Source organism: Pseudomonas sp. HP_01 (genome assembly GCF_055284355.1).
The window spans coordinates 111,508-169,178 of the sequence record NZ_JBTOPV010000002.1 but is presented as its reverse complement, the minus strand read 5'-3'; the positions used below and the strand labels follow the sequence as shown (position 1 = coordinate 169,178).

The following is a 57,671-nucleotide window of genomic DNA, read 5'->3' as shown; positions in this document are numbered from 1 at the left end:
CTTCTCCACCCGCGACGCCTACAAGCGCGACATGCCCGGGCGACTGGTCGGTGTGTCTATCGACCGCTTCGGCAAGACCGCCCTGCGTCTGGCCATGCAAACCCGCGAGCAACACATTCGTCGCGAGAAGGCCACGAGCAACATCTGCACCGCGCAGGTGCTGCTCGCCAACATCGCCAGCATGTACGCCGTGTACCACGGCCCGCGCGGCCTGACTCGTATCGCCAACCGCGTGCATCACCTGACCGCGATTTTCGCCGAGGGCCTGAGCCAGCTGGGCTTGAAGGCCGAGCAGTCCTTCTTCTTCGACAGCATCACCCTGAACACCGGCGCCAAAACGGCCGACCTGCACGCCAAGGCCCGAGCCCACGAGATCAACCTGCGTGAAGTAGGTGCCGAGCGCCTGGGCGTTTCGCTGGACGAAACCACCAAGCAAGCCGACGTCGAAGTCCTGTGGTCCCTATTCGCAGCTGAAGGCCAGGCCGTGCCTGACTTCACCGCGCTGGCCGACAGCGTCGAAGCGCGCCTGCCTGCCGAGCTGAAACGCCAGTCGGCGATTCTCAGCCACCCGGTATTCAACCGTTACCACTCCGAAACCGAGCTGATGCGCTACCTGCGTCGCCTCGCGGACAAGGACCTGGCGCTGGACCGCACGATGATCCCGCTGGGCTCGTGCACCATGAAACTCAACGCCGCCAGCGAAATGATCCCGGTGACTTGGGCCGAGTTCGGCAACCTGCACCCGTTCGCCCCGGCCGAGCAAAGCGCCGGATACCAGCAACTGACCGACGAACTGGAAGCGATGCTCTGCGCCGCCACCGGTTATGACGCGATCTCCCTGCAACCGAACGCTGGTTCCCAGGGCGAGTACGCGGGCCTCTTGGCCATTCGTGCTTACCACCAGAGCCGTGGCGATGAGCGTCGCGACATCTGCCTGATTCCATCGTCGGCCCACGGCACCAACCCGGCGACCGCCAACATGGCCGGCATGCGCGTAGTCGTGACCGCTTGCGACGCCCGTGGCAACGTCGACATCGAAGACCTGCGCGCCAAGGCCATCGAGCACCGCGAACACCTCGCTGCCCTGATGATCACCTACCCGTCGACCCACGGCGTGTTCGAGGAAGGCATCCGCGAAATCTGCGGCATCGTTCATGACAACGGCGGCCAGGTGTACATCGACGGCGCCAACATGAACGCCATGGTCGGCCTCTGCGCACCGGGCAAGTTCGGCGGCGACGTGTCTCACCTCAACCTGCACAAAACTTTCTGCATTCCCCACGGCGGCGGCGGCCCGGGCATTGGCCCGATCGGCGTCAAATCGCATCTGGCGGCATTCATGCCGGGCCACGCCCGAATGGAACGCAAGCAAGGCGCGGTCTGCGCAGCACCATTCGGCAGCGCGAGCATCTTGCCGATCACCTGGATGTACATTCGCATGATGGGCGGCGAAGGCCTCAAGCGCGCCTCGCAGCTGGCGATCCTCAATGCCAACTACATCTCCCGTCGCCTGGAAGAGCACTACCCGGTGCTCTACACCGGCAGCAACGGCCTGGTCGCCCACGAATGCATTCTCGACCTGCGCCCACTGAAAGAAACCAGCGGCATCAGCGTCGATGACGTCGCCAAGCGCCTGATCGACTTCGGCTTCCACGCACCGACCATGTCCTTCCCGGTCGCAGGCACGTTGATGATCGAGCCGACCGAAAGCGAATCGAAAGAAGAGCTGGACCGCTTCTGCGACGCGATGATCAAGATCCGCGAAGAAATCCGCGCGGTCGAAAGCGGCGCACTGGACAAGAACGACAACCCGCTGAAAAACGCGCCGCACACCGCCGCTGAACTGGTGGGCGAATGGAGCCATCCGTACAGCCGCGAGCAGGCCGTGTACCCGGTGGCGTCGTTGATCGAAGGCAAATACTGGCCACCGGTCGGTCGTGTCGATAACGTGTTCGGCGACCGCAACCTGGTGTGCGCCTGCCCGTCCATCGAAGACTACGCTTAAAAAAGCCACGAGCCTCTAGCCGCAAGCCACAAGTGAAAGCCGATCGGCTTTTGCTTGCGGCTTGTAGCTTGCTGCTTGCTACTGCTTCACCTCCCGGAACCCCATCATGTCGCTGAGCGTATTTGACCTGTTCAAGATCGGCATTGGTCCCTCCAGTTCTCACACGGTGGGCCCGATGCGAGCGGCGGCACGGTTTGCCGAAGGCTTGCAGCGCGATGGCCTGCTGGAAACCATCATCTGCGTCAAAGTCGAGCTTTACGGCTCACTCGGTGCCACCGGCAAAGGCCATGGCAGCGATAAGGCTGTGTTACTGGGCCTTGAAGGTGAGCATCCCGACACCGTCGACACCGAAACCGTCGCGGCTCGCCTGCAGCAGATCCGCAGCACTGAACGCCTGAACCTGCTCGGCCGGCACAGCATCGAATTCATCGAAAAGCATCACCTGGCGATGATACGCAAACCCTTGGCCTTCCACCCCAACGGCATGATTTTCCGTGCCTTCGATGCCTCCGGCCTACAGGTGCGCAGCCGCGAGTACTACTCCGTCGGCGGGGGTTTCGTGGTCGATGAGCAAGCCGCTGGCGCAGACCGCATCGTGGAAGACCAGACGCAGCTGCTATACCCCTTCAAAACCGCACGGGATCTGATGGCGCACTGCACCGCCAGCGGGCTTTCGATCAGCCAGGTCATGCTCGCCAACGAAGCCGCCTGGCGCCCCGAAGCCGAAACCCGTCAGGGCCTGCTGCACATCTGGCAAGTCATGCAGGACTGCGTCGAAGCGGGTTGCCGCAACGAAGGCATCTTGCCGGGCGGCCTGAAGGTCAAGCGGCGTGCGGCAGCCCTGCATCGTCAACTGTGCAAAAACCCGGAAGCCGCGCTGCGTGATGCCTTGTCGGTGCTCGACTGGGTCAATCTGTACGCGCTGGCGGTCAACGAAGAAAACGCCAACGGCGGCCGTGTGGTCACCGCGCCCACCAACGGCGCGGCCGGCATTATCCCGGCGGTACTGCATTACTACATGCGCTTCATCACCGGGGCCAACGAGGATGGCGTCGTGCGTTTCCTGCTCACGGCAGCCGCCATTGGCATTCTCTACAAAGAGAACGCGTCGATCTCCGGCGCCGAAGTCGGCTGTCAGGGCGAAGTCGGCGTGGCCTGCTCCATGGCCGCCGGCGCGCTGTGCGAAGTACTTGGCGGCAACGTAGAACAAGTGGAAAACGCCGCTGAAATCGGCATGGAACACAACCTCGGCCTGACGTGCGACCCCATCGGCGGGCTTGTTCAAGTGCCATGCATCGAACGCAACGCCATGGGTTCGGTAAAGGCCATCAACGCGGTGCGCATGGCCTTGCGCGGCGACGGCCAGCATTTTGTATCGCTGGATAAAGTGATCCGCACCATGCGCCAGACCGGCGCCGACATGAAAAGCAAATACAAGGAAACAGCCCGTGGCGGGCTGGCCGTGAACATCATCGAGTGCTGACATCAGCCCCCATTCATAGGGTCCCTGCCCCGCGCGGGGAACCCGGAACCGCTTTCAAGGAGTGACCCATGACCACCGAATTGCTGAAGACCCCGCTTAACGCCCTGCACCGTGAACTCGGCGCGAAGATGGTTGAATTCGCCGGCTACGACATGCCTGTTCAGTACCCTGCCGGCGTCATGAAAGAACACCTGCACACCCGCGATCAGGCCGGCTTGTTTGACGTTTCGCACATGGGTCAGATCTTGTTGAGCGGCGCGGACGCAGCCAAAGCGCTGGAAACCCTGGTGCCGGTGGACATCATCGATCTGCCGGTCGGCATGCAGCGCTACGCGATGTTCACCAACGACAACGGCGGCATTCTCGACGACTTGATGGTCGCCAATCTGGGCAACGATCAGCTTATGCTGGTGGTCAACGCGGCCTGCAAGAACGATGACCTGGCGCACCTGCAGCAACACATTGGCAGCGAGTGCGAGATCACGCCGCTGTTCGACGAGCGCGCATTGCTTGCGCTGCAAGGTCCGCAGGCTGTCACAGCACTGGCGCGGCTGGCGCCGGAAGTCGCGAAAATGACTTTCATGCAGTACACCTCGACGAAGATCGACGGCATCGACTGCTACATCAGCCGCTCAGGCTACACCGGTGAAGACGGTTACGAGATTTCAGTGCCGGCGGATCAGGCAGAATCCCTGGCGCGTCGACTGCTCGCTGAGCCTGAAGTGGCGCCGATCGGCCTGGGCGCGCGCGACTCGCTGCGGCTGGAAGCCGGCCTTTGCCTCTATGGCCACGACATGAATACCGAAACCACACCGATCGAAGCCAGCCTGCTGTGGGCGATTTCCAAGGTGCGTCGCGCCGACGGGGCGCGTGCGGGCGGTTTCCCTGGTGCCGAGAAGATCTTTGCCCAGCACCAGAGCGGTGCGGCGCGCAAACGCGTCGGCCTGTTGCCACAAGAACGTACGCCGGTGCGCGAAGGCGCTGAAATCGTTGACTCCGAGGGAACAACCATCGGGAAAGTCTGCAGCGGCGGCTTTGGCCCGACGTTGAGCGCGCCATTGGCAATGGGCTATGTCGACGCCGGTTTTACCGCACTGGATACATCGGTATGGGCGATCGTCCGCGGCAAGAAAGTCCCGATGCACGTGACGAAAACTCCTTTCGTTCCGCCACGTTACTTCCGCGGCTAAGTAACATCGTCAAAAGCAGCGGCACCGCAACAGTGCATTAAACTGTGCGAGTGCCGCAGTCTGGCGCCAGCGTTAAGTGCATACAAAACTGTCAAAATATTGAACTTCGACACCCTTCTAAACATTAAAAACTATCGATCTTGCGAGCGTGGTTAATGTTTTCAAAAAAGCCGAAACCCCCTATGAATACTGGCCCAGACGGGGCTTGTTTTTTCGGCGAGAGTTAGCGTAGAGTTTCTCGACTGTGTTTGCATGGGTCGCTGGGATCGTGACCCGGGCAGTAGCGCCAAAAGCAATGCTACATCCCGCTCTACGTTTCTTCTTCCTGCAACCAGCCCAGTACTCTTTCTCGTGAAAGAGGCTGTCATTAATTTTATGCGCTTGGGAATAAGAAAATGTCTACACGTCAGAGCGGCACCGTTAAGTGGTTTAACGATGAAAAAGGTTTTGGTTTTATCACGCCTGAAAGCGGTCCGGATCTGTTCGTCCACTTCCGCGCTATTCAAGGCAACGGCTTCAAAAGCCTGAAAGAAGGCCAGAAAGTGACATTCGTCGCGGTGCAGGGCCAAAAAGGCATGCAGGCTGACGAAGTACAAGCAGAGGCCTGATTAGCCGACGCAAAAAGCCCCTGATGGCCAACATCAGGGGCTTTTTTATGCCTGCGATTCCGTAAACTGCCCGCTCACGTGTGAACGAGCGCTGCCATGACCTCAGCTAACGATGACGCGCAGGCGTTACGCCCCCAGGGCGACTTTCCCGCTGCGGGATTGGGCCGGCGCATGGCTGCGATCAGCTACGACGCGCTGTTGTGCGTGGCGTTGCTGATGGTCACCACCTTTCTCTACAAGTTGGTCTGGATGGGCTTTGTCGGCGAAACCAGACTGCGCGAGCTCTCCGATTCCGGCGCCCTTGATGCCGACCCGCTGCTGTCCTCGATTCTGCTGATCACGCTGTTCGGCTTCTTTGCCCACTTCTGGACACGCGCGGGCCAAACCCTCGGCATGCAGGTCTGGGGAATACGCGTGCAGAACGCCGATGGAACGGCCATCAGCCTTTGGCAGGCGCTGCTGCGCTTCATCGTCGCCATCGCATCGTGGCTGTGCGTCGGGCTGGGTTTCTTCTGGAGCCTGTTCGACAAACAGAAACGCTGCTGGCATGACCTGTATTCCGACACGCAGCTGGTGCGAGTGCCCAGAACCCACAAGTGAACCCGCCCTAAGAAATCCGCCGTTTACCTGAGAAATACGGTGAGTAGGAGCCGGCTTGCTGGCGAAAGGTGTGGGTCAGCCGACGTCAATGCCTCAGGAACAACGCGTTCGCCAGCAAGCCGGCCTCTAAGAGTTTCGCGTACATCCGGAGTTGATTACCCGCCGCAAATTCAGTGGAGAAACGCACTCGCGTACTCCCCTACCTGTGCAATGCCCACAAAAAAGCCGACCCAGGGGTCGGCTTTTCATACTCAGCAGGTATCAGCCCGCGCGGCGCAGCAACCAGATGCCCGCCAGGGCACACACACCCGCCGGCACCAGCACGGCGAAGAGTGGCGAGAAGCCGAACACAAGGCTCGACGGGCCCAGCAGATCCTGAGCGATGCGGAAGGTGAAGCCCACCAGTACACCCGTGAACACACGCTGCCCCAGCGTCACCGAGCGCAAAGGCCCGAAGATGAAGGAAATCGCCATCAGCACCAGCGCGACGGTGACCAGCGGCTGAAGAATTTTGGTGTAGAACGCCAGCCAGTACCGACCGTTGTTCAACCCTTGATCAGCCAGATAGCGCGCATAACTGTAAAGGCCCGTCATGGAGAGCGACTCAGGCGGCAGGACCACCGTGCTCAGCAACTGCGGGCTCAGCGCGACGTTCCAGCGTTCTTCAGGTGCGGTGACCACTTCGGTGCGACCGTCGTGGAAGACCGTCGTGGTGACGTCCTTCAGCAACCAGTAATCAGTCTTGAAGTTGGCTTGCTTGGCAAAACTCGACGTCAGCATGTGGCGCTGGTCGTCGAAATGGTAACGGGTCACGCCATACAGCAGACCGTTCGGTTGCACCGTGTTGATGTGGATGAATTCCTCACCCTGACGGTGCCACAGACCGTGTTTGGCACTCTGGGCGTCGCCGGTGCCTTGAGCCAGCGAGCGCGCGGCCTGGGCCGAGGCTTCGGTCACGGGCGCCAGGTACTCGCCGATCAACAGCCCGGCCACCATCAATACCAGCATGGGTTTCATGACCGCCCAGACGATACGGCCGATCGACACACCGGCGGCACGCATGATGGTCAGTTCGCTGTTGCTGGCCAATGCGCCGAGACCGATCAGGCAACCGATCAGCGCGGCCATCGGCAGCATGTCATAGAGCCGGCGCGGCGCCGTCATCACGACAAAACTGCCAGCATCCCAAAAGGTGTAGGTGTCGCTGATGTCGGCCATTTCGTCGATGAAGGCGAACAGCGAGGCCAGTCCGAGGATGATCCCCAGTACCGCAAGGATCGCCATGAACACGCTTTTGCCGATGTAGCGATCGAGCTTAACCATGAGCCACCCCCGACACGCTGCGGCGACTCGCAAGCTTCAGGCGCAGGGGCTCCCAGTAGAGCAATGCCAGTCCGATGGACAGGAACAGTGCATGCACCCACCACAGGCCAAGGCCCATCGGGATCTTGCCCTTCTCTAGCGCACCGCGCGCAGCAATCAGGATGGTGAGGTAAGCCATATAAAGAAGAATCGCCGGAAGAAGCTTGAGGAAGCGGCCCTGACGCGGATTGACCCGAGCCAGCGGCACCGCCATCAGCGTCACGATGAACACCAGAATCGGCAGCGAAACCCGCCATTGCAGTTCGGCCCGGTTGCGCAGGCTGTCTTCGCCGGTCAGCAGCTCGCTGGTGGAGATGGCATCGCGGTCAGTAATCTCGTCGCTGATGTCCGGCTTGGGCAGCAAGGCGCCGTAGGTGTCGTATTTGATCGCGCGGTAATCGGCCTGACCGGGGTTACCGTCGTAGCGATAGCCGTTGTCCAGAATCAGGTAGCGCGTGCCATCGGGCTTGATTTCCTGCCGGCCCTTTTCCGCGACCAGCACGGTGATGCCGTGGTCTTTCTTCTCGTCGAGCTTCTTCTCGGAGATGAATACGCCGCCCAGATTGATGCGATCGTCGCTCATGGTCTCGGTGTAGGTCACGCGGCTGCCGTCACGCAGCAGCTGGAAGCGACCCGGCACCAGCGTGTCGAACTCGGTCATCGCGTCCTGCTTGTTGATCAGCAGCTGAAACTGGGTCGCGCCCTGGGGGGCGAGGCTGAAGCTGAGCCAGGCCACCAGCAGTGAAACCAGCGCAGCCGGCGCCAGGGTGATCAGCAGCAGGCGTTGCTGGCTCATGCCGGTGGCGGCCAGTACGGTCATTTCGCTTTCGAGGTACAACCGGCCGTACGCCAGGAGAATCCCGAGGAATAACCCCAGCGGGAGAATCAGTTGCAAGAAGCCCGGCAGACGGAAACCCATGATCAGAAACAGCACACCCGGATCGAGTGCGCCCGATGCAGCCTGGGCCAGGTATTTGATGAAGCGGCCACTCATGATGATTACCAGCAGCACAGCACTGACAGCGCTCAGGGTAACCAGCACTTCTCGGGACAGGTAACGGAAGACAATCAAACCAGACACTCCAGGGTTGTCACGCTAAGGCGGCATGACAATGAAATGGATCAGCCATGATGCGCGCGACGGCGAACCACCAAAAAAATATGCGGCATTATCCTGTGATTGGGTGTGTCTGTCACTGCGCGCGCGGGATACTTCTGCAACCGGCACACACACGCGCCCGGACGGGGTTGTCATCCATTGGCTCGCAGGGTCAAACTGCGGGCCTTGCCGCAGGCATGCCGGTGTAAATACTTCCGCGCCGCTGCCGAGCCGTGTGCTCAAGTGCGATAACTCACAGTTTATTCGGGGACCCCGACATGGAATTGGTTGTTAAAAGCGTCAGTGCAGAAACCTTGAAGACCGCCACGCTGGTGGTCGCCGTCGGTGAAGGCCGCACGCTGAGCGACACCGCGAGCACCCTCGACACCCTGAGCGGCGGCGCCATCAGTGCCGTCCTCAAGCGCGGCGACCTGTCGGGCAAGATCGGCCAGAGCCTGTTGCTGCACAGCCTGCCCAACCTGAAAGCCGAACGCGTATTGCTGGTCGGTTCGGGCAAAGAACCGGAATTGAATGATCGTCAGTTCCGCAAAATCATCAGCGGCGCACTCAGCACCCTGAAAAGCCTGGGTGGCGTTGATGCCGGTTTCGACCTTGACCAACTGAACGTCAAGAATCGCGACGTCTATGGCAAGAACCGTCTGCTGGTCGAAACCCTGGCCGACGGCGAGTACGTCTTCGATCGGTTCAAGAGTCAGAAAGTCGATCCTCGCGCCCTGAAAAAAGTCACCCTGCTGACCGCCAAAGCCAACGTCGCCGACGTTGAACGCGCGGCCAAACATGCACAAGCCATCGCCGCCGGCATGGCCGTGACCCGCGACCTGGGCAACATGCCGCCGAACATCTGCCACCCGACCTATCTGGGCGAGCAGGCCAAGGCGATGGGCAAAGCCAACAAGGGCCTCAAGGTCGAAGTCTTCGATGAGAAAGACATCGAAAAGCTGGGGATGGGTTCGTTCCTGGCAGTTGGTCAAGGCAGCGCTCAGCCGCCACGTCTGATCGTCATGCAGTATTCCAACGGCAAGAAAAGCGAAAAGCCTTTCGTGCTGGTCGGCAAGGGCATCACCTTTGACACCGGCGGCATCAGCCTCAAGCCGGGCCTGGGCATGGACGAAATGAAATTCGACATGTGCGGCGCCGCGAGCGTGTTCGGCACGTTGAACGCCGTGCTCGAACTGCAACTGCCGATCAACCTGGTGTGCATCGTCGCGGCAGCTGAAAACATGCCGAGCGGCAACGCAACGCGCCCGGGCGACATCGTCAAGACCATGAGCGGCCAGACCGTCGAGATCCTCAACACCGACGCCGAAGGCCGTCTGGTGCTGTGCGATGCACTGACCTACGCCGAACGCTTCAAGCCACAAGCCGTGATCGACATCGCCACCCTGACCGGCGCTTGCGTCGTCGCGCTGGGCGGTCACACGTCTGGCCTGTTGGGCAACAGTGACGCGCTGATCAGCCAAGTGCTGGAAGCCGGCAAACGCGCCGACGACCGCGCTTGGCAGCTGCCGTTGTTCGATGAGTACCAGGAGCAACTGGACAGCCCGTTTGCCGACATCGCCAACATCGGCGGCCCGAAGGCCGGCACCATCACTGCCGCCTGCTTCCTCTCGCGCTTCGCCAAAGCCTACGAGTGGGCGCACCTGGACATCGCCGGTACGGCATGGCTGAGCGGCGGCAAGGACAAAGGCGCCACGGGCCGTCCGGTTCCGCTGCTGACCCAATACCTGATCGACCGCGCTGGCGTTTAAGCCGCTGCAAACGCGCCGGCCTCCCCGGTCGGCGCGTTCAGCGTTCTGGAATCACCCATGACCCAAGTCGATTTCTACATTCTGCCGAGTGCCGACCCCGTCGCGCGCCTGGACTTCGCCTGCAAACTCACCGACAAGGCCTGGCGCCTCGGCCATCGGGTGTACCTGCATTGCAGCGATGCCGGGCAACGCGAGGAACTGGACGCCCGACTGTGGCGCTTCCGGGGGGAAGCTTTCGTTCCCCATGGCGCGGCCGAAGACGACCAGGACGCACCCGTGGCGCTGGGTATCGGCAGCGACCCCGGCCAACATCAGGATCTGCTGGTCAATCTCGACTTGCGCATCCCGGAATTCTTCAAACGATTCGCGCGTGTCGCCGAGATCGTTGTCGAGGATCCCGCCATTCGCCTCGCGGCGCGCGAGAGTTTTCGCTTCTACCGCGAACAGGGCTATCCTCTGCAAGATCACCGGCTGCAGCGTCTTTGAGCACACGATGGATAATTCAAAACACCTGAAAGATTCAGCGCACCTGCTGGATGACCTCGAGTCCATTCGCCAGCTGTTGGGCGATGATCCGGCCCAGCCGCCCCTGCTGACGGAGTCCGTGCACAGCGACGAGCAGATCCCGCTGCTGTTTGACGTGGTCACCGGCCAGGCCGTGACGGTCGATGAGCACGAAGCCAACCTCAACGACATTCCTCTGCTCACGCCCGAGCCGGTTGCTGCCGTGACACCTGCCGCACCCGCGGCCAACGCGTCAAGCGTCAAGGCGCCGAACGCTGACGCGCTGCTGCACCTGGACGCGGAACTGCGAGCCGCTGCGCAGTTGATCATGCAAGACGTGATCGACGACTTCGCCCCGCACATCGAGAACGAAATCAAACGCCGTCTGGATGCGCGGATGGAACGGCTGTTGAGTCAATACAACAGCTGAACCTGTCCTCTTTGCCGACCCGGGATCGCGGGCAAGCGCAGTCCTACAGATGCCCGCGACGATTCAGGGCATCGCCGCTCGTAGCACCCGACCTAGCGCTTGTAGCTTGACGCCGCCTTGAAAAGCTATACTCGTCGGCTTTTCCGACTCAAAGCAGATCAGGTTCCCGCCTCGCATGGACAAGACCTACCAGCCGCACGCCATCGAAACTTCCTGGTACCAGACCTGGGAGTCCGAAAACTATTTCGCTCCGCAAGGCGCGGGCGACTCGTACACCATCATGATTCCGCCGCCGAACGTCACCGGCAGCCTGCACATGGGCCACGGTTTCAATAACGCGATCATGGACGCCCTGATCCGCTTCCGCCGCATGCAGGGTCGCAACACCCTGTGGCAGCCGGGCACCGACCACGCCGGTATCGCCACGCAAATGCTGGTGGAGCGTCAACTCGAAGCCCTGGGTCAGAGCCGCCACGACCTGGGTCGCGACAAATTTCTCGAAAAAGTCTGGGAATGGAAGGATCAGTCCGGCGGCAACATCAGCCGTCAGATCCGTCGCCTGGGCTCGTCGGTCGACTGGAGCCGTGAGCGCTTCACGATGGACGACGGCTTGTCCGAAGCGGTTAAGGAAGCCTTCGTGCGTTTGCATGAAGACGGCCTGATCTACCGTGGCAAGCGTCTGGTCAACTGGGACACCAAGCTGCACACCGCCATCTCCGACCTCGAAGTGGAAAACCACGACGAGAAGGGGCATCTGTGGAACCTGCGCTACCCGTTGGCCGATGGTGCGAAGACCGCCGAAGGCCTGGACTATCTGATCGTCGCCACGACCCGTCCGGAAACCATGCTCGGTGACGCGGCCGTGGCCGTGAACCCGAATGATGAGCGCTACCAGGCGCTGATCGGCAAGTTCGTCGAGCTGCCGCTGGTAGGCCGTCGCATCCCGATCATCGCGGACGACTACTGCGACCCTGAATTCGGCACCGGCTGCGTGAAGATCACCCCGGCCCACGACTTCAACGACTATGAAGTCGGCAAGCGCCACAACCTGCCGCTGCTGAACATCTTCGACAAGAACGCTGCCGTGCTGCCTGCTGCACAGGTGTTCAACCTCGACGGCACGCTGAACGATACCGTCGACGGCACCCTCCCTGCCGAATACGCCGGCCTCGACCGCTTCGAAGCGCGCAAGCAGATTGTTGCCGCCTTCGACGCTGCCGGGCTGTTGGTCAGCGTTGACGACCACGCCTTGAAAGTGCCGAAGGGCGACCGCTCCGGCACCATCATCGAGCCGTGGCTGACGGATCAATGGTACGTGTCGACCAAGCCGCTGGCTGAGCCTGCCATTGCCGCTGTTGAAGACGGACGCATCGCCTTCGTGCCCAAGCAATACGAAAACATGTACTTTTCCTGGATGCGCGACATTCAGGATTGGTGCATCAGTCGTCAGCTCTGGTGGGGCCACCGCATTCCGGCCTGGTACGACGAGTCCGGCAAGGTTTACGTCGGCCGCGACGAAGCCGAAGTCCGCGCCAAGCACAACCTTGGCCCTGACGTTGCCCTGCAGCAGGACAACGACGTGCTCGACACCTGGTTCAGTTCAGGTCTGTGGACGTTCTCCACCCTGGGCTGGCCGGAGCAGACCGATTTCCTGAAAACCTTCCACCCGACCGACGTGCTGGTGACCGGTTTCGACATCATTTTCTTCTGGGTTGCCCGGATGATCATGCTCACCATGCACTTGGTGAAAAACGAAGACGGGACCGCGCAGGTGCCGTTCAAGACCGTTTACGTGCACGGTCTGGTGCGTGATGGCCAAGGCCAAAAGATGTCCAAGTCCAAGGGTAACGTCCTTGACCCCCTGGACATCATCGACGGCATCGAGCTTGAAGCCCTGGTGCAGAAGCGCACCTCCGGCATGATGCAGCCCAAGCTGGCCAAGAAGATCGAGAAGCAGACCCGCGACGAGTTCGCCGACGGCATCGCTAGCTACGGCACCGATGCCCTGCGCTTCACCTTCTGCTCGCTGGCCTCCACTGGCCGTGACATCAAGTTCGACATGGGCCGCGTCGAAGGCTATCGCAACTTCTGCAACAAGATCTGGAACGCCGCGCGTTACGTGCTCGACAAAGGCGAAGACTGCGGTCAGAACGGCGAAGCGTTCGAGCTCTCGTTGCCGGATCGCTGGATCATTTCGCAGCTGCAGCGCACTGAAGCCGAAGTGACCCGTCAGCTGGATCAATTCCGTTTCGACCTCGCAGCACAAGCGCTATACGAGTTCATCTGGAACCAGTATTGCGACTGGTACCTGGAGCTGTCCAAGCCGGTTCTGTGGGACGAGAACGCGCCGATCGAGCGTCAGCGTGGCACACGTCGCACGCTGGTTCGTGTGCTGGAAGTCGCGCTGCGTCTGGCGCATCCGTTCATGCCCTTCATCACCGAAGAAATCTGGCAGCGCCTCGCGCCGCTGGCCGGCGTTGAAGGCAAGACCATCATGCTGCAACCGTGGCCGGTGGCGAACGAGGCACGCATCGACGTCGCGGCCGAAGGCGACATCGAGTGGCTCAAGAGCCTCATGCTCGGGGTGCGCAACATCCGTGGCGAAATGAACATCGGCCCGGGCAAGCCGCTGCAGTTGTTCCTCAAGAACGTTAGTGCCGAAGACCAGCGCCGCCTGAACGAGAACGAGCACCTGCTGAAGAAGCTGGCCAAGCTTGAATCGTTCACTGTGCTGGAAGCAGGCGCCGAAGCACCGCTGTCAGCGACCGCTCTGGTCGGTGAGATGGAAGTGCTGGTGCCGATGGCTGGTCTTATCGACAAGGACGCCGAACTGGCGCGTCTGGACAAGGAAATCCAGCGTCTGCAGGGCGAGGTGCAGCGAGTCGGCGGCAAGCTGTCCAATGCCGCGTTCGTCGACAAGGCGCCGCCTGAAGTCATCGCCAAGGAACGCGCGAAGATGGCCGAAGCCGAACAGGCGCTGGGCAAACTGGCCGAGCAGCACGCGCGGATCGCGAGTTTGTAATCCGATCAGATCAGCCGGCCTGAATCGCAGGCCGGTTGACGACCATGACCCCTGTAGGAGTGAGCTTGCTCGCGATATCGGTATATCAGTAACCCAACCGTTGCTGATACACGGTTGTCGCGAGCAAGCTCACTCCTACAGGGGTTGTGCTTTCACGAGAATGCATCACCGATGACCAGCGCCGACTCCCGCAACCCTCCACGCAATCCCCCACGCAAGAAAGCCAAGCCTGCGCAACAGGCCAAGCCTGCCGCACCGCGTGAGAAAGCCACCCTGCACCCGCGCAACCGCCATCAGGGTCACTACGACTTTCCGCGCCTGATCAAAACCAGCCCCGAACTGGGCAAGTTCGTAATCCTCAATCCTTATGGCAAGGAAAGCATCGACTTCGCCAACCCGGCGGCCGTGCGGGTGTTCAACCGCGCTTTGCTCAAGTCTTTCTACGGCATCGCCCATTGGGATATTCCGGCGGACTACCTCTGCCCGCCCATCCCGGGGCGCGCGGACTACCTGCACTTTCTGGCGGACCTGCTGGCGGAACGCAACGAAGGGGTCATCCCGCGCGGCGCGTCCGTCACAGCGCTGGATATCGGCACGGGCGCGAACTGCATCTACCCGCTAATCGGTCAGGGCGAGTACGGCTGGTCGTTTCTGGGCTCGGACATCGACAAGGTCGCCCTCGCCTCGGCGGCGACCATCGTCAAAGCCAACGGCTTGAACAAGAGCATCAGTTTTCGGGAGCAACTCAACCCCAAACACATCCTGACCCATCTGCTGCAGCCGGATGAGCGCTTCGACATCAGCGTATGCAACCCGCCCTTCCACGCCTCAGCTGAGGAAGCGTTAAGCGGCAGCCAGCGCAAATGGCGAGCCCTGGGCAAGGCAGACCCGAAACGCAAACTCCCGGTGCTGAACTTCGGCGGCCAGGCGGCGGAGCTGTGGTGTGAAGGTGGCGAGGCGCGCTTTGTGACGCAGTTGATCAGCGAAAGTGCTCAGGTGGCGACGCAGGTGTTGTGGTTCAGCACGCTGGTGTCCAAGGCGTCGAACCTGCCCCTGATCCAGAGCGCATTAAAAAAAGCCGGTGCCGTCGAAAACCAGACCGTCGAGATGGGGCAAGGGCAGAAACAGAGTCGCTTCGTTGCCTGGACCTTTCACGACACAGCTCGTCAGCAAGCATGGCGAGAACAACGCTGGACCGCGCGCAGGCCCTGAGCCTCAACGGCAGTGTCATTTCTGTCAGTAGACGGCAAACGCCCTCGTTCATAAGCTGAATCCTCGTTGCGTGCCCCGGCACAAGGAGGTCAGCCATGCGCGTTTCAGCCTGCCTTATCTGCATGTTGATGGTCTGGAGCTGCCCGTCGTGGGCAGTTGAATTGAAGGCAAACCTTGATCCGGTCGAAACGGTCAAGCGCATCAACGCCAGTTACAACCGCATCGACAATCATTGCAAAGAGCCGGACACCGGCGCCGCCCGGGGCCATTACTACTGCAGCGGCATCACCTTGCGCATGGTCAATCACGGCAACTTCAATCCCTGGGATTACAGCCCCTACGCCCTGCAAACAGGGGCAACGTCCTACACCTGGATACGCCGGGACCTGAGCACATCAGTGCTTGTTCACCCCGCAGGCTTCATCCTCAGGACGCCAACGGACGGGCTCGCGCTGCAGCTACCGGTCAAGCAGGAGGGCTGGGCCTGTATCTACACGTTCGATGGCTACACCGGGCCGGATCGCAAGTGGTACGGCTGCGGGCCCTTCAACGACGCTACCTTCGTTCCCCCGCCCGAACCGACAACGGCGAACAAGAACGCTCAATGGGCCTACGGCACCTGTGCCGATCAGAACGTAAACACGGCCGAGCAGTGGCAACAGAAATATCAGGGCGGCGCCCGACAACCGATTCAGACGACGCAGTGCTCGTGGAACGCCGAAGTGCCTGCGCAGTGGGACGCGATGATTCAGGCCCATGAAGCCAGAGTGACCACCACCAACGCCGACCCTTATTCACGCAAGGACTTCTTCAACGAATTCATGCTCAAGAATGCCGCCGGCGGCAGCGACATCATGGATGACATCGATGCATTTATTTACCGGGGCAAGAACACGTTCAACTACCCAGTCCGAGGCGACAACGGTAAAGCGGCCGTACAGCAGGACGGCCTGGCCAACGCGCGCACCTTCCAGCGCAAACTCTATGATCAGGGCTACGCGGTGCCCATTCTGAATGTCGATTTCACTCGGCCGCCAGAGCAACGCTTCACTTACAGCGCGGCCGATCAAGGGGTCTCGCTTAACCTCAGCCGCAACGTGACCGCTAAATACATTGCATGGAGCAACTGGGAGCAGCGCCTGGACCCAGGCACGGGAAAAGCGGAGTGGACGCTGAATGTCGTCCTGACTGAACTGGGCAAAAAAGTACAGGCGAGTCAGCAGCAAGACGTTTATCAGGAGCTATACGACTTGCGCGGATCGGACCAGCAGTGGCGCAATGAAGAAAGCGACTCAGGCAGCATGAAGCAGCAAATAGCCTGCATCGTGCGCAACTATCCGCAACGTGCCGACTGGAACCTGGAACCTTTCCGCCCGGTGGTATCCGAGGCAGTGGCGAAAGCGGCCGGCTGCAACCCCTTCAAGAAATAGCGGGCACAAAAAAACCGTGTCCGGATCGCTCCGTCACACGGTTTCCTCAACCAAGCAGCGTTTTCGCTTACTTGTTGACCGAGTCAGTCAGCACTTTGGCTGGTACGAACTTGACCACTTTCTTGGCAGCGATTTCGATGGCAGCGCCAGTCGAAGGGTTGCGGCCGGTGCGAGCTGGACGCTCGGTGACTTTCAGTTTGCCGATGCCTGGCAGAGTGATTTCACTACCGTTTTCCAGTTGGTCAGCGACGATTTGACCCAATTGGTCGAGAGCGTTGCGCGCGGTGGTTTTCGGCGCGTCGATTGCTTCTGCGATATCGGCGATCAATTGGTCTTTAGTCAGAGCCATGGTGGTGTTCCTTCCCTATCAAATTCGAATGGTTTGCAGAGTGTGGTACAGACGCGAAATGTAGATACTGTAAACGGCCTTTGGTTCGGCCGAACGCCCACAAACTGCACGCCTGGCGCGCTTTGGCGCTCAGGACCGGGCAAAACTAGCACAGCGCAACGCAAATATCCGCCCCTACCTACCCATTTGGTCAGCTTTATCGCCCGAGAGGCGTAAAAAAGTCATATTAATGTGCCCAGGTCAGCGTTTTCGGCCCTTCCAGAGCGTTCCGCCTCCCGTCTGCGGTACACTTGCCGACTTTCGCACGGGCCTGGTCTGGTCCCGTTCAGTTCCCCTTCAGCAGCCGAGAAATCCATGCCGATCCGTCACGCCATCGTCCACCTGATCGACAAGAAACCCGACGGCACACCCGCTGTGCTCCACGCCCGGGACTCGGAGCTCGCCGAGTCGCAGGCCATCGAGAACATGCTGGCTGACCTCAACGAAAGCTATAACGCCAAACAGGGCAAGGCCTGGGGTCTGTTCCATGCCGAGTCCGGCGCGCACCCGTTCAGTGGCTGGCTGAAGGAATATCTCGATCAAGGCAAGGATTTCACCCAGTTCAGCCGCATCGCGGTCGAACACCTGCAGAAGCTGATGGAAGAGTCGAACCTGTCGGTCGGCGGCCACGTGCTGTTTGCGCACTATCAACAGGGCATGACCGAGTACCTGGCGATCGCGTTGCTGCACCACAGCGAAGGCGTGGCGGTGAACGAAGCCCTGGACGTGACGCCCTCCCGGCATCTGGACCTGGGCCAGTTGCACCTTGCCGCCCGCATCAACATTTCCGAGTGGCAGAACAACAAGGCGTCCAAGCAGTACATCTCGTTCATCAAGGGCAAGAACGGCAAGAAGGTGTCCGAGTACTTCCGCGACTTCATCGGCTGCCAGGAAGGTGTCGACGGACCGGGCGAGACACGCACCCTGCTCAAGGCTTTCAGTGATTTCGTCGAGAGCGAAGACCTGCCGGAAGAATCGACCCGCGAAAAGACCAAGGCGCTGGTCGACTACGCCAGCAGCCAGAGCAAAATGGGCGAGCCCATCGCATTGGAAGAGCTGTCAGGCCTGATCGACGAGGACCGCCCGCGCGCCTTCTACGATCACATCCGCAACAAGGATTACGGCCTGTCGCCCGAGATCCCGGCCGATAAGCGCACGCTGAGTCAGTTCCGCCGTTTCACCGGCCGCGCCGAAGGTCTGTCGATCAGCTTTGAGGCACACCTGCTGGGCGACAAGATCGAGTACGACGAGGAGAAAGGTACGCTGATCATCAAAGGTCTGCCCACTCAGTTGACCGATCAGCTTAAACGCCGCTGAGCCCAGCCGAGGAGCCGAAACCGAATGTTCGTTCGTACCCTGAAGAAGTTCCTGCTCATTATGCTGGTGGTGGTCGTGTACCAGAACTGGGGCAAGATCGAAAACCTGGTTCACCCCTCCTCGGCTGTATCGGAGCACGCGCAGGCCAACGCGAAAGTGACGTTGTACGCCACCGACTGGTGCGGCTACTGCAAGCAGACGCGGCGTTTTCTCGACAGCCAGGGCATTCCTTACACCGAATTCGACATCGAAAAAGACGCTGCCGGGCGCAAAGCCTATGAGGCGCTCGGCGGTCGCGGCATCCCTCTGATCGACGTGAACGGCACGCTGATCAGAGGCTTCAGCGAAGAGCAGATTCTCGCTGCGCTGAAGTAACGCCAAACGCTTGGCCGCCCAGAGTCAAACCGGATTGCACCCCGCCGCCTCGGCCTTCTCTTCAGAGAGATCGGGGCGGAATGGCTCCAGGTTGAATGCATCCTTATTCCGCGCAATGCTGAAGTGGCAGACCAACTGGCGACGCATGCCACCGCCATCATTCTGTTTCCACTGATAATCATTTTTGTACTTGCGGACCAGTTCGGCATATACCGCGTCAGAGCCTGAAGAGCCCGTTTGCTTCTTACCCAATTCGGTCAGCACGACCGACAGTGACCACTCCTCTTCTCCCGTGCCCGGGTCAGGGCGTAACGTCCACGTGCCGGACTTGATATAGCGATCGATTGTCTTGCCCGTTTCAGAGACAGCCTGATCATCGGCATTACAGACAAACAGTGCATCTTTAGAGGGGGAATCAGGAAGTGTCATTTCGATAATCGGAACCCAGACACCGGTTTGTGAGTAATAACGTTGTTGATCAAATCGGGCATCGTCTTTACCGCCCCCAGGTTCGGGCAAAAAGAAAAAGGCTTGAATGGGCAAGTTTTTATCAGGTGTTTCATTACTCCAGGTATCCAGCCTGAGTTCATTCTGCTTATTGAACGACGTCTTTCCCATCTCGCGCATGGCGCTCAAACTGGCATTGAAGTTGTCAGTTGCGTGCCGGTCCAGCGGATCGCGCACATCAAACCCGCACTCGTTACGGTTATCGCCTTTGGTCTGCGTCTTGTACTGCTCTGCCCACTGGCGACCGGTCTCGATCTTTTGAGAAAAGCACTCAGCGCCTTTGCCTGGCGCGCTTGCTGCCGGGGAGGTGCCGCAGCCTTTGTCGATCCGCGAGTCAGTGCCGCCGTCCATCGGGAACGAACACAGCACGTTGTAGGCGCTTTTGCCCGTCGGCAGCTCCTGAATCGGAAAGAGCACGTAGCCATTGTTTTCATACCAAACGAGCCGGGAAAATTTGGCGTCCTTACGCAGATAAGAGAACGACGTACCGCCGCTCTTAACCGAGGCAGGGCTCGGATCCCACGAGTTGTAGTCGTCCGAGGGAATGGTCGCCCTGAAGATAACGCCGTTGCACAAGAACGCGGGTGAAGAGGCTTTGCCGCAGTTTTCCCTTGTATCGTGATAACGGCTTGCCAGTGCCCTGGCCGTATCAGCGCAACTGGCCGCATAAACATCTGCGGATTGGATTGCTAGAAAAAAAAGCGATAGCCCTAACGCATTGCCGTTTGCCATGACGTGCTCTCCTATCCCTGGAAATAAGCCGTCCGATGTCACAGAGCATTGAGAATATCGCAGGCACGAGGGGGGCTCAGACGCTCTCAAGGACCGGACGACTTTTGTTCAAGTTGAAAGAAGAGAGTAAACCCCGTGGCTTTTTTAACAACTGTCACAACTGACAGTGACGACCACACAGCGTTAATCCCTTAGATTGATGTGCAATTAAACCTAAGGGATTATTCAGCGTCGCGATAAAGCCCGGCGTTGCACCGGGCTCATTTCCACATTACAAATTCAAGCCGCCTTGATCTGAAAACCCAAGCGCGGGAAGTGCACATGCACGGTGCCCGCACGGTCGTCTTCGCGGCGCAGGATAATCTCTTCGCGCCCGCTGAACACCAACTCTCCCGCCACCGCGTCAACGCCGTAATCCACCGCAGACACGGTGACCTGCTGGCCAACGGTAAAACCATTGGGATCGGTAAACGCTTCGTCAGGCACCGGCGCCGGGGTGGCAGCACGCGCGATTTCAACGGCGTCACCTGAACTCAACTCACTCGGCGCACCATGGCCGAATGCGATAACGCGCTCGTACCAGCTCAACACGGCCGGATAGGCATCCACGAGCGGGGACGTGACAGGTGTTTGTTTCAGGAACCACAGGGTGTGGGCCACCGAGAAATCAGCAATCGAGGGCGCGCCCAAGAGGAAATCACCGTTGCGCTCAAGCTGGGTTTCCAGCCGAGCCATCAGTGTCGGCCATTGATGCTGAGCCACTTCCAGCGGCACACGATTGGCGCTGCCGCCATTGAACAAGGTGGCGCGGTCGGCAACGAATGCCTTCACAGCCTCAGGCGGGACCTTGGCGAAACGCGCAGCCATAGAGGCAGGTTGAAACACCAGGCTGACGGAATGCAGGAACAGTACTGAATCCGCCCACGCGGCCAGGCTTGCCGACGTGAACTCCTGACCTTCGGGGTAAAAGGTCGGTGAGGACTTTTCCTGCTCCAGCCGGCGGGCAATCAACGCGGTGTCGCAGTAGATGTCGGCGCCCACTTGCAGAACGGGGGTTTTGCGATAGCCGCCGGTGAGGGGCATGAGGTCGGGCTTGGGCATGATCGACGGGATGTTGACCGAGCGCCATGACAGGCCTTTGAAACCCAGCATCAACCGGGCTTTTTCGGCGAACAACGACATTGGATAGTGATGAAGAATCAAATCAGACATGCTTCGGGCCATCCGCAGGGGGAAAGCCCCAGCTTAGCCTCCTGCACGCTTACGGCAAACCCGCTCAGGCTGATGGCGCGGCATCACTTGGCTGGATGTAGCTGGCAGCCAGACATTCCTTGGCGCTTTTACGCAGTTTTTTGATCAGCCTCTCCTGCCGCAGGGCATCCCCCTTGTCGCGGCAAGCTTCGACATACACCAGCGCCACCGCGGGGCTGGAGCTGAAGAAGCGCGCGCCTTTGCCGCTCTGATGCTGAGCGAACCGGCGCTGCGGATCGTTACTGATGCCGCAGTACAACGAACCATTGGCCGCGCGCACCAGATACACGAACCAGGACTTGACCACAGCGGCGTCGGGTACGGGTGCGGTGGCGATTTCGGCTTCAGACATGCGGGACCGTGGAGCAATAGCGGAGGGAACGGATTCTATCAAAGCGTCAGCGGCTGGCCTGAAAAGCCTTCAGCCCCTTCTGACCCTGTGCACGGATGGCGTTTTGCACAAACGGTGCCCAGCCCAGTAAAGCGCCCTTCGTGCCGAGGGCCTGACGCGACCAGCGCCACAAATCGAACTGATCGTGGTGCTCGCAGATCTTGCCGTCCCGAAAGACAAACCGCGCCTGGATGTCGTTGACCACCGTGCGACCGGTCTGGCTGAACAGATAGGTCGCGACCCAGTGCGCAGCGCCGGTCGTGGCGTCCGCACGGACGTGATCGAAAACCACTGAGAAGTCACGGGCGCGGGAGGTCAGCATGCGCCACATGTCGCCGGCATCCCGCCCGCGCAGCTCGCCAAACACCGGGTCGGAAAACACCACGTCTTCGCTGTAGCACGCGGCCATTGCCTCAGCATCCAGACGACTGAACGCCTCGTAAAAGCGCGTGATCAGCGCGCTGTTGTGTTCGCTGGTAAAGGTTTCGCTCATGGGAACGCCGTCCATGGAAATAGGATGCCTGCACAATAAGCGGCTGCGCCCCGTTTTGCCACGGGCATTCCCATGGGAAATGCTGCCCCTCAGACTTTCTCGCTGGTCACGCCCACATAAAGCGCGCGCCCGGCGCCCAGGCCGGCGATGATCGCGGCAACGCCAATGATGCCGAAGATCCAGCCCACCGAGTCCCAGTTGCCGGTCCAGTCATGCACGACGCCTACCGCAAATGGGCCGAGGGATGCCAGGGTGTAACCGAAGCCCTGTGCCATGCTCGATAGATTGGCGGCGACGTGGGAGTCCCGCGAGCGCAGCACGATCAGCGTCAGTGCCAGGCTGAACGTCCCGCCCTGTCCCAGCCCAAGCACGATGGCCCAGGCCCACAATTGATCAAGCGGGGCATACAGGCAACCGAACAGACCGGCCAGGGTCAGCAGCATCACCAACACAATCGCAATCCGCTGATCCTTGCCCCGCGTGGCGAGCCATGGCGCAGTCAGCGAGCTGACCAGCTGCAGCATGATCGACCCGGACAGCAGCAGCCCGGCTTCAGTGGCACTAAGGCCACGACCGATGAGGATCGACGGCAGCCAGCCGAACACGATGTAGGCCAGCGACGATTGCAGGCCCATATAAAGGGTGACTTGCCAGGCCAGGGGGTCACGGCGCAGACCGCGCACCCGGTAGGCCACCTGATGCTGACCATGGCGCTGACGTGTCTGCGGCCACCAGAAGATCGCGGCGAGAATCGCCGGCACGATCCAGAACCCCAGACCCAAGGTCCAGTCGCTACCATTGCCGTTGCCAAGCGCTTCGCTCAACGGCACCGTGGAGCCCGCCGCAACCGCAGCGCCCAGGCACAGCGCCATGGTGTAAACGCCTGTCATGGCGCCTGCCTGTTTGGCGAAGTCGCGTTTGACGATGCCGGGCAGCAATACCCCGATAATGCCGATGCTGGCACCGGCCATGATGCTGCCGGCAAACAGACCGAACTCGCCCATCGAGCTGCGCAGAATGATCCCGCACGCCAGGGTCAGCAGAATGCCCAGCACCACGCGCTCGCTGCCGAAACGCCGCGCAAGAATCGGCGCAAGCGGCGCGAAAAGACCCAGGCACAACACCGGCAGCGTGGTCAGCAAGCCGGCCGTGGCCGCAGAAAGCCCCAGGCTTCGTGACACCTCACTCAACAACGGCGCCATGCTCGACAACGCCGGACGCAGATTCAGTGCCACCAGCACCAGGCCTAATAACAGAAACCATGGGCGTTTGAGCACAGGGGGTTGCCGCTGCACTTGCTCGTCATCGGCTTCTGCATCGATTAGCAGCTCGGTTATGTCGTGAGGGGTCGAAGGATTGGAACGGGGACTGCTCGCCGTCGGCGCCTTGGTCGTCATGAGATTCTCGTGGGGGCAGGAGGATGTAACAGCGCATTGCGCAAAGCACTAATCCTGTTGGAGATCGGCAGAGAACACAAGTTTTACGGGGATTGGGTACAGTTTTGCGGCAGACGTCAGGCGACCGGCCATAAAAAACCCGGGCACAGGGCCCGGGCTCTTTGTATAGCCGCTACTGACTCAGTGCAGAATCTGACTCAGGAACAGGCGCGTACGATCACTTTGCGGATTGTCGAAGAAGTCGTTTGGCGCGGCTTGTTCGACGATCTCGCCTTTGTCCATGAAGATCACTCGGTTGGCCACGGTGCGGGCAAAGCCCATTTCGTGGGTCACGCAGAGCATGGTCATGCCCTCTTCTGCCAGGCCGACCATGGTGTCGAGCACCTCTTTCACCATTTCCGGATCGAGGGCCGAAGTCGGCTCGTCGAACAGCATGATTTTCGGCTTCATGCACAGCGCGCGGGCGATCGCCACACGTTGTTGCTGCCCTCCGGACAGCTGGCCCGGGAACTTGTGCGCCTGCTCCGGAATACGCACGCGCTCCAGATAATGCATGGCGATTTCTTCGGCTTTGCGCTTGGGCATCTTGCGCACCCACATCGGCGCCAGCGTGCAGTTCTGCAGGATGGTCAGGTGCGGGAACAGGTTGAAGTGCTGGAACACCATGCCGACTTCGCGACGAATCGTCTCGATCTGCTTAAGGTCGGACGTCAGCTCGGTGCCATCGACCACGATGCGACCCTGCTGGTGTTCTTCCAGACGGTTGAGGCAGCGAATGGTGGTCGACTTGCCCGAGCCCGACGGACCGCACAACACGATGCGCTCGCCCTGACGCACGTTCAGGTTGATGTCTTTCAACACGTGGAACTGACCGTACCACTTGTGTACGCCTTCCATCCGGATCATGCCTTCGGCGCCCAGAGGCTTACTGATAGCTTCACTCATCACAAAACTCCTAACGCTTGTGGCCTGTGTCCAACTTACGCTCCAAATGCATGGAGTAGCGGGACATGCCGAAACAGAAGATCCAGAACACCAGGGCCGCGAACACGTAACCCTCGGTCGCCATGCCGAGCCACTTGGGGTCGGCGGCAGCTTGTTTGACGCTGTTGAGCAGGTCGAACAGGCCGATGATGATCACCAGACTGGTGTCCTTGAACAACGCGATCACCGTGTTGACGAGGCCGGGAATCACCATCTTCAGGGCCTGCGGCAGAATCACCAGACCCATGCGGCGCCAGTAGCCGAGGCCCATGGCCGCGGCCGCTTCGTACTGCCCCTTCGGAATGGCCTGCATCCCGCCCCGTACCACTTCGGCCACATACGCCGACTGGAACAGGATCACGCCGATCAGTGCACGCAGCAGTTTGTCGAAGTTCATGCCTTCAGGCAGGAACAACGGCAGCATCACTGACGACATGAACAGTACGGTGATTAATGGAACGCCTCGCCAGAACTCGATGAACGTCACGCACATCACGCGGATCGCCGGCATTTCGGAGCGACGCCCCAATGCCAGAATCACGCCCAACGGCAAGGCGCCCGCGATACCCACCGTGGCGATCACCAGGGTCAGCATCAAGCCGCCCCATTGACTGGTCGGCACGTTCACCAGGCCGAACACCCCGCCATGGAGCAGGAAGTAGGCAATGATCGGGTAGATGAACAGGAACGACAGGCCGTAAATCGCCTTGCGAGGCATCGCTTTGATGAACAGTGGCGCAACGCCAATGATCGCCAGCCAGACGGTCAGATCGACCCTCCAGCGTAATTCCTGCGGGTAGTAGCCGTACATGAACTGGCCGAAGCGCTGTTCGATGAACACCCAGCAGGCGCCTGCCTTGGTGCAGTCGGCGCGCGTTGTGCCGACCCAGTTGGCATCGAAGATGGCCCAGCTCAGCAGCGGTGGAACAACCAGCCAGATCAGATAGATCGCGAACAGGGTCAACAGCGTGTTGATCCAGCTCGAGAACAGGTTCTGGCGCATCCATGCCACCGGGCCGAAGACTTTGCTCGGCGGTGGCATGTCGGGTTTGAAAGTATGGGATGTCATGCGCGTTTCCTCACCGCTCGATCAGCGCAATGCGCTTGTTGTACCAGTTCATCAGCAGGGAAATGCTGATACTGATCGCCAGGTACACGCTCATGGTGATGGCAATGACTTCGATGGCCTGGCCCGTCTGGTTGAGCACGGTACCGGCGAACAGCGAAACCATTTCCGGGTAACCGATACCGGCGGCCAGCGACGAGTTCTTCGCCAGGTTCAGGTATTGGCTGGTCAATGGCGGAATGATCACCCGCAGCGCCTGCGGAATGATGACCTTGCGCAGCGTCGGCCCTGGACGCAGGCCCAGCGAGCGAGCCGCTTCGGTCTGGCCATGGCTCACCGACTTGATGCCCGAGCGCACGATTTCGGCGATGAATGCCGCCGTATACACCGTCAGCGCCAGGGTCAGTGCCAGCAGTTCCGGGATCAACACCCAGCCGCCCACAAAGTTGAAGCCTTTGAGTTCAGGCAGTTCCCAATGCACCGGCGCACCGAAGATCAGCGCGCAGAGCGCCGGGATCACGAGGAACAGCGCAAGGCCCGCCCAGAACTTGTGAAACGGCACGCCCGTGGCTTCGAAGCGCTTGTTCGCCCAACGCGTCATGAACACGATGGCAACAATGGCCAGTACCACGCTGATCACGAACGGCCACGCCGCATCGGTGGCAATCGCGGCAGGCATGTTCAGGCCACGGCTGCTGACGAAGAAGGACCCGAGAAACCCGTGGGCCGCCCGCGGACCCGGCAAGGTCAGGAACACCGCGAAGTACCAGAACAGGATCTGCAGCAGCGGCGGAATGTTACGGAAGACTTCAACGTAAACCGTGGCCAGCTTGTTGATGATCCAGTTGTTGGACAGACGCGCGACGCCGACGATGAAGCCCAGCAGGGTCGCGAGAATCACGCCAATGAACGTCACCAGCAGCGTGTTGAGCAAACCGATCAGGAAAACCCGCGCGTAGGTGTCCGACTCCGTGAACGGAATCAGGTGCTGCGCGATGCCGAAGCCGGCACTGTTTTCAAGGAAACCGAAACCTGAGGTGATACCCCGGTGTTGCAGGTTGGTCTGGGTGTTATCGAACAGATACCAACCCATCGCGACTACGGCGACAACCGTAATTATCTGAAATAGCCACGCACGCACTTTAGGGTCGCTGAGGCTGAGCCTCTGCTTGGGTGCGCTGATTTGATTTTGCATGGAGTGCCCCGGAAGAAATGCAACAAAGCGCCCGGCTGCGATTCACGCAGCCGGGTGCAGGTCAATCAACGCACTGGTGGTGCGTATTGAATGCCGCCAGCGTTCCACAGAGCGTTCTGACCGCGAGCAATCTCCAGAGGAGTGCCTGCGCCCAGGTTCTTCTCGAACATCTCGCCGTAGTTACCGACTTGCTTGACGATCTGCACGACCCAGTCTTTCTTCAGCTTGAGTTGCGGACCGTAATCGCCGTCGGCACCCAGCAGACGGGCCACGTCAGGGTTCTTGGTGGATTTGGCTTCGGCTTCAACGTTTTTCGACGTGACACCTGCTTCTTCCGCGTTCAGCAGCGCGTAGCCAACCCAACGAACGATGGTGCTGAAGTCTTCATCGCCACGGGCGACAACAGGGCCCAGCGGTTCTTTGGAGATGGTTTCAGGCAGAACGACGTAGTCCTTCGGCGAGGCCAGCTTGGAGCGCTGCGCGTAGAGCTGGGATTTGTCGGAGGTCAGTACGTCGCAGCGACCGGATTCCAGCGACTTGGCGCTTTCATCGGAGGTGTCGAACGTGATCGGGGTGTACTTGAGGTTGTTGGCGCGGAAGTAGTCCGACACGTTCAGCTCAGTGGTGGTACCGGCTTGAATACAGATGGTCGCGCCGTCCAGTTCCTTGGCACTTTTCACGCCCAGCTTGCTGTTGGCCAGGAAGCCAACGCCGTCGTAGTAAGTGACGAAGCCCGGGAACACCAGACCCATGCTCGCATCGCGGGAGCTGGTCCAGGTGGTGTTACGCGACAGGATGTCGATTTCGCCGGACTGCAGCGCGGTGAAGCGCTCTTTGGCGTTCAATTGGCTGAACTTGACCTTGGTCGCGTCGCCAAACACCGCCGCAGCGACAGCGCGGCAGAAGTCGGCGTCGATGCCCTGGATCTTGCCGCTTGCGTCCGGAACCGAGAAACCTGGCAGACCGTCGCTGACGCCGCACTGGATAAAGCCCTTCTTCTGAATGGCGTCCAGCTTGGCACCCGCTTGAGCGAACCCGGTCAGGCCGAGCGCTGCAGCGGCGGCCACTACAGCCAGGGTGGATTTCAACATCTTCATTCGAACCTCCAGTTTGCTCTTTGTTGTGTAGGAGCCTCAGCCCCGTCGCACCCTTGTGAGGCATTCATGACCCGTGCTGGCTTGTTTTTGGGTCATGCGACGTTGAACCCGTTTACCGCCACCGACGCCAGGCATCTGGTCATCGCGTGTCCGGCATGTTGCGAGCCCAGCAGACTGAAGCCCCATGATGTCCTTGAACCCCGAGGTTCAAAGCGAATCGTGCCGGGAATCCTGCTCGATGATTCCTTGCTGCCTCTGACGCAACACTTGGCTGTCTGCTTGATAGCCTATTAGTGTTACCGCCCGAGGTGAGCGCCTTCACTCCGCGGGTTATGTAGCAAAGCCCGTACCACCATGCTGGCAATGTCGAATTAGCGACAGGTCAAGATCAAAACTTGTAACCTTGCGACATCCTGAATTCCACATTGACGGCCCGACGCACCGCCTTAAAGCGCTGCGCCAAAGGCACCGCACACTAATGGAGCACACATGACTGAACCGTTGATCATCGAACCGGAATTGGCAGTCGATGCCTGCGTGATCTGGCTGCACGGCCTCGGGGCCGATCGCTACGACTTCCTGCCGGTGGCCGAGATGCTGCAGAAGACGCTGAAGACCGCGCGGTTCATCCTGCCGCAGGCGCCGACGCGGGCGGTTACCATCAACGGCGGCTACGCAATGCCCAGCTGGTATGACATCAAGGCCATGAGCCCGGCCCGCGCCATCGACAGCGGCGAGCTGGAAGGCTCGGCGCAAGACGTCATCAAGCTGATCGAACAGCAACGCGACAGCGGCATCGACCCGGCGCAAATCTTCCTGGCGGGCTTTTCCCAGGGCGGCGCGGTGGTGTTGCACACTGCCTTCCTGCGATGGGAAGGGCCCCTCGGCGGCGTGCTCGCCCTGTCCACTTACGCACCGACGTTCAGCGACGAAATGAGCCTCTCCGCCAGCCAGCAACGCATCCCGGCCTATTGCTTGCACGGCAGCAATGACCCGGTGGTTTTGCATGGCATGGGCCGAGCGGCTTACGAGCACTTGAAGGCCCAGGGCGTCACCGTGACATGGCAGGAATACCCAATGGAGCACGAAGTGTTACCGCAGGAAATTTCCGACATAGGTGTCTGGCTCGCGGATAAGCTTCGCTAGTCCACTCATTTGATCCTTCCAATTGCGTTGCGGATTTGCTAGGACACTACGCTGCGCCGGGTTCTTGCTTTACACTCCCCGGCGTACATTCCTAAATCAATCGATGAGATGACCGTGCTCAAAGCACTTAAAAAGATGTTCGGAAAAAGCGAGGCTGAGCCGCTCGCGCCTGCTGCTCCCCTCCCCGTCCGCCAGCAACAGACCGAAAGCGTCTCGCGGGAACCGTCAGCAGCAGAAGTGCACGTGCCAACGTCCGAGCATTCGGCAGCCACCGCACCGGCCGTTACATCGCCCGTCAGGCCCGAACGCCCGCGCCGTGAACGTGCGCCCAAGCCCGTCGTCATTCCCTGGAAACCCGAAGACTTCGTCGTCGAACCCCAGGAAGGCAAAACCCGCTTCCACGATTTCCCCCTCGCCCCCGAACTGATGCACGCCATTCAGGACCTGGGCTTCCCGTATTGCACGCCGATCCAGGCGGGCGTTCTGGGTTACACCCTCAAAGGCCGCGATGCCATCGGCCGTGCCCAGACCGGCACCGGCAAGACCGCCGCCTTCCTGATTTCCATCATTACCCAGCTGACCCAGACGCCTCCGCCGAAAGAGCGCTACATGGGGGAACCCCGTGCGCTGATCATTGCGCCGACCCGCGAGCTGGTGGTGCAAATCGCCAAGGACGCCGAGGCGCTGACCAAGTACACCGACCTCAACGTAATGACGTTTGTGGGCGGCATGGATTTCGACAAGCAACTCAAACACCTCGAAGCGCGCCATTGCGACATTCTGGTCGCTACGCCAGGTCGCCTGCTGGACTTCGCCCAGCGCGGCGAAGTGCACCTGGACATGGTTGAAGTCATGGTGCTGGACGAAGCCGACCGCATGCTCGACATGGGCTTCATCCCCCAGGTCCGCTCGATCATTCGCCAGACCCCGCACAAGGGCGAGCGCCAAACGCTGCTGTTCTCCGCCACCTTCACCGAAGACGTGATGAATCTGGCCAAGCAGTGGACGACGGATCCTGCGATCGTCGAAATCGAATCGCTGAACGTCGCCAGCGACACCGTCGAGCAGCATATTTATGCCGTGGCCGGTGCTGACAAGTACAAGCTGCTGTTCAACCTGATCAATGATCACGGTTGGGAGCGGGTGATGGTCTTCGCCAACCGCAAGGACGAAGTGCGGCGTATCGAAGAGCGCCTCGTGCGTGACGGCATCAATGCCGCGCAGTTGTCAGGCGACGTGCCCCAACACAAGCGCATCAAGACGCTGGAAGGCTTTCGTGAAGGCAAGATTCGGGTGCTGGTGGCGACTGACGTTGCGGGTCGCGGGATTCACATCGACGGCATCAGCCACGTGATCAACTTCACCCTGCCGGAAGTACCGGACGACTACGTGCATCGCATCGGCCGGACCGGTCGTGCCGGTGCAGATGGCGTATCGATCAGCTTCGCCGGTGAAGACGATTCGTATCAGCTGCCGTCGATCGAAGAGAAGCTGGGCCGCAAGATCAGCTGCGAAACACCGCCGACCGTATTGTTGCGCCCTGTGGTGCGCGTGCAGCGAGTGATTCCTGCGGCGGAATGATGGCTATTTGTGGGGGCGCGCTTGCTCGCGAACGTGGTGGGTCAATTGGCCCACCTGTCACAGACATACCGATTCGCGGGCAAGCGCGCTCCTACATTTACGTGCGTTTAGCCCTCCTGTTTCCAGCGATCCGCAGCCTTGTGATCGCTGGACCGCCCTTCAACCCAGCGCGGTCCTTCTGACGTGTTTTCCTTCTTCCAGAACGGCGCACGGGTTTTCAGGTAATCCATGACGAAGTCGCAGGATTCGAATGCCGCCTGACGATGGGCGCTGGCTGCCGCGACGAACACAATCGGCTCCCCCGGCTCCAGATTGCCCACCCGATGAATCACTTCCAGCTTGAGCAGCGGCCAGCGCTGCTGCGCTTCATCGACGATGTTAAGCAGCGCTTTCTCGGTCATGCCGGGATAGTGCTCAAGAAACATCCCCGCCACCTCACGGCCATCGTTGAAATCTCGCACATAGCCAACAAAGCTGACCACTGCACCTACGCCAACGTTGGCGTCGTGCATGGCGTTGACTTCCGCACCGGGATCAAACGCTGCGGCTTGCACTCGCACGCTCATATCAGCCTCCGGTGACGGTCGGAAAGAAGGCCACTTCATCGCCCGGCTCAACGGCCGTGTCCAGGGAGCACAGCTCCTGATTGCGGGCGCACATGATGCCTTTCTCGCTCAGCACGTCCCACACACCGCCGCGCTCGAGCAAATGCTGGCGCACGGCGTCGACGGTGGCGAACGCGCCTTCGAGCTTCTCGCTCTCGGTGCCGAGGGTTTCGCGAAAACGCGCGAAGAACTGGACTTGCACGTGAATAGTCATTGGGCGCTCACCTGTTCGTCGGCGATGAAGTGTCCGCTTTTGCCACCGAGTTTTTCGAGCAGCCGCACGTGTTCGATGGTCATGCCGCGGTCCACCGCCTTGCACATGTCGTAGATGGTCAGGGCCGCGATGCTGGCGGCGGTCAGCGCTTCCATTTCCACACCGGTCTGGCCGGAGAGTTTGCAGCGGGCAAGGATATGCACGGTGTCAGGGCTTTCTGCGGTGAGTTCGACCTTCACGCCCGTGAGCATCAACGGGTGGCAGAGGGGAATCAGATCGCTGGTTTTCTTCGCGGCCTGGATGCCGGCGATGCGCGCGACGGCAAATACATCCCCCTTGGGATGTCCGCCTGCGACGATCATTTGCAGGGTTTCGGGCAGCATGCGCACGCGCGCTTCGGCCACGGCTTCACGGAACGTCACGTCTTTTTCAGTGACGTCGACCATGTGGGCGCGACCTTGGGAATCGAGATGAGTGAGCACGGGATGACTCCTGAACAGGAGCGGGGATTGTAGGGAGTTAGGGCTAGAAGCCACAAGCTGCAAGCTAACGACCCTGAGCGGACGTCGGCTTGCAGCTTGAGGCTTGAAGCTGCTGCCACGTTACAAATGGCTCTCCGCGTATTCAGCCAGGATCGAGCGTGGAACACCTTGCAGACTGATGTGTACGCCGTTGGGGAAATCCTTGAAACGCTCCGTCAGGTAGGTCAGCCCCGAACTGGTAGCCGACAGATAAGGGGTATCGATCTGCGCCAGGTTGCCCAGGCAGACCACCTTGGAACCCGCGCCGGCCCGGGTGATGATAGTTTTCATCTGGTGCGGCGTAAGGTTCTGGCATTCGTCGATCAGGATCAGGCTCTGCTGGAAGCTTCGCCCCCGGATGTAGTTGAGGGATTTGAACTGCAGCGGCACTTTGCTCAGGATGTAATCCACGCTGCCATGGGTGTTTTCGTCGTCCATGTGCAGCGCTTCCAGGTTGTCGGTGATCGCGCCAAGCCATGGTTCCATTTTTTCTGCTTCGGTGCCGGGCAGAAAGCCGATCTCCTGGTCGAGCCCCTGCACGCTACGGGTGGCGATGATGCGGCGATAACGCTTGCTGACCATGGTCTGCTCGATGGCAGCGGCCAAAGCAAGAATGGTCTTGCCCGAACCGGCCGCGCCGGACAGGTTGACCAGATGAATATCCGGATCGAGCAGCGCAAACAGCGCCAGCCCCTGATAGATGTCACGTGGCTTCAGCCCCCACGCTTCCTGGTGCAGCAGCGGCTCTTGATGCATGTCCAGCAACAGCAGTTCATCAGGCTTGACGCCTTTGACCCAACCCACGAAGCCTTGCTCATCGATGATGAATTCGTTGATGTGGACAGACGGAATCTGCTCGATCATCTGCACTTTGTGCCAGGTACGGCCGTGGTCCTGACGGGTATCGACTTTGCTCACCCGGTCCCAGAAAGAGCCGGTCATATTGTGGTAGCCGCGGGACAGCATCGACACGTCGTCGACCAATTGGTCGGTGCTGTAGTCCTCGGCCTCGATACCACAGGCGCGCGCTTTTAGGCGCATGTTGATGTCTTTGGTGACCAGTACGATGCGCGTGTCCTTTTTCTGCGCATGCAGGTCAATCAACTGATTGATGATGATGTTGTCGTTGAGATTGTCGGGCAGCAGGCGGTTGGGTTCTTGCCGCTTGTTCATGAGGATGGACAGATAACCCTTGAAAACGCCTGTACCGCGATCGATCGGTACGCCTTTTTCGACCTCCTCCGGGGTCGCTTCGCCGAGTGTCTTGTCAATCAACCGGATCGCCTGCCGGCATTCAGCAGCCACCGAGTGTTTGCCCGCCTTGAGCTTGTCCAGTTCTTCCAGAACCGTCATGGGGAGTGCAACGTGATGCTCTTCGAAATTCAGAAGCGCATTTGGATCATGGATCAATACGTTGGTATCGAGCACGTAGAGGATTGGCTGGTTAGAGGAAGGGGTGCGTCCGTGGTCATCCATACTCGCTCACCTTTGTAGTAGCCAAGTGACGCAACACACAGCGATGCCGCGCCACGAAAAGGCCGCCGAGGCTTTCCCCTTGAGGCAGGAGAAAATTGCGCAAAGTGGGGTCTGGAAAGACGCCACCTGTGTTGCAGGTTTCGGCGGTCTGTTGTCGTAATACCGCAAAACCGATGACATACAAACGCGTTTCGGCGCTTTTTGAAGTTTATTTTTCAGGGGGCAAATTAGCCCTTGGCGTATGGATCAGCCGCGTTTACAGTCGGAAGTCCGGTCTGGGACAAATCCCCGGAAATTTCCGACATCTGTTTTCGTTATTCCCTTTCTTTCGCCGCTGGCAACGCCTGATCAACAGCTGTATCGGGCTGCTCGGTCGGGTCTTCCGGGGCGTCATCGTCGGGCGTCTCAGCCTCCTCATCCGGCACATCTTCTTCATCGGCCAACTGCTGCGGGTAGATATGGCAGTCCTCCCATATCACGCCGCTTTGCGCGGTATTGGCCATCAGCCATGGCACCGCCTGCTGCGGCTTGTCCGTGCTGTCATGGAACACCACATTGCCGCGCCGCCAGAGCAGCATCAGCGTAAGCACCCGGTTGGCAGCCTGCTCGGCGCTGATGCGTCCGGTACTGTCCTGGGAATCGATGTTCCACAGCGAAACCCGCAGCTGCTGATCGCGGAAGAACGGCGCGCTGTCGGCACGACGATGCCCGTAAGGCGGCCGGAACAGCGGCACGAAATTGTCCGGCAGCACCTGCTGAACCAGCGCGGCCGTACGCTCGATGGAGTCTTGCCAGTCGCGCCAGTGGGCATGGGACCTGAATTCCCAGCCCTGCAGGCCAACGCATTGCTGCCGGTAGACGTTTTGCAGCGCTTGGGGCGAGGTGCTGTCGAGACGACTTTGCAGGCTTTTGCCCAGGACGAAGAAGGTTGCGGTGATTTTCTGCTGGCGCATGAAGTCAGCCAGCCAGTCCGTCGCGCCATCAGCGACGGTAGGACCGCTCTCGAAATTGAGCAGGAAGGTCCGGTCCGGCATTTCCTCACCGCTGAGTTCGTCGGAGTTGTAACGCTCGATCTCGCTGCTGGTCTGCGGGAACAAGGCAGCCATACGCAACAGTTCGTTGAGATAGCGCTGGCTGAAAGCATCCGCGGGCGCTGCCCATTGCGCATAGAAGGAATCATCGGCCACTTTGTATTCCGCGGCGCGCTGGCGCAGCATCGGCACGTCGTCGACCAGCACGCAGAATGAGGCGTCGGCTTCACAGGTTTTTTCAGCGAACGTCCAGTTCTCGAACAGCCGCGTCCACAGCCGTGTGCGGATCAGGTTCACCGTCGGCAGGTTGATCTGGCGCAGGCCCAGACGCGCACCAAGCTGGGCATCGCTGAGCTTTTCGCTTTCCAGCAACTGATGGGCGAAGCTGAGAATCTGCGCGCGAGACGCGACGTCGAACAGCTGCGGCGTTTCCAGAGCCTCCGGCCAGACTGCGCGATCCAGCATCGCGATATCGCCCGTGGCCGCCTGTGCGTTGAGCCCCAGCAGACAGGCTCCGATCATTAACAGCATGCGCAAAACGACGTGCTCCCAATCCTTGATAAAGAGGCCGAAATCCGGCGAGGCACTATAGCGGATTTGCCCTGGGCCAGATTGCCGGATTCGGGCACCGCTTGCGCAGGATGGCGCCTATCGACACCATAGCTGGAGTGATCCGCACGCAACCCCTAGAATCGCCCGACGATTAAAGGAGACCTGCCCATGCTGATGGTGATTTCCCCAGCCAAAACCCTCGACTTCGAAACGCCGCCTACCACCAAGCGCCACACCCAGCCGCAATTTCTGGATCATTCCCAGGAGCTCATCAGCCAGTTGCGTGATCTGACCCCGGCGCAGATCGGTGAGCTGATGCACCTGTCAGACAAGCTCTCGGGCCTCAATGCCGCCCGCTTTGGCAGCTGGAATCCGGCGTTTACTCCCGAAAACGCCAAGCAGGCGCTGCTAGCCTTCAAGGGCGATGTGTACACCGGCCTCGACGCCTACACCCTGAGCGGCCCCGATCTGACTTACGCCCAGAAGCACCTGCGCATGTTGTCCGGGCTCTACGGGTTGTTGCGCCCTCTGGACTTGATGCAACCGTATCGGCTGGAGATGGGTACAAAGCTGGCGAACGCCAGGGGCAAGGATCTTTATGCGTTCTGGGGCGACCGCATCAGCGAGTGGCTGAACGAGGCGCTGAAAGAGCAAGGCGACGACGTGCTGCTTAACCTGGCGTCGAACGAGTACTTTTCGGCGGTCAAGCGTCCGGCACTTAACGCCCGCGTGATCGAAACCGAGTTCCGCGACCAGAAGAACGGTCAGTACAAGATCATCAGCTTCTATGCCAAGAAGGCCCGGGGCATGATGACCCGCTTCGTGATTTCCGAGCGCATCAGCAAGCCCAAAGACCTGGCCCAGTTCGATGCCCACGGCTATCGATACAGCAAAGAGCTGTCCTCCCCCGACAAGCTTATATTCCTGCGCGATGAGCAGGACGCCTGAGTCGCACCTCCCCTTCCCTGCGCCCAAACGCCTGCCCGTCTCCATCCATTGACGGGCGTCGTCACGCTTTTTCATCCCTGCTTCAGTGCACTTTTCAGTGCGCCCTCCTCGGTGTTTTAGTGCGATTAGCCAACACCACCATTCGAATGCGTCCATCCATCCAACCGAAAGCAAAGAAAAACAGTGACGCTGTTCGCAAATTCCCACACTTACTTAGTTCATAAGCTACAGTTTGCGCGGACGAACGGTAGTGCTGCCAGCTAATTGGCGCCAACTAACAGTCGAAAACTAACCGCTCTTTTTTTTCTCAAAAATTTAACAACTTTTTTTGCAGATTTTGGCTCAAGAATTTGAACTAGTGGCAGACCACCCTGGTACTCGACCAAAGCCCCATAAACTAAGGCTCAAACCATCATCGCCACCCTGCTGGACCCGCTAGAAATGGCCGGGTGTTACGAAAAATCTCAAAAAGAGGACGAGCGGCCCGGAACTTATGGGGAATGCCCACGCTCCTACATCCCGTAACAATTCTCGTCCCCCATGTAGGACATCTCTTACATGGCACATGGACAGATCTGGAAGTTGCTTCTCAACGAAGTTCGACCCACGGGTCAAGTGGTACGTACAAGGAGTCACGCACCAAACTAGTTGAAGTAAATTGAGCTAGCACCATTCGGGTGCCCGCAGTCGTGAACCGGGGCTGGTTCATCGGGAAACGGCCAAAAGCCTTGTCCTTGACCGCCTGAGCATGATGCGCAAATCATCCGTTGGAGTGCCTGCCACATCCCAGATCGGGAACCTATATAAATATGTATGGGCTACTCGACACTTTTGATCTGTAACATTCGGGTTTACCTTTCATCCAGGTAACTCACCCCTTAATTCTGCCTGTGCTTGTCACGCGACATTCATTTGCCGCGCATACGAGTGCGCGAAAGTTGTAAGACAGTTTTTATATTCGGCCAACTAATGGCGTAAACATCGAGGAGATTACTATGCGTATCAGCATCTTTGGTTTGGGCTATGTCGGTGCAGTCTGCGCGGGCTGCCTCTCGGCGCGTGGTCATGATGTTGTTGGCGTGGACATCTCTGCCGCCAAGATCGATCTGATCAACAACGGCAAGTCGCCAATCGTTGAGCCAGGTCTGGGCGAGTTGCTGCAAACCGGTATCAAGACCGGCAAACTGCGCGGCACCACCGACTTCTCCGAAGCCATTCGCGACACCGACCTGTCGATGATCTGCGTCGGCACGCCAAGCAAAAAGAACGGCGATCTGGAGCTGGACTTCATTGAATCGGTCTGCCGCGAAATCGGCTTCGTACTGCGTGACAAGAGCACCCGTCACACCATCGTCGTACGCAGCACCGTTCTGCCGGGCACCGTCGCAAACGTTGTCATCCCGATCCTCGAAGACTGCTCGGGCAAGAAAGCCGGCGTTGACTTCGGTGTCGCGGTCAACCCTGAATTCCTGCGTGAAAGCACCGCGATCGCTGACTACGACCATCCTCCGATGACCGTTATCGGCGAATTCGACAAAGCGTCCGGTGACGTTCTGCAGTCCCTGTACGAAGAACTCGACGCACCGATCATCCGCAAGGACATCGCCGTTGCCGAGATGATCAAGTACACCTGCAACGTATGGCACGCGACCAAGGTCACCTTCGCCAACGAAATCGGCAACATCGCCAAGGCAGTCGGCGTCGACGGTCGTGAAGTGATGGACGTGGTCTGCCAGGACAAGGCTCTGAACCTGTCGCAGTACTACATGCGCCCAGGCTTCGCTTTCGGCGGTTCCTGCCTGCCGAAGGACGTCCGCGCCCTGACCTACCGCGCCAGCACCCTGGACGTTGAAGCACCACTGCTCAACTCCCTGATGCGCAGCAACGTTTCCCAGGTTCAGAACGCTTTCGACATCGTCGCCGCCAGCGACACTCGCAAAGTGGCCCTGCTGGGTCTGAGCTTCAAGGCCGGTACCGATGACCTGCGCGAAAGCCCACTGGTCGAGCTGGCAGAAATGCTGATCGGCAAAGGCTACGACCTGAGCATCTTCGACAGCAACGTCGAATACGCTCGCGTTCACGGCGCCAACAAAGACTACATCGAGTCCAAGATCCCGCACGTTTCGTCCCTGCTGAACTCGGACTTCGACGCGGTCATCAACAACTCCGACGTGATCATCCTGGGTAACCGCGACGAGCGCTTCCGTGCACTCGCCAACAACGCGCCAGCCGGCAAGCGTGTGATTGACCTGGTGGGCTTCATGAAAGGCACCACCACCGAAAACGGTCAAATCGAAGGTATCTGCTGGTAACACACAGCGAGCTGCAAGCCACGAGCTGCAAGTTTCAGGCTTCATCCCTCCAGTCCCGGGCGTCACCGCCCGCGGCTGGAGGTTTGGAGCTTGCGGCTTGAGGTTGCAACTGACTTAGGGATACACACTATGCAAAGGCTGAAGCACGGCTTCCTCCAGGCCGCAGGTTGGCTGTTTTATCTAACTTTGCTGGCTGCCATTGCCATGGCGCTGCCTGCATCGCTGTTTGACTCGCACTCCAAAGATTTCATTTTCCTGATCGGTATCGTCGGCATCTGGCGTTACTCGATGGGCGCAACGCACTTCGTGCGCGGCATGATCTTCCTGTACATCGTCTACCCGCACCTGCGCCGCAAAGTGCGCAAGCTGGGCAAGGCAGCCGATCCGTCCCACGTATTCCTGATGGTCACCAGCTTTCGTATCGATGCGCTGACCACCGCCCAGGTGTACAGCTCGGTGATTCGCGAAGCCATCAACTGCGGCTTCCCGACCACCATCGTGTGCTCCCTGGTGGAAATGTCCGACGAGCTGCTGGTCAAGGCACTGTGGGCCAAGTACAACCCGCCGGAACACGTCAAGCTCGACTTCGTGCGCATCGCCGGTACCGGCAAGCGTGATGGTCTGGCGTTCGGTTTCCGCGCCATCTCCCGTCACATGCCGGACGACCGCTCCGTGGTTGCGGTGATCGACGGTGACACCGTTCTCGCTGAAGGCGTGGTGCAGAAAACGGTTCCGTGGTTCCAGCTGTTCGGCAATGTCGGCGGCCTGACCACCAACGAATTCTGTGAAGTACGCGGCGGCTACATCATGAGCGAGTGGCACAAGCTGCGTTTCGCTCAGCGTCACATCAACATGTGCTCGATGGCCCTGTCCAAGCGCGTGCTGACCATGACCGGCCGTATGTCGGTGTTCCGCGCCACCGTGGTGACGGACCCGATGTTCATCGCTGACGTGGAAAGCGATTCGCTGCAGCACTGGCGTCTGGGCCGCTTCAAGTTCCTGACCGGCGACGACAAGTCCAGCTGGTTCAGCCTGATGCGCCTGGGCTACGACACGTTCTACGTGCCGGATGCCGCCATCAACACCGTTGAACACCCGCCGGAAAAGAGCTTCCTGAAGGCCAGCCGCAAACTGATGTACCGCTGGTACGGCAACAACCTTCGTCAGAACTCCCGTGCGCTGGGTCTGGGCTTCGGTCGCCTCGGGGTCTTCACCAGCATTGTGCTGTTCGATCAGCGCGTATCGATGTGGACATCGATCCTCGGCCTGACCGTCGCCATGCTGGCAAGCCTCAAGTTCGGTATCGAATACCTGCTGGCTTACCTGCTGTGGATCGGTATCACCCGCCTGATCCTGACCCTGTTGCTGTCGTGCAGCGGGCACAAGATCGGTCCGGCGTATCCGATGATTCTCTATTACAACCAGATCGTCGGCGCACTGATGAAGATCTACGTCTTCTTCCGTCTCGACCGACAGTCCTGGACCCGCCAGGACACAAAACTGAGCCGCGACATGGCCAGCTTCCAGGGTTGGTTCAACACCTGGTCGTCGCGGACCATGACTTTCTCGGCTGGCAGCATCTTCGTTGCCGTGCTGCTGACAATGGTCTGACCGGGCCTCTGACCGAAACAATGGATCAACTCGATTAATCAGGAATTACAACCATGAATACAGCCGTGAATGCCAATGTCGTACATGAATCCGAAGCGCAGCGTCAGCACGCACGGGTCAAGATCCCGGCCAAACTGCGACTGCTCAATGGTCAGCCGAACGCCCCGCTGGTGCGTGTCGAAGACCTTTCCGCAGGCGGTCTGAGCTTTGTCGCTCCTGCCAACCTGCGTCCAGGCGTCGGTGAGGTCATCAAGGGTCGTTTGCAGTTCCTGATCGACAACCTCGGTCTGGCAATGGACGTTGACCTGCAAGTGCGCACCATCGATTCGAGCACCGGTCGTGTCGGCTGCCAGTTCCAGAATCTGGAATCGCAAGACATCTCCACCCTGCGCCACCTGATCACTTCGCACCTGTCGGGCGATCTCATCAGCATGGGCGAAGTACTGGCCACCCTGCAGCGCGATAACTTCACCAAGGCACGCAAATCCAAGGACGGCGGCAGCGGCCTCAGCGCTTTCGGTCGTCTGCGCGCCGTCACCTTCAGCGTCGGTATCTTCGCCGTCGGTGTGATCGCGTTCGGCTTCGTCGCCAAATCGGTCTATGGCATGTACTTCGTCAGTCACTCCACGTCGGGCCTGGTCAGCGTACCTAGCCTGGATGTCACCATGCCCCGTGAAGGCACCGTGACCAGTCTGGTGACGCCGAACGGCAACGTCGCCAAAGGCGCACCGCTGGCGACCTTCAACACCAGCATGCTGGACATGTTGAAAGGCAACCTGGACCCGGACGAAATGCAGCCGGCCAAAATCGAAGAGCTGTTTGGTCGTCAACTGGCCGGCACCATGACCAGCCCGTGCGATTGCGTCGTGGCCAAGCAACTGGTCGCCGACGGTCAATACGCAAGCAAAGGTCAGGTGATCTTCCAGATGGTCCCGCGCAACGTCGCCGCCAATGTCGATGCTCGCTTCACCTACCGTCAGTTCGCCGATGTACAGCCGGGCGCCCGCGTGACCTTCCAGGTCGCTGGCGAAGAAGGCGACCACACCGGCAAGATCGTCAGCGCCACGGCTCTGAGCCCTGCTGACCTGTCTTCCGACATCCGCGTTCAGATCCAGCCTGATGAAGCCATCAACAGCAGCCTGGCAGGTCGTCCGGTTGAAGTGGTGAGCACCCGCGGCCCGTCGCTGAACTGGTTGATCGATAAAGCCACGGCGGCAGGTTTCTAAACATGGCTAGCCCACTACGAAGCTTGTCAGCCCCTACATTGTTGAGCCTGGCGATTGCTATCGGTTTGGGCGGCTGTGCCGGCCTGCCCGATCAGCGCCTGGCCAACGAAGCCCTGAAACGCGGCGACACCTCGCTGGCGGAGCAAAACTATCGGCAACTGGCGGACCTGGGCTACAGCGATGCACAGGTCGGCCTCGCGGATATCCAGGTGGGTACCCGCGACCCGGAGCTGATCAAGCAGGCCGAGGCGACGTATCGCGCCGCGGCCGCCACTTCGCCTCGGGCGCAATCGCGTCTGGGCAAGTTGCTGGCGGTCAAGCCGAACTCCACCGAAGCCGAGCAACGTGAAGCCGAAGGTCTGCTGAAGAAGGCCTTCGCCAATGGCGAAGCCGGCACGCTGATCCCGCTGGCGATGCTCTATCTGCAATACCCGCACACGTTCCCGAACGTGAACGCGCAGCAGAAGATCAATGAATGGCGCGCGACCGGTTACCCGGAAGCGGGTCTGGCCCAGGTGCTGCTGTATCGCACCCAGGGCACCTACGACCAGCATCTGGCAGACGTCGAAAGCATCTGCAAGCAAGCGCTGCGCACCACCGACGTTTGCTACACCGAGCTGGCGACGGTCTATCAGAAGCGTGGCGAAGCCGACAAACAGGCTGCGCTGCTCGAGCAGATGCAAAGCGGCTACGCCATGGGCAGCGTGCCTGCCATGCGTGTCGACAGCGTCGCTCGCGTGCTGGCGGATTCGACCCTCGGCAAGCCGGACGAAAAGACCGCGCAATCGCTGCTGGAGAAAGTTGCCCCCGGTTACCCCGCTTCGTGGGTGAGCCTGGCGCAGTTGCTGTACGACTTCCCCGAACTGGGTGACGTCAACAAGATGATGGAATACCTCGACAACGGCCGTGCCGCGGATCAACCGCGCGCCGAACTGTTGCTGGGCAAGCTGTATTACGAAGGCAAGCTGGTCTTGCCGGATGCGAAGAAAGCCGAAGAGCACCTGACCAAGGCCGCTGCGACGCAAATCTCCGCGCATTACTACCTGGGTCAGCTGTATCGCCGGGGTTATCTGGGCCATCCAGAACCGCAGAAAGCTGTCGACCAGCTGCTGACCTCCGCACGCGGCGGCCAGAACAGTGCCGATTTCGCCCTCGCGCAGTTGTTCTCGCAAGGTAAAGGTATCAAGCCTGATCCGGTCAACGCATGGGTCTTCGGCCAGCTGGCACTGGCTCAGGGCACGCCGCAAGCGACGGATCTCGTGCAACAACTGAACGAACAATTGCCGCCTGAGAAGCGCGCCCAGGCGCAGAGTCTTCTCCAGCGAGAACAGCAGGTCCGTGGCACAACCGCGCAAAACGCGTTGGCCTTGCAGACACTGCAAGAAGACAAAGACGGCGGGGACGCACCTCTATGAAGCTTAAGTTGAACCCTCTGATGGCGGCCGGATTCGGTCTGGGCTTCTCCCTGATCTGGGCCACGCCGACACTGGCAGCCCTGACCGACACTCAAAATTTCGGCATCGAAGTCAAAGCGACCGGCCAGATGGAAGACGACCGTGACCTCGGCACCCGCAGCGGTGGCGACGTCAACGGTGTCGGTCTTGATCTGCGTCCGTGGGCGTATGGCGAGTGGGGCAACTGGAGCGGCTACGCGATGGGCCAGGTCGTCACCGCTACCGACACCATCCAGACCGACCCGCTTGATCAGCAGGTCACTGATGCAAACGGCCAGAGTGCCCAGCGCTCACGCAGCACGTCGAACAGCCGCAAGGTGGATGACAGCTATGCGGCCCTGCGCGAATTCTGGATCGGCTACAGCGGTTTCACACCGTACCCTGGCGAGATCCTGAAGTTGGGTCGTCAACGCCTGCGCAATGACGACGGCCAGTGGCACGACGTCAATATCGAGGCTTTGAACTGGACCTTCGACACCACCCTGCTCAAGGCAGAAGTGGGCGCCGCCCAGCGCTTCAGCGAATACCGCACCGACCTGACTGAACTGTCCGCTCAGGATAAAGACCGCTCGCACATCTTCGGCGACGTCGAATACCAGTGGACGCCGGGCCAATGGGCTGGCGTTCGTGCGCACCACAGTCATGACGGTGGCAGCCTGAAACATCAGGGCGAAGCCATTGATGATCTGGACAAGACCACACGCGGTGATCTGACCTGGCTCGGTCTGCAGGCCAACAGCGACGCGTACAACTACCGCAACCTGAACACCGTCAACTACTGGGGCAGCCTGACCTGGCTGACCGGCGACCGCGATCGTATTAGCAGTCGCTACGACGCCAGTCTCGATCAAGACGTAGCTGGCCAGAAGACCGACGAAAACGTGAATGGCTGGGCGACCGACCTGGGCCTGCGTTTCCGCCTGGACCCGATGTGGCAAGTGGGCGGCGCCTATTCCCGCGCCAGCAAGAACTACGAGCAGAACGGTCTGGAAAGCAACCGCTCGAACTGGACCGGTACCCGCTCGCGCGTGCATCGCTTCGGTGAAGCGTTCCAGGGCGAAATGGCCAACGTAGAGTCCGGCTCGCTGTTCGCCTCCTGGCAGATGCAGGACGAGTACGACGCCTCGCTGATCTACCACAAGTTCCGCCGCGTTGATGGCCATTCGGGTATCGGCGGCGCGGGTATCAACCCGGCTCAGGAAAACGTCGATGCCGACGGCGTCAGCACGTTTGCCTCGCTGCCGCTCGAAGACGGCCGCAAGGACCTGGGTCAGGAAATGGACCTCGTTGTGACCAAGTACTTCAAGCAAGGCCTGCTGCCGGCTGCGGTGAGCCAGTCGTTCGACGAGCCGTCGGCGCTGATTCGTCTGCGTGCAGGCGTGTTCAAACCGGGCGATGCGTATCACAGCGGTGTAGACAACTACATGCACCGCGCCATCGTCGACGTCATCTGGCGCTTCTGATGCAAGCCGCGATAGGAGTGCAATGAGATGAACAGTCAAGCAAGCAGATTGCGTCACCGGGCATGGCCGCATGCCCTGCTGGAAAGCTCTGTGCTGAAATGCGCGGTGTTGAGCAGCGTCATGCTGCTCTCCAGCACCGCGGCCATGGCCAACAACCCGTTGCCGGTGCCTGCCCCTGCGGCGCACCCGGCTGATGACAAGGAAGTGGTGGTCAAGGGCCTGCATCAGGCCAAGACTTACACCATCAGCAGCCCGCCCATCGAACCGCTGTTAATGGACAAGCCCAAGCTACCTGACCTCTCGGGTTACACCCGGGAGGCCATGCAGAAGAAGATCGTGCGCAGCAAGCCGGGCAAGGTTGCGATCAAACGCATGATGCAGGAAGACTCGCTGAAGGAATTCATCGGCGGTGACAACAAGATGGCCGAATGGGTAGCCCGTCAGCACGGCATCCCACAGGCAATCTTCATCGAAGACGGCTACATGACGTTGCAAGACCTCGCGAAAAAGGTGCCTAAACAGTACCTGAGCGAGACCTCGCCGGGCGTGTTCCTGGCTCGTCTGCCGATCGTTGTCGGCAAGAACGGCATCCTCGAAGTCGACAAGAAAACCACCGAGCTGCGCCTGTCCCAGGACGCCGGTGCGTTTCTGGTCAACGACAACCTGCTGTTCATGTCGGACACCAAACTCACCGGCTGGAGCGAAAAAGCCAACGGCCCGTCGACGTATAAAACGCCGAAGGAATTCCGTCCGTTCCTGCTGTCCTGGGGCGGTACCCAGACCTACATGTTCAACACCAAAGTGGCGAGCCTGGGGTACAACAACAGCAAGTCGTACGGCATCAGTATTTCCCAGTACACGCCGAACATGAAGGCTCAGATGAACCGCGCCGAGCCGACCGGCTGGATCGTCAACTCTGACTTCTCGGACATGTGGTACGGCTTCTACTGCTATGAAACCCGTGACTTCGTGGTCAAGGGCAGCACCTACCACGACAACATTATTTACGGCATCGACCCCCATGACCGTTCCCACGGTCTGATCATTGCCGAAAACACCGTTTACGGGACCAAGAAAAAGCACGGGATCATCGTCTCCCGTGAGGTGAACGACAGCTTCATCATCAACAACAAAAGCTACGACAACCACCTGTCAGGCATCGTCCTTGACCGTAACAGCGTGAACAACCTGGTGGCGTACAACGAGATCTACCGCAACCACACCGACGGCATCACCTTGTATGAGAGTGCCGACAACCTGCTGTGGGGCAACCGTGTGTTCGCCAACAAGCGTCACGGCATCCGGGTTCGCAACAGCACCAACATCAAGCTGTACGAAAACCTGGCCATCGGTAACGGTTTGATGGGCGTCTACGGCCACATCAAAGACCTGTCTGACACTGACCGCGACATCAAGCTCGACCCGTTCGATGCCGAAGTCTCGCTGATCATGGTCGGCGGCGAACTGACCTCCAACGGTTCAGGCCCGCTGTCCATCGACTCGCCTCTGAGCGTCGAGCTGTACAAGGTGTCGATGCTCGCACCGACCAAAGCCAGCGGGATCAGCTTCAACGGTGTACTGGGCGACCGTCAGGACGAAATCCTCGATCTGCTGGTGCGCCAACAGAAAGCCGTGTTGATCGACCCGGTCGAAAGCCAGAAACAACTCCGGGACTGAGGAAGATATTTCTATGCACGCACATTTGATCAAACTGCTCAGCCTCTCGGGCCTGACCGCTGCACTGTTCGCCGCCAGCAATGGCGCGTATGCAGCGGACACCACTGCCCCGAGCTTCACGGCCGAGCCTTGCTGCAGTCTGTGCCCTGAAGCGCACGACGAAAAAAACTACGTCAGCCGCTACCAGCAGAACTTCACCACGCTGGTTCAGGCCCAGGGCGACTGGCTGTTCCGGACCCGTGAAGATCTGCGCACCGAATTCGACACCACGCCTGAAGGCTATCGCCGCATGCAAATGCTGCACGACGCCTTCAAGAGCAAGGGTGTAGAGCTGGTGGTCGTGTATCAACCCACCCGCGGGCTGGTTGATCGCAACAAGCTGTTCCCGGCTGAACGCGACAAGTTCGACTACAACACCGCGCTGCGCAACTACCAGGCCATGCTCGGTCGTTTCGCAAAAATGGGCTACACCGTACCTGATCTGTCGCCGTTGACCAACGAGCAACAGGCTCACGATTTCTACTTCCGCGGTGACCAGCACTGGACGCCGTACGGCGCTCAGCGCACGGCGAAAATCGTCGCTGACTCCGTGAAAAAGATGCAGGCCTTTGCCGGCGTTCCGCGCCGTGAATTCGAGACCCATTTGTCAGGTCGCATGGGCAAGAAGGGCACTCTTCACAATATGGCTGGTCAATTGTGCGGCACGAGCTACGCCATCCAGTACATGGACCAGTTTGAGACGGAACCCAAAGGCGAAGCCGCCGACGGCGACCTGTTCGGTGACTCCGGCAACCCGGAAATCACCCTGGTCGGTACCAGTCACAGCGGCAAGAACTACAACTTCTCCGGCTTTTTGCAGGAATACATTGGTGCTGATGTGCTGAACGTCGCCTTCCCGGGCGGCGGCCTTGAAGGTTCGATGCTGCAGTACCTGGGCAGCGAAGACTTCCAGAAACACCCACCGAAGATTCTCATCTGGGAATTCTCGCCGCTTTATCGCCTGGATCAGGAGACCATCTATCGCCAGATGATGTCGCTGCTGGACAACGGCTGTGAAGGCAAACCGGCAGTCATGAGCGCCAGCACCACCCTCAAACCAGGGATCAACGAGTTGCTGGTCAACGGCAAAAACGGCATCAAGGATGTGCGCAACGGCAGTAATCAGATCGACATCAAGTTCGCCGACAACTCGGTGAAGACCCTTCAGGCGCGCCTCTGGTACATGAACGGTCGCCACGAAGACTTGAAGATCGAGAAACCTGAAACATCTGAAACCGACGGGCGCTTCTCCTTCGAACTGCGCGATGACAAAGACTGGGCTGACCAGCAATTGCTCGCACTTGAAGTGCAGGGTCCGGAAGCGGGCACTGCGCCACAGCAGGTCGAAGCGAAAGTATGCAAACGCAACGTGTTCCCGAATGTCGCGCATCAAACCGCGCAAGCCGGGTTATGAGGCTCATATGCACACTCCAAAACTGATGCTCCCTACCCTTCTGTCCCTGGCAATGATGTCCTCGGCACTGTTCGCCACTGGCGCCAGCGCTGCGTCGACACTCGTGCCGCCGCAGGGCTACTACGAAGGTGTCGAGAAATTCAAGACAGGCCAGGGCAAGTTCAGCTGTGACTCGATTCCGCAGCCTTACACCGGTCCGCTGCAGTTTCGCAGCAAATACGAAGGCTCGGACAAAGCCCGCGCCACGCTGAATATGGTTTCCGATCAGGCTTTTCGTGACGCGACCAAAGACATCACCACCATGGAGCGCGCCACCAGCAAGGTGGTGATGCAGTACATGCGTGACGGTCGCCCGGAACAGCTCGATTGTGCGCTGAACATGCTGACCACCTGGGCCAAGGCCGATGCGCTGGAGTCCACCGACTTCAACCACACCGGCAAGTCGATGCGCAAATGGGCATTGGGCAGCATGTCGTCGGCCTATCTGCGCCTGAAGTTCTCCGAGTCGCATCCTCTGGCCACCCGCCAGCAGGAATCGCAGGTGATCGAGGCCTGGTTCAGCAAACTGGCGGATCACGTCGTCAGCGACTGGAACAATCTGCCGCTCGACAAGACTAACAACCACTCGTACTGGGCCGCCTGGGCCGTGATGTCCACGTCAGTCGCGACCAATCGCCAGGACCTGTTCGACTGGGCAGTGAAGGAATTCAAGATCGGCGCCAATCAGGTTGACCCGCAAGGTTTCCTGCCGAACGAGCTCAAGCGCAAACAGCGTGCGCTGGCGTACCACAACTACGCGCTTCCGCCGCTGGCCATGATCGCGAGTTTCGCCCAGGCCAACGGTGTCGATCTGCGTCAGGAAAACAACGGGGCGCTCAAGCGTCTGGGTGATCGCGTGCTGGCTGGCGTGAAGAACTCAGGCAGCGAATTCGCCGCCCGCGATGGCGAAAAGCAAGACATGACGGACCTGAAAACCGACATGAAATTCGCCTGGCTGGAACCGTACTGCTCGCTCTATGACTGCGGCCCGGATGTGCTTGAGCAGAAACACAAGATGCAACCGTTCAAGAACTTCCGCCTCGGCGGCGACATGACCCGCACCTATGACCCGACGCACGACAAGGGTGATAAGGGCGGTTCGTAAGCGCAAGCGCTCCGGTTGGGTTCGCTGTGAATTCACAGCGAACCCACTGTAGGAGTGAGCTTGCTCGCGATAGCGGTGTATCTGTCAGAGCGGCATCAACCGGACTGACACATCGCGGGCAAGCGCGCTCCTACAGAATCGGCGTCGGTCGTTCGGATTTACGTTTCACCCCTCCATTTTTCGTGGGGGGTTTGGGGGGGCTTCGGCCCTTGATGTTGGACAAATGGAGAGATAAAGGATGGTTTTCTCATCCAACGTGTTCCTGTTCCTGTTCTTGCCGGTATTTCTCGGCTTGTACTACCTGAGCGGGCAACGCTATCGCAACCTGCTGCTGCTGGTCGCCAGCTACGTCTTCTACGCGTGGTGGCGAGTGGACTTTCTGGCACTGTTCGCAGGTGTGACGCTGTGGAACTACTGGATCGGCCTGCGCGTGGGCGCTGCCGGGGTCAGAACCAAACCGGCTCAGCGCTGGCTGCTGCTCGGCGTGGTGGTCGACCTGGGCATCCTTGGCTACTTCAAGTACGCCAACTTCGGCGTGGACAGCATCAACGCAATGATGACGTCGATCGGTCTTGAGCCGTTCATCCTTACCCACGTGTTGCTGCCGATCGGTATCTCGTTCTACATCTTCGAGTCCATCAGCTACATCATCGACGTCTACCGTGGCGACACGCCAGCAACGCGAAACCTCATCGACTTTGCAGCGTTCGTGGCGATTTTCCCGCACCTGATTGCAGGCCCGGTACTGCGTTTCCGCGACCTGGTCGATCAGTTCAACAACCGCACGCACACCCTCGACAAGTTCTCCGAAGGCTGCACGCGGTTCATGCAGGGTTTCATCAAGAAAGTCTTCATTGCCGACACGCTGGCGGTGGTCGCCGACCATTGCTTCGCCCTGCAGAACCCGACCACGGGTGACGCATGGCTTGGCGCGCTGGCGTACACCGCTCAGCTGTACTTTGACTTCTCCGGCTACAGCGACATGGCCATCGGCCTGGGCCTGATGATGGGTTTCCGCTTCATGGAAAACTTCAAACAGCCGTACATCAGCCAGTCGATCACCGAGTTCTGGCGTCGCTGGCACATCAGCCTGTCGACCTGGTTGCGTGACTACCTGTACATCACGCTGGGCGGCAACCGTGGCGGCAAGGTCGCGACCTACCGCAACCTGTTCCTGACCATGCTGCTGGGTGGTCTGTGGCACGGCGCCAACATCACTTACATCGTCTGGGGTGCCTGGCACGGTGTGTGGCTGGCGATCGAAAAGGCCATCGGCCTGAACACCGCGCCGCGCACCTTCAACGTCGTTCGCTGGGCCTTCACCTTCCTGCTGGTGGTCATGGGCTGGGTCATCTTCCGCTCGGAAAACCTGCACGTTGCCGCCCGCATGTACGGCGCGATGTTCAGCTTCAGCGATCTCGGTCTGTCGGAACTCAACCGCGCCAGTCTCACCGGTCTGCAAGTGGCGACTCTGGTCGTGGCGTACATCACCCTCGCCTTCTTCGGCCTGCGTGATTTCTACCGCAATCGCGCGCCGGTCAAGCCGACCGACAAAGCCGTGCATGCCGAGGGCCCTGCCGCTGCCGAGCCAGGCCTGATCAAGGCCGTGCCGGGCGACAAGCCAGGCAGCATCCATCAACCGGGTTACATCGTCGGCACCGAAGCGCAGGTTCAGCCTGCCTACTGGACCGCCGACTGGTCGCGCTATGCCATGCGCGCCCTGATCCTGCTGATGTTCGTTGCATCGATCCTGAAACTCTCGGCGGCCAGTTTCTCGCCGTTCCTTTACTTCCAGTTCTGAGGAGCCTGACATGACCCGTTCATTACGTTTCCTCTACATCTTCCTGTTCCTGGCGATTCTGCTTGTACTGGGCCTGTGGTCGCTGCGCAGCTTCAGCGGTTTCTCGACGTCGAAAGAAACCACCGTGCTCAATGGTCACTGGACCAAAGCAGTGGAGACCCACTACGACGAAGAATTCCCGATCAAGCGTCTGGGCACCAACCTCTGGGCCGCGCTGGACTACAAGGTGTTCAACGAAGGTCGTCCGGGCGTGATCCTGGGCAAAGACCAGTGGCTTTACACCGACGAGGAATTCGACGCCGTTGCCAACAGCGAGCAGAACGAAGCGGACAACCTGGCGATCATTCAGGGCGTGCGTGACACCCTGAAAAAGCAAGGCACGCAGCTGGTGCTGGCAATTATTCCGGCCAAGACCCGTCTGTACCCGGAGCACGTCGGAGACAACAAGCCGGCAACGCTGCACACGGATCTGTATCAGCAGTTCCACGCCCAAGTGAATCAGGCCGGCATCCTTGCCCCGGATCTGCTGACGCCGCTGCAAAGCGCCAAGGAGAAGGGCCAGGTATTCCTGCGCACCGACACTCACTGGACGCCGATGGGCGCGGAAATCGTCGCCCGCCAGTTGGGCGACGTGATCAGCAAGCAATTGCCGCTGAACGTTGAACCGCAGAACTTCGTCACCGAAGCCAAGTCGACCGAACCCTACAAGGGCGATCTGACCAACTTCCTGCCGCTCGATCCGCTGTTCAGCAATCTGCTGCCCAAGCCGGACGACCTGCAACAACGCAGCACCAACCCGGCTCAGGCTAGCGCCGAGGGCGGGGACGCCCTGTTCGCTGACGACTCGGTTGCAGTCGGTCTGGTCGGCACCAGCTACAGCGCCAACCCCAACTGGAACTTCGCCGGTGCGCTTAAGCAGGCCCTGCACGCAGATGTCGTGAATTACGCCGAAGACGGCCATGGCCCGATCCTGCCGATGCTGAAGTATCTGCAGACCGACGCCTTCAAGAGCAGCCCACCGCAGGTGCTGATCTGGGAGTTCCCGGAGCGCTACCTGCCCGCTCACAACGACCTGACCGAGTTCGATCCGCAGTGGATCGCTGAACTCAAGAAGGCCCGTGACGCCCAACAGAATCTGGCGGACAACGCCAACAACTCCAAGTCGCCCAACCGGGCGCAAAACTGAGAGGACTCTTTGACTATGACTTCGCAGAACCCTATGCCAGTTCGTTCGAGCAAAACCAATCTGCTGAAAACCTGCGTGCTGGCCGCGAGCCTGGGCTTCGTATCCCTTTCCGCATTCGCCGGTGGCGACGCCGCTCTGTACGGCCCTACCGCACCAAAAGGCTCGACCTTCGTGCGTGTTTACAACGCCAGCAGCAGCGAAATCTCCGCCAGCGTCGGCAACACCAGCCTCAACGAAATCGGCCCATTGGCCAGCAGCGACTTCGGCTTCATGCCACAGGGCGACTACACCGCCAAAGTCGGCAGCCAGTCGCTGCCGGTGAAACTGGCCAGCGATCACTACTACACCATCGTCAACAACACGTCCGGCTCGCCGCAACTGGTTGAAGAGCCGCCGTTCAAGAACAAGCAGAAGTCCCTGGTTCGCGTACAGAACCTGAGCGACAAGGCGCTGACCCTGAAAACCGCTGACGGCAAGACCGACGTGGTCAAGGCTGTGTCTGCCAAGGGCACCGGCGAGCGTGAAATCAACCCGGTCAAAGTCAGCTTCGCGCTGTTTGACGGCGACAAGAAAGTCGCTGACCTGAAGCCGGTTGCACTGGAGCGCGGTGAAGCCGCCGTGCTGTACGTCACCGGCAGCGGTAGCAGCCTGTCGCCAGTCTGGGTCAAGCGCCCTACCGGCACTCAGTAACAGATTTGAGTCTGGCCGAGAGGCCACAGGCAGCGCGCGTGATCACCCGCGCGCTGCCACGGATTTACGGGATTAAGCGTTCGGCGTCAGGCACTGCGGAGCAAGCAGACAGCCAAGAGGGTGCCGAGCGATGCAAGACAAAAACCAGAAAGACCGAAAAGACCTACAGCCCATTCGAACGATTTTTGCTTAACGGAGAAACAAAATGATTCCAGTGATCTTGTCAGGTGGCAGCGGTTCCCGACTCTGGCCTCTTTCGCGTAAACAGTTTCCAAAACAGTTCCTGGCACTGACCGGCGAACACACCCTGTTCCAACAGACCGTCGAGCGCCTGCAATTCGACGGCATGCAGCACCCTGTCGTGGTGTGCAACAAGGACCACCGCTTCATCGTCACCGAGCAGCTCGGTGCATTGGGTCTGGAAACTCAGGCCGTGATCATGGAACCGTTCGGTCGCAACACTGCGCCTGCCGTAGCCATCACCGCGATGATGCTGGCCAACGAAGGTCGCGACGAGTTGATGCTGGTGCTGCCAGCCGACCACGTGATCGACGATCAGAAAGCCCTGCAACGCGCACTGGCCCTGGCCACCGTTGCTGCAGAGCGCGGCGAAATGGTCCTGTTCGGTATCCCGGCGACCAAGCCTGAAACCGGCTACGGCTACATCAAGTCCACTGCGGACGCGCTGTTGCCAGAAGGCGTCAGCCGCGTACAGCAGTTCGTTGAGAAGCCTGATGAGCAACGCGCCCAGGAGTTCGTCCAGGCCGGCGGTTACTACTGGAACAGCGGCATGTTCCTGTTCCGCGCCAGCCGTTATCTGGAAGAGCTGAAAAAGCACGATCCGGACATCTACGACAACTGCCTGCTGACCCTTGAGCGCAGCAAGCAGGAAGGCGACAGCATTTCCCTGGACGAGGCGAGCTTCGCCTGCTGCCCGGACAATTCCATCGACTACGCCGTCATGGAAAAAACCCAGCGCGCGTGCGTCGTACCGCTTGATGCGGGCTGGAGCGATGTCGGCTGCTGGTCGTCCCTGTGGGACGTGCACGCCAAAGACGAGAACGGCAACGTTGCCAAAGGCGATGTCGTTATTCAGGACAGCCGCAACTGCATGATTCAGGGCAACGGCAAACTGGTCACCGTGATCGGCCTGGACAATATCGTTGTCGTCGAAACCAAAGACGCCATGATGATCGTCCACAAAGACAAGGTTCAGGGCGTCAAGCAACTGGTCAACACGCTGAACGAGCAAGGCCGCAGCGAAACCCAGAACCACCTCGAAGTCTATCGCCCGTGGGGTTCGTACGACTCCGTGGACATGGGCGGCCGTTTCCAGGTCAAGCGCATTTCCGTCAAGCCGGGCGCCAGCCTTTCGCTGCAGATGCACCACCACCGCGCTGAGCACTGGATCGTTGTATCGGGTACCGCTCAGGTCACCTGCGACGACAACGTGTTCCTGCTGACCGAAAACCAGTCGACTTACATCCCGATTGCTTCGGTTCACCGTCTGCGCAACCCGGGCAAGATCCCGTTGGAAATCATCGAAGTCCAATCGGGCAGCTACCTGGGCGAAGACGACATCGAACGTTTCGAAGACGTCTACGGCCGCTCCACCCCAGGCATCGAAGCCGGCGTGAAGACTCAGACCATCGCGCGTTAATACCGCTTCACCCAGTAGTACTAGCCCCCGTTAATCCTCTGCGTATTCCCCATCCGCAGAGGGTTTTCGGGGGCTTTTTTTTGCGTTCCATGCCAGCGAATCCAAATCAACTTAACCACCATTAGCCCAATCCCCTCCCCTTTCGGTACGATGCCCTCATCTGCAATCGCGAGATCGACACGATGATTTTCGGCGCCGTACTCCTGTTCACCTGGCTGGTCCTGCTTCTTCGCTATCCCTCCAAAGCCTTGCCCGTTTCCCTGGCAGCAGCGGTTGGTCTGGGCGTCGTGGCGGCGTTTGTGGTCTGGGAAGACAGCCGCGATGAGCAGCGCCTTGAGCGCCTGCAACTGCGCGTGAACTATGCGCCCCAACAATGCCCGACGGGTCGCCCGTTACTGGTGCTGATCGATAACGGCAACACCGTTTCGCTCACCGAACTGCGCTGGAAAATCGCGGCCTACGCGCCGGGCGACACCGTCAATCTGGCCGAAGACACCTACACTGCGCCGCGCTATCGCGGGCCGGGCGACTTGCTGCCCGGCAGCCAGTGGCAAGATTGCTTGCCCATGCCGCCGCTGCGCCCGGGTTATCGGCCGCAGACCCTCGAGTTTCGTGCCGAACGCCTGCAAGGCACGTTCTCTGGCTGAGCGCTGCCCCTCTCTTTTTTCAAGGACTGAACCATGTCTGTGGTGTTGATCACCGGGTGTTCCAGCGGCATCGGCCGCGCCATGGCAGATGCCTTCAAAGCGGCAGGCCACGAGGTCTGGACGACGGCACGCAAGCCGGCCGATGTGCAGGCGCTGACCACGGCGGGTTTTCGTGCTGTCACGCTTGACGTCAATGACAGCGCAGCGATTGATCGACTGGTCGCCGAGCTTGATCAACACGGCAAAGGGCTCGACGTGCTGATCAACAACGCAGGCTACGGCGGCATTGGCCCGCTGCTGGATGGCGGCGTCGAGGCCATGCGCAGGCAGTTTGAAACCAACGTGTTTTCCGTGGTCGGCGTGACGCACGCGCTGTTTCCATCGCTTCGCCGCAATAAGGGGTTGGTGGTCAATATCGGCAGCGTTTCGGGCGTACTGGTGACGCCTTTCGCGGGCGCGTATTGCGCGTCCAAGGCCGCCGTCCATGCCATGACCGACGCATTGCGCATGGAACTGGCGCCCTTCGGGATAAGGGTGATGGAAGTCCAGCCGGGCGCCATCGACACCCACTTCGCGCAAAACGCCAGCCACGAGGCCGAGCAAGTGATTCATCAGGCTTCGCCGTGGTGGCCGTGGCGGGAAGGCATCCGCGCGAGGGCCAATGCGTCACAGGGCAACCCGACCCCCGCCGCCGATTTCGCCCGCGACGTACTCAACGCCGTGCAACGCATTCATCCACCGCGTCTGTTGCGCTCCGGAAACGGCAGCCGCGCGCTGCCCCTGATGGAACGGCTACTGCCCAAGGCACTGCTCGAATGGATTCTGAGCAAGCGTTTCAAGCTGGATAAAAAATACTGATCGCTGCGCCACGCGCCTGCATCCTCCGGCAGGCCGCGAATCTGCTGTGTGACGCTGCTCAAAGTGTAGGAGCGCGCTTGCCCGCGAAGGCGCCAGCATGGACGACAGAGATGCGTCGGAAGTACCGGCCTCTTCGCGGGCAAGCGCGCTCCTACAGGTGTTGTGTCGAGCCTTGTGTTTCGGGATTCACAATCACCGTGCAGGTAATCCCCGCTGCCAGCACGACGCCTTCCGGCACGTGATCCAGGTGAATGCGTACCGGCACGCGCTGGGCCAGTCGTACCCAGTTGAACGTCGGGTTGACGTCGGCGATCAGCTCGCGACTCTCAGGGTTATCGCGGTCGTAGATGGCGCGGGCGATGCTCTCGACGTGGCCCTTCATCACCTCGCCACTCATCAACTGCATGTCCGCCGGATCGCCGATTCTGACGTGGGGCAGTTTGGTTTCTTCGAAGAAGCCGTACACCCAGAACGAATTCATATCGACGACGGCCATCTTGGCCTCGCCGATGCGCGCGTAGTCGCCGCGATGCACGTTGAGGTTGGTGACGTAACCATCCACCGCCGCCAGCACTTTGGTACGTTTCAGGTTCAGTTGCGCGGCGTCGAGCTGGGCGACCGCCAGTTGATAATCCGCCTGGGCAGAGGTCGCGACATTCCCGGCGTCTTCGCGGCTTTCGGCGGAGATCACCAAGGCGTCCATGTCCTTGCGCCGATTGGCGTTGACCTTGCGCATCTCCCAGGTCGCCTTGCGTGACGCCACCATCGCCTCGGCCTGCTTCACCGCCAGCTGATAATGCTCAGGGTCGATCTGCATCAGCAGGTCGCCTTTTTTCACCGGCTGGTTGTCCTTGACCGGCACATCGATCACCACGCCGCTGACATCGGCGGCTACGTTGATCACGTCGGCGCGCACCCGGCCGTCGCGGGTCCACGGCGTGTCCATGTAATGAATCCAGAGCAGCCGGCCGATCCCGATGGCCAGGGCCAGAATCAACAACGTTGCGATCAGACTGAAGAGCTTTTTCATCTCAACCAACGTGCCTCATCGGTAAACAGTGAGCGCCATGGCGCCGAAAATGCAGCTGAACAGGCTCAGACGCAGCAGCGCCGGATGCCAGAAAAAACGGTACAGGTCGAGCCCGGACATGAAGCGGTCCAGCGCCCAGGAAAGCACCATGGCGACCATAAACATGACGGTCACGGTCGGCATGTAAACGCCGTGGAAGGCGAGTTCACGAGGCATTGAGTTGTCCTTGGGGCGAGGCCACAGATGCCGGCTCTGACGGAACGCCCGCCAGCGGCGATTGCGGGTCCAGCAGGCAGGTGCGGATGAAGTGCAGGTAGCTTTTTACCCGGCGCAGCGCCGAAGTGTCGAAGTGCGGCGCGAAGGGCTCGTCGGTGTTCTGCACGCAGACGATGGCGTGATCGACGGCCGACAGGCTGCGCGCCAGGTTATGGCGATCGGGCTGGATGAACAGACGAATCAGCGAGCGCCCCATGGCGCGAATCGCCTGGCGCCAAGGTTGCGATTCGGCGTAACTCGGGTGCACCGGCAGGATGTCCTGCTCGCGGCGCAGCTCGATGATCGCGTGGCCGATCTCCAGCACCACGAACATCCAGCGCAGCAGATTGCGTTGCACTTCGGGTTTGCCGGCGGCCAGTCCATACGCTTGATGCATCAGATCGCGGGTGCGGCTTTCAAAACTGGAACGAATCCCGCGCAGCGGCGCGCTGATGGCAAAACTCACTTGCTGACGCAGATTGGCCTCCAGCCGCTGCCACAACCAGCGACTGTTCGGCGGCAGAATGATCGCCCCCGCCGCCGCGCACAGCAGCATGCCGAGGACCATGGCGATGTAGTCATTGATGAACGCATAGGGGTTGTAGGCCGTGAGGTTGTCCGGCGCCGAACCGATGCTGAAGAAAATCAATAGCCCCAGCCCGTAGCCGACCCACTGCGGCCTCGTGGTCAGGAAGGTGCCGAGCACGAACACCGGCGCCAGCACCATGCACAGCAAGGGAAAACCATCGATGCGCGGCAGCACGAAAAAGGTGATGAAAAAGCCCAGTACGGCGCCCAAAAATGTCCCGCAGGCCATCTGAAACGACATGCGCCTCGGGTTCGGCGTCGTCGCGGAAAGCGCCACGGTGGCGGCAGACACCAGGGTCATCGACGCACCGCTCGGCCAGGCCGTCGCGACCCAATACACCGACATCACCGCGAGAATAAACGTCGCGCGCACGCCGGAGGCCAGCGACGACAGCCAACTGGTGGTGGACACGAACGGCTCGACCCATTTCTCCCGCGCATGGCGGTGATCGGCCAGGGACGCGTGGGTCTGGGCGTAGTCATGCATGTCGTCGACGAAGCGATACAGCAACTCATACGCGGTGTGGAAATCCAGTAGGTCGTCGTCGCCGGGCTCGGTCTTGACGAACTCGGCCCGCAGGCTGCGCACGTGTTCGGGCAAATCGGCCTTGTACACGCTCAACCGATTGGCCAGC

Annotated in this window: 49 protein-coding genes and 1 pseudogene (2 of these 50 only partly in view); 30 read left to right on the top strand and 20 right to left on the bottom strand. The window is 60.0% G+C overall.

All coding sequences use genetic code 11. The features are described from left to right. The 5 genes from gcvP to ACYAR8_RS03185 all read left to right on the top strand — a co-directional run. Positions 1-2,005, top strand: the 3' portion of a protein-coding gene (gene gcvP / locus ACYAR8_RS03205) for an aminomethyl-transferring glycine dehydrogenase (protein WP_463579063.1). The gene continues 854 nt to the left of window position 1, outside the view; 2,005 of the gene's 2,859 nt are visible here — the last part of the coding sequence; the start codon falls outside the window, past its left edge; it ends in the stop codon at positions 2,003-2,005. A gap of 106 nt (positions 2,006-2,111) precedes the next feature. Continuing rightward, positions 2,112-3,488: an L-serine ammonia-lyase gene (locus tag ACYAR8_RS03200; protein ID WP_074884276.1), complete on the top strand. Its 1,377-nt coding sequence runs from the start codon at positions 2,112-2,114 to the stop codon at positions 3,486-3,488. A gap of 68 nt (positions 3,489-3,556) precedes the next feature. Further along, on the top strand, positions 3,557-4,678 hold the full coding sequence (gene gcvT, locus ACYAR8_RS03195; protein WP_463579062.1) for a glycine cleavage system aminomethyltransferase GcvT: 1,122 nt from the start codon (positions 3,557-3,559) through the stop codon (positions 4,676-4,678). Positions 4,679-5,073: 395 nt separating this feature from the next. After that, positions 5,074-5,286, top strand: a complete 213-nt coding sequence (locus ACYAR8_RS03190; protein WP_003227496.1) for a cold-shock protein — start codon at positions 5,074-5,076, stop codon at positions 5,284-5,286. Between the two features lie 96 nt (positions 5,287-5,382). Further along, positions 5,383-5,886 (top strand): RDD family protein, encoded by a 504-nt coding sequence (locus ACYAR8_RS03185; RefSeq protein ID WP_463579061.1) that lies wholly within the window; start codon positions 5,383-5,385, stop codon positions 5,884-5,886. 261 nt (positions 5,887-6,147) lie between these two features. Here ACYAR8_RS03185 and lptG read toward each other — a convergent pair whose 3' ends face one another. After that, the gene (gene lptG, locus ACYAR8_RS03180) at positions 6,148-7,209 is read right to left on the bottom strand and encodes an LPS export ABC transporter permease LptG (RefSeq protein WP_108120687.1); all 1,062 of its coding nucleotides are present in this window, start codon (positions 7,207-7,209) and stop codon (positions 6,148-6,150) included. Further along, entirely contained in the window at positions 7,202-8,320 is a 1,119-nt protein-coding gene (lptF, locus tag ACYAR8_RS03175) for an LPS export ABC transporter permease LptF (RefSeq protein WP_074884265.1), read from the bottom strand. The genes lptG and lptF overlap by 8 nt, the downstream gene beginning before the upstream one ends. 305 nt (positions 8,321-8,625) lie before the next feature. On the opposite strand from lptF, the gene ACYAR8_RS03170 reads away from it, so the two are divergent. The 6 genes from ACYAR8_RS03170 (at position 8,626) to ACYAR8_RS03145 (ending at position 16,714) form a co-directional block, all read left to right on the top strand. Then, complete coding sequence (locus ACYAR8_RS03170; protein WP_074884262.1) at positions 8,626-10,116, top strand: leucyl aminopeptidase; 1,491 nt, start codon at positions 8,626-8,628, stop codon at positions 10,114-10,116. 57 nt (positions 10,117-10,173) lie between these two features. Beyond that, on the top strand, positions 10,174-10,602 hold the full coding sequence (locus ACYAR8_RS03165; RefSeq protein WP_463579060.1) for a DNA polymerase III subunit chi: 429 nt from the start codon (positions 10,174-10,176) through the stop codon (positions 10,600-10,602). Positions 10,603-10,609: 7 nt separating this feature from the next. After that, a complete protein-coding gene (locus tag ACYAR8_RS03160; protein ID WP_108120686.1) occupies positions 10,610-11,050 on the top strand; it encodes a DNA polymerase III subunit chi in 441 nt (146 codons plus the stop codon). Between the two features lie 175 nt (positions 11,051-11,225). Continuing rightward, positions 11,226-14,072: a valine--tRNA ligase gene (locus ACYAR8_RS03155; RefSeq protein ID WP_463579059.1), complete on the top strand. Its 2,847-nt coding sequence runs from the start codon at positions 11,226-11,228 to the stop codon at positions 14,070-14,072. A gap of 171 nt (positions 14,073-14,243) precedes the next feature. Then, entirely contained in the window at positions 14,244-15,284 is a 1,041-nt protein-coding gene (gene rlmF / locus ACYAR8_RS03150) for a 23S rRNA (adenine(1618)-N(6))-methyltransferase RlmF (protein ID WP_463579058.1), read from the top strand. Positions 15,285-15,379: 95 nt separating this feature from the next. Beyond that, positions 15,380-16,714, top strand: coding sequence for a DUF2599 domain-containing protein (locus ACYAR8_RS03145; RefSeq protein WP_463579057.1), 1,335 nt, complete (start codon positions 15,380-15,382; stop codon positions 16,712-16,714). Between the two features lie 67 nt (positions 16,715-16,781). Here the strand turns inward: ACYAR8_RS03145 and ACYAR8_RS03140 are convergent, their stop codons facing one another. Continuing rightward, positions 16,782-17,063, bottom strand: coding sequence for an HU family DNA-binding protein (locus tag ACYAR8_RS03140; protein ID WP_037014905.1), 282 nt, complete (start codon positions 17,061-17,063; stop codon positions 16,782-16,784). Positions 17,064-17,417: 354 nt separating this feature from the next. Here ACYAR8_RS03140 and yejK point away from each other — a divergent pair, with 354 nt between their 5' ends. After that, the gene (gene yejK / locus ACYAR8_RS03135; RefSeq protein ID WP_074884246.1) at positions 17,418-18,419 is read left to right on the top strand and encodes a nucleoid-associated protein YejK; all 1,002 of its coding nucleotides are present in this window, start codon (positions 17,418-17,420) and stop codon (positions 18,417-18,419) included. 24 nt (positions 18,420-18,443) lie between these two features. Continuing rightward, positions 18,444-18,794, top strand: a complete 351-nt coding sequence (locus tag ACYAR8_RS03130) for a glutaredoxin family protein (RefSeq protein ID WP_074884244.1) — start codon at positions 18,444-18,446, stop codon at positions 18,792-18,794. 24 nt (positions 18,795-18,818) lie between these two features. On the opposite strand, the gene ACYAR8_RS03125 is transcribed toward ACYAR8_RS03130, so the two are convergent. The 9 genes from ACYAR8_RS03125 to ACYAR8_RS03085 all read right to left on the bottom strand — a co-directional run bounded on the left by ACYAR8_RS03125 (position 18,819) and on the right by ACYAR8_RS03085 (position 27,907). Next, positions 18,819-20,033: a DUF2599 domain-containing protein gene (locus ACYAR8_RS03125; RefSeq protein WP_463579056.1), complete on the bottom strand. Its 1,215-nt coding sequence runs from the start codon at positions 20,031-20,033 to the stop codon at positions 18,819-18,821. A 279-nt stretch (positions 20,034-20,312) separates the two neighbouring features. After that, positions 20,313-21,245 carry a glutathione S-transferase family protein gene (locus ACYAR8_RS03120; RefSeq protein ID WP_108120786.1) on the bottom strand — a complete coding sequence of 311 codons (933 nt, stop codon included), beginning with the start codon at positions 21,243-21,245 and terminating at the stop codon, positions 20,313-20,315. Positions 21,246-21,309: 64 nt separating this feature from the next. Continuing rightward, positions 21,310-21,636, bottom strand: coding sequence for a GIY-YIG nuclease family protein (locus ACYAR8_RS03115; protein ID WP_463579055.1), 327 nt, complete (start codon positions 21,634-21,636; stop codon positions 21,310-21,312). A gap of 46 nt (positions 21,637-21,682) precedes the next feature. Further along, on the bottom strand, positions 21,683-22,168 hold the full coding sequence (locus tag ACYAR8_RS03110; protein WP_463579054.1) for a nuclear transport factor 2 family protein: 486 nt from the start codon (positions 22,166-22,168) through the stop codon (positions 21,683-21,685). A gap of 89 nt (positions 22,169-22,257) precedes the next feature. Continuing rightward, positions 22,258-23,565: a CynX/NimT family MFS transporter gene (locus ACYAR8_RS03105; protein WP_108120681.1), complete on the bottom strand. Its 1,308-nt coding sequence runs from the start codon at positions 23,563-23,565 to the stop codon at positions 22,258-22,260. A 180-nt stretch (positions 23,566-23,745) separates the two neighbouring features. Next, positions 23,746-24,510 carry an amino acid ABC transporter ATP-binding protein gene (locus tag ACYAR8_RS03100; RefSeq protein WP_074884229.1) on the bottom strand — a complete coding sequence of 255 codons (765 nt, stop codon included), beginning with the start codon at positions 24,508-24,510 and terminating at the stop codon, positions 23,746-23,748. A gap of 10 nt (positions 24,511-24,520) precedes the next feature. Beyond that, positions 24,521-25,618 (bottom strand): amino acid ABC transporter permease, encoded by a 1,098-nt coding sequence (locus tag ACYAR8_RS03095; RefSeq protein ID WP_463579053.1) that lies wholly within the window; start codon positions 25,616-25,618, stop codon positions 24,521-24,523. Positions 25,619-25,628: 10 nt separating this feature from the next. Further along, positions 25,629-26,810: an amino acid ABC transporter permease gene (locus ACYAR8_RS03090; RefSeq protein ID WP_463579052.1), complete on the bottom strand. Its 1,182-nt coding sequence runs from the start codon at positions 26,808-26,810 to the stop codon at positions 25,629-25,631. Positions 26,811-26,875: 65 nt separating this feature from the next. After that, positions 26,876-27,907 (bottom strand): amino acid ABC transporter substrate-binding protein, encoded by a 1,032-nt coding sequence (locus ACYAR8_RS03085; protein ID WP_133772066.1) that lies wholly within the window; start codon positions 27,905-27,907, stop codon positions 26,876-26,878. A gap of 489 nt (positions 27,908-28,396) precedes the next feature. Here ACYAR8_RS03085 and ACYAR8_RS03080 point away from each other — a divergent pair, with 489 nt between their 5' ends. Next, positions 28,397-29,053 carry an alpha/beta hydrolase gene (locus tag ACYAR8_RS03080; RefSeq protein ID WP_463579051.1) on the top strand — a complete coding sequence of 219 codons (657 nt, stop codon included), beginning with the start codon at positions 28,397-28,399 and terminating at the stop codon, positions 29,051-29,053. 108 nt (positions 29,054-29,161) lie between these two features. Next, on the top strand, positions 29,162-30,634 hold the full coding sequence (gene rhlB, locus ACYAR8_RS03075; protein ID WP_463579050.1) for an ATP-dependent RNA helicase RhlB: 1,473 nt from the start codon (positions 29,162-29,164) through the stop codon (positions 30,632-30,634). Positions 30,635-30,741: 107 nt separating this feature from the next. On the opposite strand, the gene moaE is transcribed toward rhlB, so the two are convergent. The 5 genes and pseudogenes from moaE to ACYAR8_RS03050 all read right to left on the bottom strand — a co-directional run. Then, a complete protein-coding gene (moaE, locus tag ACYAR8_RS03070) occupies positions 30,742-31,200 on the bottom strand; it encodes a molybdopterin synthase catalytic subunit MoaE (RefSeq protein ID WP_463579049.1) in 459 nt (152 codons plus the stop codon). Position 31,201: 1 nt separating this feature from the next. Continuing rightward, complete coding sequence (locus ACYAR8_RS03065) at positions 31,202-31,453, bottom strand: MoaD/ThiS family protein (RefSeq protein ID WP_074884209.1); 252 nt, start codon at positions 31,451-31,453, stop codon at positions 31,202-31,204. After that, positions 31,450-31,935, bottom strand: coding sequence for a cyclic pyranopterin monophosphate synthase MoaC (gene moaC / locus ACYAR8_RS03060; RefSeq protein ID WP_074884207.1), 486 nt, complete (start codon positions 31,933-31,935; stop codon positions 31,450-31,452). The genes ACYAR8_RS03065 and moaC overlap by 4 nt, the downstream gene beginning before the upstream one ends. A 120-nt stretch (positions 31,936-32,055) precedes the next feature. Then, a complete protein-coding gene (locus ACYAR8_RS03055; protein WP_074884204.1) occupies positions 32,056-33,450 on the bottom strand; it encodes a PhoH family protein in 1,395 nt (464 codons plus the stop codon). Between the two features lie 407 nt (positions 33,451-33,857). Next, positions 33,858-35,018: pseudogene (locus ACYAR8_RS03050) on the bottom strand (polysaccharide deacetylase family protein); the annotation flags it as partial. 183 nt (positions 35,019-35,201) lie between these two features. Between ACYAR8_RS03050 and yaaA the strand changes: the two are divergent. From yaaA to ACYAR8_RS02975, 15 genes are all read left to right on the top strand, one after another. Beyond that, positions 35,202-35,981 carry a peroxide stress protein YaaA gene (gene yaaA / locus ACYAR8_RS03045; protein ID WP_463579048.1) on the top strand — a complete coding sequence of 260 codons (780 nt, stop codon included), beginning with the start codon at positions 35,202-35,204 and terminating at the stop codon, positions 35,979-35,981. A 995-nt stretch (positions 35,982-36,976) separates the two neighbouring features. Then, positions 36,977-38,293 (top strand): nucleotide sugar dehydrogenase, encoded by a 1,317-nt coding sequence (locus ACYAR8_RS03040; protein WP_074884198.1) that lies wholly within the window; start codon positions 36,977-36,979, stop codon positions 38,291-38,293. A 129-nt stretch (positions 38,294-38,422) separates the two neighbouring features. Further along, complete coding sequence (alg8, locus tag ACYAR8_RS03035) at positions 38,423-39,904, top strand: mannuronan synthase (RefSeq protein WP_065991936.1); 1,482 nt, start codon at positions 38,423-38,425, stop codon at positions 39,902-39,904. 53 nt (positions 39,905-39,957) lie between these two features. Beyond that, positions 39,958-41,130 carry an alginate biosynthesis protein Alg44 gene (locus ACYAR8_RS03030; RefSeq protein WP_074884196.1) on the top strand — a complete coding sequence of 391 codons (1,173 nt, stop codon included), beginning with the start codon at positions 39,958-39,960 and terminating at the stop codon, positions 41,128-41,130. Between the two features lie 2 nt (positions 41,131-41,132). Beyond that, positions 41,133-42,545 (top strand): alginate biosynthesis TPR repeat lipoprotein AlgK, encoded by a 1,413-nt coding sequence (gene algK, locus ACYAR8_RS03025; RefSeq protein ID WP_074884193.1) that lies wholly within the window; start codon positions 41,133-41,135, stop codon positions 42,543-42,545. Beyond that, a complete protein-coding gene (locus ACYAR8_RS03020) occupies positions 42,542-44,047 on the top strand; it encodes an alginate export family protein (protein ID WP_463579047.1) in 1,506 nt (501 codons plus the stop codon). The genes algK and ACYAR8_RS03020 overlap by 4 nt, the downstream gene beginning before the upstream one ends. 27 nt (positions 44,048-44,074) lie before the next feature. Beyond that, positions 44,075-45,724 (top strand): mannuronan 5-epimerase AlgG, encoded by a 1,650-nt coding sequence (gene algG, locus ACYAR8_RS03015; RefSeq protein ID WP_083398692.1) that lies wholly within the window; start codon positions 44,075-44,077, stop codon positions 45,722-45,724. A 13-nt stretch (positions 45,725-45,737) separates the two neighbouring features. Next, entirely contained in the window at positions 45,738-47,177 is a 1,440-nt protein-coding gene (locus ACYAR8_RS03010; protein ID WP_108120673.1) for an alginate O-acetyltransferase, read from the top strand. A gap of 7 nt (positions 47,178-47,184) precedes the next feature. Further along, on the top strand, positions 47,185-48,321 hold the full coding sequence (locus tag ACYAR8_RS03005; RefSeq protein WP_463579074.1) for a mannuronate-specific alginate lyase: 1,137 nt from the start codon (positions 47,185-47,187) through the stop codon (positions 48,319-48,321). 238 nt (positions 48,322-48,559) lie between these two features. Next, a complete protein-coding gene (locus ACYAR8_RS03000) occupies positions 48,560-50,122 on the top strand; it encodes an MBOAT family O-acyltransferase (protein ID WP_463579046.1) in 1,563 nt (520 codons plus the stop codon). A 10-nt stretch (positions 50,123-50,132) separates the two neighbouring features. After that, positions 50,133-51,308 carry an alginate O-acetyltransferase gene (locus ACYAR8_RS02995; RefSeq protein ID WP_074884182.1) on the top strand — a complete coding sequence of 392 codons (1,176 nt, stop codon included), beginning with the start codon at positions 50,133-50,135 and terminating at the stop codon, positions 51,306-51,308. Between the two features lie 33 nt (positions 51,309-51,341). Further along, complete coding sequence (locus ACYAR8_RS02990; RefSeq protein ID WP_074884745.1) at positions 51,342-51,998, top strand: alginate O-acetyltransferase AlgF; 657 nt, start codon at positions 51,342-51,344, stop codon at positions 51,996-51,998. A gap of 205 nt (positions 51,999-52,203) precedes the next feature. Then, complete coding sequence (locus ACYAR8_RS02985) at positions 52,204-53,658, top strand: mannose-1-phosphate guanylyltransferase/mannose-6-phosphate isomerase (RefSeq protein ID WP_065991920.1); 1,455 nt, start codon at positions 52,204-52,206, stop codon at positions 53,656-53,658. Positions 53,659-53,840: 182 nt separating this feature from the next. Then, positions 53,841-54,305, top strand: coding sequence for a multidrug transporter (locus tag ACYAR8_RS02980; RefSeq protein WP_074884178.1), 465 nt, complete (start codon positions 53,841-53,843; stop codon positions 54,303-54,305). A 33-nt stretch (positions 54,306-54,338) separates the two neighbouring features. Next, positions 54,339-55,163: an SDR family oxidoreductase gene (locus ACYAR8_RS02975; protein WP_463579045.1), complete on the top strand. Its 825-nt coding sequence runs from the start codon at positions 54,339-54,341 to the stop codon at positions 55,161-55,163. A gap of 151 nt (positions 55,164-55,314) precedes the next feature. On the opposite strand, the gene ACYAR8_RS02970 is transcribed toward ACYAR8_RS02975, so the two are convergent. The 3 genes in view from ACYAR8_RS02970 to ACYAR8_RS02960 are tightly spaced (at most 15 nt apart) and all read right to left on the bottom strand, a layout consistent with a single transcriptional unit that may run on beyond the window. Beyond that, a complete protein-coding gene (locus ACYAR8_RS02970; RefSeq protein WP_074884173.1) occupies positions 55,315-56,193 on the bottom strand; it encodes an efflux RND transporter periplasmic adaptor subunit in 879 nt (292 codons plus the stop codon). A gap of 15 nt (positions 56,194-56,208) precedes the next feature. Next, positions 56,209-56,409, bottom strand: coding sequence for a DUF1656 domain-containing protein (locus tag ACYAR8_RS02965; RefSeq protein WP_074884171.1), 201 nt, complete (start codon positions 56,407-56,409; stop codon positions 56,209-56,211). Next, positions 56,399-57,671, bottom strand: the 3' portion of a protein-coding gene (locus ACYAR8_RS02960; protein ID WP_463579044.1) for an FUSC family protein. It continues 926 nt past the right edge of the window; 1,273 of the gene's 2,199 nt are visible here — the last part of the coding sequence; the start codon falls outside the window, past its right edge; it ends in the stop codon at positions 56,399-56,401. The genes ACYAR8_RS02965 and ACYAR8_RS02960 overlap by 11 nt, the downstream gene beginning before the upstream one ends.

What these genes read in the sequence shown, in the direction of transcription:
- ACYAR8_RS03160 (WP_108120686.1), top strand. Translation starts at nt 10,610, where the DNA reads ATGGATAATTCAAAACACCTGAAAGATTCAGCGCACCTGCTGGATGAC.
- ACYAR8_RS02970 (WP_074884173.1), bottom strand. Translation starts at nt 56,193, where the DNA reads ATGAAAAAGCTCTTCAGTCTGATCGCAACGTTGTTGATTCTGGCCCTG.
- alg8 (WP_065991936.1), top strand. Translation starts at nt 38,423, where the DNA reads ATGCAAAGGCTGAAGCACGGCTTCCTCCAGGCCGCAGGTTGGCTGTTT.
- ACYAR8_RS02995 (WP_074884182.1), top strand. Translation starts at nt 50,133, where the DNA reads ATGACCCGTTCATTACGTTTCCTCTACATCTTCCTGTTCCTGGCGATT.
- ACYAR8_RS03170 (WP_074884262.1), top strand. Translation starts at nt 8,626, where the DNA reads ATGGAATTGGTTGTTAAAAGCGTCAGTGCAGAAACCTTGAAGACCGCC.
- ACYAR8_RS02985 (WP_065991920.1), top strand. Translation starts at nt 52,204, where the DNA reads ATGATTCCAGTGATCTTGTCAGGTGGCAGCGGTTCCCGACTCTGGCCT.
- ACYAR8_RS03145 (WP_463579057.1), top strand. Translation starts at nt 15,380, where the DNA reads ATGCGCGTTTCAGCCTGCCTTATCTGCATGTTGATGGTCTGGAGCTGC.
- ACYAR8_RS03190 (WP_003227496.1), top strand. Translation starts at nt 5,074, where the DNA reads ATGTCTACACGTCAGAGCGGCACCGTTAAGTGGTTTAACGATGAAAAA.
- ACYAR8_RS03100 (WP_074884229.1), bottom strand. Translation starts at nt 24,510, where the DNA reads ATGAGTGAAGCTATCAGTAAGCCTCTGGGCGCCGAAGGCATGATCCGG.
- ACYAR8_RS03105 (WP_108120681.1), bottom strand. Translation starts at nt 23,565, where the DNA reads ATGACGACCAAGGCGCCGACGGCGAGCAGTCCCCGTTCCAATCCTTCG.
- yejK (WP_074884246.1), top strand. Translation starts at nt 17,418, where the DNA reads ATGCCGATCCGTCACGCCATCGTCCACCTGATCGACAAGAAACCCGAC.
- ACYAR8_RS03110 (WP_463579054.1), bottom strand. Translation starts at nt 22,168, where the DNA reads ATGAGCGAAACCTTTACCAGCGAACACAACAGCGCGCTGATCACGCGC.
- ACYAR8_RS03125 (WP_463579056.1), bottom strand. Translation starts at nt 20,033, where the DNA reads ATGGCAAACGGCAATGCGTTAGGGCTATCGCTTTTTTTTCTAGCAATC.
- lptG (WP_108120687.1), bottom strand. Translation starts at nt 7,209, where the DNA reads ATGGTTAAGCTCGATCGCTACATCGGCAAAAGCGTGTTCATGGCGATC.
- ACYAR8_RS03055 (WP_074884204.1), bottom strand. Translation starts at nt 33,450, where the DNA reads ATGGATGACCACGGACGCACCCCTTCCTCTAACCAGCCAATCCTCTAC.
- ACYAR8_RS03030 (WP_074884196.1), top strand. Translation starts at nt 39,958, where the DNA reads ATGAATACAGCCGTGAATGCCAATGTCGTACATGAATCCGAAGCGCAG.
- ACYAR8_RS03115 (WP_463579055.1), bottom strand. Translation starts at nt 21,636, where the DNA reads ATGTCTGAAGCCGAAATCGCCACCGCACCCGTACCCGACGCCGCTGTG.
- rlmF (WP_463579058.1), top strand. Translation starts at nt 14,244, where the DNA reads ATGACCAGCGCCGACTCCCGCAACCCTCCACGCAATCCCCCACGCAAG.
- moaE (WP_463579049.1), bottom strand. Translation starts at nt 31,200, where the DNA reads ATGAGCGTGCGAGTGCAAGCCGCAGCGTTTGATCCCGGTGCGGAAGTC.
- ACYAR8_RS03200 (WP_074884276.1), top strand. Translation starts at nt 2,112, where the DNA reads ATGTCGCTGAGCGTATTTGACCTGTTCAAGATCGGCATTGGTCCCTCC.
- ACYAR8_RS03140 (WP_037014905.1), bottom strand. Translation starts at nt 17,063, where the DNA reads ATGGCTCTGACTAAAGACCAATTGATCGCCGATATCGCAGAAGCAATC.
- ACYAR8_RS02990 (WP_074884745.1), top strand. Translation starts at nt 51,342, where the DNA reads ATGCCAGTTCGTTCGAGCAAAACCAATCTGCTGAAAACCTGCGTGCTG.
- ACYAR8_RS02975 (WP_463579045.1), top strand. Translation starts at nt 54,339, where the DNA reads ATGTCTGTGGTGTTGATCACCGGGTGTTCCAGCGGCATCGGCCGCGCC.
- ACYAR8_RS03005 (WP_463579074.1), top strand. Translation starts at nt 47,185, where the DNA reads ATGCACACTCCAAAACTGATGCTCCCTACCCTTCTGTCCCTGGCAATG.
- ACYAR8_RS03085 (WP_133772066.1), bottom strand. Translation starts at nt 27,907, where the DNA reads ATGAAGATGTTGAAATCCACCCTGGCTGTAGTGGCCGCCGCTGCAGCG.
- ACYAR8_RS03165 (WP_463579060.1), top strand. Translation starts at nt 10,174, where the DNA reads ATGACCCAAGTCGATTTCTACATTCTGCCGAGTGCCGACCCCGTCGCG.
- ACYAR8_RS03185 (WP_463579061.1), top strand. Translation starts at nt 5,383, where the DNA reads ATGACCTCAGCTAACGATGACGCGCAGGCGTTACGCCCCCAGGGCGAC.
- ACYAR8_RS03130 (WP_074884244.1), top strand. Translation starts at nt 18,444, where the DNA reads ATGTTCGTTCGTACCCTGAAGAAGTTCCTGCTCATTATGCTGGTGGTG.
- ACYAR8_RS03010 (WP_108120673.1), top strand. Translation starts at nt 45,738, where the DNA reads ATGCACGCACATTTGATCAAACTGCTCAGCCTCTCGGGCCTGACCGCT.
- ACYAR8_RS03080 (WP_463579051.1), top strand. Translation starts at nt 28,397, where the DNA reads ATGACTGAACCGTTGATCATCGAACCGGAATTGGCAGTCGATGCCTGC.
- algG (WP_083398692.1), top strand. Translation starts at nt 44,075, where the DNA reads ATGAACAGTCAAGCAAGCAGATTGCGTCACCGGGCATGGCCGCATGCC.
- ACYAR8_RS03065 (WP_074884209.1), bottom strand. Translation starts at nt 31,453, where the DNA reads ATGACTATTCACGTGCAAGTCCAGTTCTTCGCGCGTTTTCGCGAAACC.
- ACYAR8_RS02980 (WP_074884178.1), top strand. Translation starts at nt 53,841, where the DNA reads ATGATTTTCGGCGCCGTACTCCTGTTCACCTGGCTGGTCCTGCTTCTT.
- gcvT (WP_463579062.1), top strand. Translation starts at nt 3,557, where the DNA reads ATGACCACCGAATTGCTGAAGACCCCGCTTAACGCCCTGCACCGTGAA.
- algK (WP_074884193.1), top strand. Translation starts at nt 41,133, where the DNA reads ATGGCTAGCCCACTACGAAGCTTGTCAGCCCCTACATTGTTGAGCCTG.
- ACYAR8_RS03090 (WP_463579052.1), bottom strand. Translation starts at nt 26,810, where the DNA reads ATGCAAAATCAAATCAGCGCACCCAAGCAGAGGCTCAGCCTCAGCGAC.
- yaaA (WP_463579048.1), top strand. Translation starts at nt 35,202, where the DNA reads ATGCTGATGGTGATTTCCCCAGCCAAAACCCTCGACTTCGAAACGCCG.
- ACYAR8_RS03020 (WP_463579047.1), top strand. Translation starts at nt 42,542, where the DNA reads ATGAAGCTTAAGTTGAACCCTCTGATGGCGGCCGGATTCGGTCTGGGC.
- ACYAR8_RS03095 (WP_463579053.1), bottom strand. Translation starts at nt 25,618, where the DNA reads ATGACATCCCATACTTTCAAACCCGACATGCCACCGCCGAGCAAAGTC.
- ACYAR8_RS03000 (WP_463579046.1), top strand. Translation starts at nt 48,560, where the DNA reads ATGGTTTTCTCATCCAACGTGTTCCTGTTCCTGTTCTTGCCGGTATTT.
- rhlB (WP_463579050.1), top strand. Translation starts at nt 29,162, where the DNA reads ATGACCGTGCTCAAAGCACTTAAAAAGATGTTCGGAAAAAGCGAGGCT.
- ACYAR8_RS03155 (WP_463579059.1), top strand. Translation starts at nt 11,226, where the DNA reads ATGGACAAGACCTACCAGCCGCACGCCATCGAAACTTCCTGGTACCAG.
- ACYAR8_RS03120 (WP_108120786.1), bottom strand. Translation starts at nt 21,245, where the DNA reads ATGTCTGATTTGATTCTTCATCACTATCCAATGTCGTTGTTCGCCGAA.
- ACYAR8_RS02965 (WP_074884171.1), bottom strand. Translation starts at nt 56,409, where the DNA reads ATGCCTCGTGAACTCGCCTTCCACGGCGTTTACATGCCGACCGTGACC.
- ACYAR8_RS03040 (WP_074884198.1), top strand. Translation starts at nt 36,977, where the DNA reads ATGCGTATCAGCATCTTTGGTTTGGGCTATGTCGGTGCAGTCTGCGCG.